The 57671-nt window shown below is 57.2% G+C and carries 56 protein-coding genes, 4 tRNA genes and 2 pseudogenes (1 of these 62 only partly in view); 4 read left to right on the top strand and 58 right to left on the bottom strand.

Going from position 1 to position 57671, the window contains the following annotated elements:
* From rplF to MP439_00350, 34 genes and pseudogenes are all read right to left on the bottom strand, one after another.
* A protein-coding gene (gene rplF / locus MP439_00515) for a 50S ribosomal protein L6 (protein MCI2974552.1) crosses the window boundary here: on the bottom strand, positions 1-388 show its 5' portion. It extends 152 nt beyond the left edge of the window; only the first 388 of its 540 coding nucleotides appear in the window; its start codon is at positions 386-388; its stop codon lies off the left edge, out of view.
* Between the two features lie 14 nt (positions 389-402).
* On the bottom strand, positions 403-813 hold the full coding sequence (gene rpsH, locus MP439_00510; protein ID MCI2974551.1) for a 30S ribosomal protein S8: 411 nt from the start codon (positions 811-813) through the stop codon (positions 403-405).
* A 10-nt stretch (positions 814-823) separates the two neighbouring features.
* Positions 824-1009: a type Z 30S ribosomal protein S14 gene (locus MP439_00505; GenBank protein MCI2974550.1), complete on the bottom strand. Its 186-nt coding sequence runs from the start codon at positions 1007-1009 to the stop codon at positions 824-826.
* Positions 1010-1567 carry a 50S ribosomal protein L5 gene (gene rplE, locus MP439_00500; GenBank protein ID MCI2974549.1) on the bottom strand — a complete coding sequence of 186 codons (558 nt, stop codon included), beginning with the start codon at positions 1565-1567 and terminating at the stop codon, positions 1010-1012. It lies immediately after the preceding gene.
* Between the two features lie 8 nt (positions 1568-1575).
* Positions 1576-1881, bottom strand: a complete 306-nt coding sequence (rplX, locus tag MP439_00495) for a 50S ribosomal protein L24 (protein ID MCI2974548.1) — start codon at positions 1879-1881, stop codon at positions 1576-1578.
* Positions 1881-2249, bottom strand: coding sequence for a 50S ribosomal protein L14 (gene rplN, locus MP439_00490; GenBank protein ID MCI2974547.1), 369 nt, complete (start codon positions 2247-2249; stop codon positions 1881-1883). Before rplN ends, rplX begins: the two co-directional genes overlap by 1 nt.
* The gene (gene rpsQ / locus MP439_00485) at positions 2246-2515 is read right to left on the bottom strand and encodes a 30S ribosomal protein S17 (GenBank protein ID MCI2974546.1); all 270 of its coding nucleotides are present in this window, start codon (positions 2513-2515) and stop codon (positions 2246-2248) included. The genes rplN and rpsQ overlap by 4 nt, the downstream gene beginning before the upstream one ends.
* Positions 2515-2721 carry a 50S ribosomal protein L29 gene (gene rpmC, locus MP439_00480; GenBank protein MCI2974545.1) on the bottom strand — a complete coding sequence of 69 codons (207 nt, stop codon included), beginning with the start codon at positions 2719-2721 and terminating at the stop codon, positions 2515-2517. Before rpmC ends, rpsQ begins: the two co-directional genes overlap by 1 nt.
* Positions 2718-3152: a 50S ribosomal protein L16 gene (gene rplP / locus MP439_00475; protein MCI2974544.1), complete on the bottom strand. Its 435-nt coding sequence runs from the start codon at positions 3150-3152 to the stop codon at positions 2718-2720. The genes rpmC and rplP overlap by 4 nt, the downstream gene beginning before the upstream one ends.
* Before the next feature lie 249 nt (positions 3153-3401).
* A pseudogene (gene rpsC, locus MP439_00470) lies at positions 3402-4028 on the bottom strand (30S ribosomal protein S3).
* Positions 4029-4510: 482 nt separating this feature from the next.
* Positions 4511-4846: pseudogene (gene rplV / locus MP439_00465) on the bottom strand (50S ribosomal protein L22).
* A gap of 11 nt (positions 4847-4857) precedes the next feature.
* The gene (rpsS, locus tag MP439_00460; GenBank protein ID MCI2974543.1) at positions 4858-5139 is read right to left on the bottom strand and encodes a 30S ribosomal protein S19; all 282 of its coding nucleotides are present in this window, start codon (positions 5137-5139) and stop codon (positions 4858-4860) included.
* A 3-nt stretch (positions 5140-5142) separates the two neighbouring features.
* On the bottom strand, positions 5143-5979 hold the full coding sequence (gene rplB / locus MP439_00455) for a 50S ribosomal protein L2 (protein MCI2974542.1): 837 nt from the start codon (positions 5977-5979) through the stop codon (positions 5143-5145).
* 7 nt (positions 5980-5986) lie between these two features.
* A complete protein-coding gene (gene rplW, locus MP439_00450; protein MCI2974541.1) occupies positions 5987-6283 on the bottom strand; it encodes a 50S ribosomal protein L23 in 297 nt (98 codons plus the stop codon).
* A gap of 5 nt (positions 6284-6288) precedes the next feature.
* The gene (gene rplD, locus MP439_00445; protein MCI2974540.1) at positions 6289-6930 is read right to left on the bottom strand and encodes a 50S ribosomal protein L4; all 642 of its coding nucleotides are present in this window, start codon (positions 6928-6930) and stop codon (positions 6289-6291) included.
* Positions 6927-7574 (bottom strand): 50S ribosomal protein L3, encoded by a 648-nt coding sequence (gene rplC / locus MP439_00440; protein MCI2974539.1) that lies wholly within the window; start codon positions 7572-7574, stop codon positions 6927-6929. Before rplC ends, rplD begins: the two co-directional genes overlap by 4 nt.
* Positions 7575-7734: 160 nt before the next feature.
* Positions 7735-8055: a 30S ribosomal protein S10 gene (gene rpsJ / locus MP439_00435; protein MCI2974538.1), complete on the bottom strand. Its 321-nt coding sequence runs from the start codon at positions 8053-8055 to the stop codon at positions 7735-7737.
* Between the two features lie 89 nt (positions 8056-8144).
* Positions 8145-9332, bottom strand: a complete 1188-nt coding sequence (gene tuf, locus MP439_00430; protein ID MCI2974537.1) for an elongation factor Tu — start codon at positions 9330-9332, stop codon at positions 8145-8147.
* 70 nt (positions 9333-9402) lie between these two features.
* Complete coding sequence (gene fusA / locus MP439_00425; GenBank protein MCI2974536.1) at positions 9403-11490, bottom strand: elongation factor G; 2088 nt, start codon at positions 11488-11490, stop codon at positions 9403-9405.
* Between the two features lie 408 nt (positions 11491-11898).
* Positions 11899-12369 carry a 30S ribosomal protein S7 gene (rpsG, locus tag MP439_00420; GenBank protein ID MCI2974535.1) on the bottom strand — a complete coding sequence of 157 codons (471 nt, stop codon included), beginning with the start codon at positions 12367-12369 and terminating at the stop codon, positions 11899-11901.
* A gap of 4 nt (positions 12370-12373) precedes the next feature.
* Positions 12374-12745, bottom strand: coding sequence for a 30S ribosomal protein S12 (gene rpsL, locus MP439_00415; GenBank protein ID MCI2974534.1), 372 nt, complete (start codon positions 12743-12745; stop codon positions 12374-12376).
* A 101-nt stretch (positions 12746-12846) separates the two neighbouring features.
* A complete protein-coding gene (locus MP439_00410; protein ID MCI2974533.1) occupies positions 12847-16692 on the bottom strand; it encodes a DNA-directed RNA polymerase subunit beta' in 3846 nt (1281 codons plus the stop codon).
* Positions 16693-20241 carry a DNA-directed RNA polymerase subunit beta gene (gene rpoB, locus MP439_00405; protein ID MCI2974532.1) on the bottom strand — a complete coding sequence of 1183 codons (3549 nt, stop codon included), beginning with the start codon at positions 20239-20241 and terminating at the stop codon, positions 16693-16695.
* 192 nt (positions 20242-20433) lie between these two features.
* Positions 20434-20826, bottom strand: a complete 393-nt coding sequence (gene rplL, locus MP439_00400) for a 50S ribosomal protein L7/L12 (GenBank protein ID MCI2974531.1) — start codon at positions 20824-20826, stop codon at positions 20434-20436.
* A 256-nt stretch (positions 20827-21082) separates the two neighbouring features.
* A complete protein-coding gene (rplJ, locus tag MP439_00395) occupies positions 21083-21613 on the bottom strand; it encodes a 50S ribosomal protein L10 (GenBank protein MCI2974530.1) in 531 nt (176 codons plus the stop codon).
* 196 nt (positions 21614-21809) lie between these two features.
* A complete protein-coding gene (gene rplA, locus MP439_00390) occupies positions 21810-22523 on the bottom strand; it encodes a 50S ribosomal protein L1 (GenBank protein ID MCI2974529.1) in 714 nt (237 codons plus the stop codon).
* A 58-nt stretch (positions 22524-22581) separates the two neighbouring features.
* Positions 22582-23013 carry a 50S ribosomal protein L11 gene (gene rplK / locus MP439_00385; protein MCI2974528.1) on the bottom strand — a complete coding sequence of 144 codons (432 nt, stop codon included), beginning with the start codon at positions 23011-23013 and terminating at the stop codon, positions 22582-22584.
* A gap of 94 nt (positions 23014-23107) precedes the next feature.
* Entirely contained in the window at positions 23108-23989 is an 882-nt protein-coding gene (gene nusG, locus MP439_00380) for a transcription termination/antitermination protein NusG (protein ID MCI2974527.1), read from the bottom strand.
* Entirely contained in the window at positions 23989-24270 is a 282-nt protein-coding gene (gene secE, locus MP439_00375) for a preprotein translocase subunit SecE (protein ID MCI2974526.1), read from the bottom strand. Before secE ends, nusG begins: the two co-directional genes overlap by 1 nt.
* 40 nt (positions 24271-24310) lie before the next feature.
* Positions 24311-24383 (bottom strand) — tRNA-Trp (locus MP439_00370).
* A 7-nt stretch (positions 24384-24390) separates the two neighbouring features.
* Entirely contained in the window at positions 24391-25014 is a 624-nt protein-coding gene (locus MP439_00365; protein ID MCI2974525.1) for an RNA polymerase sigma factor, read from the bottom strand.
* A complete protein-coding gene (gene rpmG, locus MP439_00360; protein MCI2974524.1) occupies positions 24975-25139 on the bottom strand; it encodes a 50S ribosomal protein L33 in 165 nt (54 codons plus the stop codon). Before rpmG ends, MP439_00365 begins: the two co-directional genes overlap by 40 nt.
* 520 nt (positions 25140-25659) lie before the next feature.
* Positions 25660-25736 (bottom strand) — tRNA-Met (locus MP439_00355).
* A 6-nt stretch (positions 25737-25742) separates the two neighbouring features.
* Positions 25743-25815 (bottom strand) — tRNA-Thr (locus tag MP439_00350).
* 108 nt (positions 25816-25923) lie between these two features.
* Between MP439_00350 and MP439_00345 the strand changes: the two genes are divergently transcribed.
* A complete protein-coding gene (locus MP439_00345; protein ID MCI2974523.1) occupies positions 25924-26469 on the top strand; it encodes a GNAT family N-acetyltransferase in 546 nt (181 codons plus the stop codon).
* Positions 26470-26650: 181 nt separating this feature from the next.
* Here MP439_00345 and MP439_00340 read toward each other — a convergent pair whose 3' ends face one another.
* The 3 genes from MP439_00340 to MP439_00330 form a co-directional block, all read right to left on the bottom strand.
* A complete protein-coding gene (locus MP439_00340) occupies positions 26651-27388 on the bottom strand; it encodes a hypothetical protein (protein MCI2974522.1) in 738 nt (245 codons plus the stop codon).
* Between the two features lie 24 nt (positions 27389-27412).
* A complete protein-coding gene (gene mptB / locus MP439_00335) occupies positions 27413-29299 on the bottom strand; it encodes a polyprenol phosphomannose-dependent alpha 1,6 mannosyltransferase MptB (protein ID MCI2974521.1) in 1887 nt (628 codons plus the stop codon).
* Positions 29300-29361: 62 nt separating this feature from the next.
* A tRNA-Tyr gene (locus tag MP439_00330) sits at positions 29362-29444 on the bottom strand.
* Positions 29445-29470: 26 nt separating this feature from the next.
* Between MP439_00330 and MP439_00325 the strand changes: the two genes are divergently transcribed.
* Together MP439_00325 and MP439_00320 are read left to right on the top strand one after the other, a co-directional pair.
* Positions 29471-29965 (top strand): YajQ family cyclic di-GMP-binding protein, encoded by a 495-nt coding sequence (locus tag MP439_00325; protein ID MCI2974520.1) that lies wholly within the window; start codon positions 29471-29473, stop codon positions 29963-29965.
* 96 nt (positions 29966-30061) lie between these two features.
* Complete coding sequence (locus MP439_00320; protein MCI2974519.1) at positions 30062-32839, top strand: phosphatidylglycerol lysyltransferase domain-containing protein; 2778 nt, start codon at positions 30062-30064, stop codon at positions 32837-32839.
* Here the strand turns inward: MP439_00320 and MP439_00315 are convergent.
* From MP439_00315 to ndhC, 15 genes are all read right to left on the bottom strand, one after another.
* Positions 32825-34180, bottom strand: a complete 1356-nt coding sequence (locus MP439_00315; protein ID MCI2974518.1) for a chloride channel protein — start codon at positions 34178-34180, stop codon at positions 32825-32827. The two genes, MP439_00320 and MP439_00315, sit on opposite strands and share 15 nt — an antisense overlap.
* A gap of 144 nt (positions 34181-34324) precedes the next feature.
* A complete protein-coding gene (locus MP439_00310; GenBank protein MCI2974517.1) occupies positions 34325-35884 on the bottom strand; it encodes an NADH-quinone oxidoreductase subunit N in 1560 nt (519 codons plus the stop codon).
* Positions 35884-37419: an NADH-quinone oxidoreductase subunit M gene (locus tag MP439_00305; GenBank protein ID MCI2974516.1), complete on the bottom strand. Its 1536-nt coding sequence runs from the start codon at positions 37417-37419 to the stop codon at positions 35884-35886. Before MP439_00305 ends, MP439_00310 begins: the two co-directional genes overlap by 1 nt.
* Positions 37420-37430: 11 nt before the next feature.
* The gene (gene nuoL, locus MP439_00300; GenBank protein MCI2974515.1) at positions 37431-39308 is read right to left on the bottom strand and encodes an NADH-quinone oxidoreductase subunit L; all 1878 of its coding nucleotides are present in this window, start codon (positions 39306-39308) and stop codon (positions 37431-37433) included.
* A gap of 2 nt (positions 39309-39310) precedes the next feature.
* Positions 39311-39610 carry an NADH-quinone oxidoreductase subunit NuoK gene (gene nuoK, locus MP439_00295; GenBank protein ID MCI2974514.1) on the bottom strand — a complete coding sequence of 100 codons (300 nt, stop codon included), beginning with the start codon at positions 39608-39610 and terminating at the stop codon, positions 39311-39313.
* A gap of 2 nt (positions 39611-39612) precedes the next feature.
* On the bottom strand, positions 39613-40200 hold the full coding sequence (locus MP439_00290; GenBank protein MCI2974513.1) for an NADH-quinone oxidoreductase subunit J: 588 nt from the start codon (positions 40198-40200) through the stop codon (positions 39613-39615).
* Positions 40197-40832 carry an NADH-quinone oxidoreductase subunit NuoI gene (gene nuoI / locus MP439_00285; protein ID MCI2974512.1) on the bottom strand — a complete coding sequence of 212 codons (636 nt, stop codon included), beginning with the start codon at positions 40830-40832 and terminating at the stop codon, positions 40197-40199. Before nuoI ends, MP439_00290 begins: the two co-directional genes overlap by 4 nt.
* Positions 40833-40866: 34 nt before the next feature.
* A complete protein-coding gene (gene nuoH / locus MP439_00280) occupies positions 40867-42093 on the bottom strand; it encodes an NADH-quinone oxidoreductase subunit NuoH (protein ID MCI2974511.1) in 1227 nt (408 codons plus the stop codon).
* On the bottom strand, positions 42086-44623 hold the full coding sequence (nuoG, locus tag MP439_00275) for an NADH-quinone oxidoreductase subunit NuoG (GenBank protein MCI2974510.1): 2538 nt from the start codon (positions 44621-44623) through the stop codon (positions 42086-42088). Before nuoG ends, nuoH begins: the two co-directional genes overlap by 8 nt.
* Positions 44616-45911 (bottom strand): NADH-quinone oxidoreductase subunit F, encoded by a 1296-nt coding sequence (locus MP439_00270; GenBank protein MCI2974509.1) that lies wholly within the window; start codon positions 45909-45911, stop codon positions 44616-44618. Before MP439_00270 ends, nuoG begins: the two co-directional genes overlap by 8 nt.
* Positions 45908-46495: an NAD(P)H-dependent oxidoreductase subunit E gene (locus tag MP439_00265; GenBank protein ID MCI2974508.1), complete on the bottom strand. Its 588-nt coding sequence runs from the start codon at positions 46493-46495 to the stop codon at positions 45908-45910. Before MP439_00265 ends, MP439_00270 begins: the two co-directional genes overlap by 4 nt.
* Positions 46496-47848: an NADH-quinone oxidoreductase subunit D gene (locus MP439_00260; GenBank protein MCI2974507.1), complete on the bottom strand. Its 1353-nt coding sequence runs from the start codon at positions 47846-47848 to the stop codon at positions 46496-46498.
* A complete protein-coding gene (locus MP439_00255) occupies positions 47845-48294 on the bottom strand; it encodes an NADH-quinone oxidoreductase subunit C (protein MCI2974506.1) in 450 nt (149 codons plus the stop codon). The genes MP439_00260 and MP439_00255 overlap by 4 nt, the downstream gene beginning before the upstream one ends.
* Positions 48275-48835, bottom strand: coding sequence for an NADH-quinone oxidoreductase subunit B (locus MP439_00250; protein MCI2974505.1), 561 nt, complete (start codon positions 48833-48835; stop codon positions 48275-48277). Before MP439_00250 ends, MP439_00255 begins: the two co-directional genes overlap by 20 nt.
* Positions 48835-49281: an NADH-quinone oxidoreductase subunit A gene (gene ndhC / locus MP439_00245; protein ID MCI2974504.1), complete on the bottom strand. Its 447-nt coding sequence runs from the start codon at positions 49279-49281 to the stop codon at positions 48835-48837. The genes MP439_00250 and ndhC overlap by 1 nt, the downstream gene beginning before the upstream one ends.
* Before the next feature lie 178 nt (positions 49282-49459).
* Between ndhC and MP439_00240 the strand changes: the two genes are divergently transcribed.
* Positions 49460-50722, top strand: coding sequence for a geranylgeranyl reductase family protein (locus MP439_00240; protein MCI2974503.1), 1263 nt, complete (start codon positions 49460-49462; stop codon positions 50720-50722).
* A gap of 74 nt (positions 50723-50796) precedes the next feature.
* Here the strand turns inward: MP439_00240 and hemL are convergent, their stop codons facing one another.
* The 6 genes from hemL to proC all read right to left on the bottom strand — a co-directional run bounded on the left by hemL (position 50797) and on the right by proC (position 57626).
* Positions 50797-52113 (bottom strand): glutamate-1-semialdehyde 2,1-aminomutase, encoded by a 1317-nt coding sequence (gene hemL, locus MP439_00235; GenBank protein MCI2974502.1) that lies wholly within the window; start codon positions 52111-52113, stop codon positions 50797-50799.
* The gene (gene hemB / locus MP439_00230; GenBank protein MCI2974501.1) at positions 52104-53078 is read right to left on the bottom strand and encodes a porphobilinogen synthase; all 975 of its coding nucleotides are present in this window, start codon (positions 53076-53078) and stop codon (positions 52104-52106) included. The genes hemL and hemB overlap by 10 nt, the downstream gene beginning before the upstream one ends.
* Before the next feature lie 17 nt (positions 53079-53095).
* The gene (gene cobA / locus MP439_00225; GenBank protein ID MCI2974500.1) at positions 53096-54553 is read right to left on the bottom strand and encodes a uroporphyrinogen-III C-methyltransferase; all 1458 of its coding nucleotides are present in this window, start codon (positions 54551-54553) and stop codon (positions 53096-53098) included.
* A 6-nt stretch (positions 54554-54559) separates the two neighbouring features.
* Positions 54560-55453, bottom strand: a complete 894-nt coding sequence (gene hemC / locus MP439_00220) for a hydroxymethylbilane synthase (protein ID MCI2974499.1) — start codon at positions 55451-55453, stop codon at positions 54560-54562.
* Positions 55454-55466: 13 nt separating this feature from the next.
* On the bottom strand, positions 55467-56717 hold the full coding sequence (hemA, locus tag MP439_00215; protein MCI2974498.1) for a glutamyl-tRNA reductase: 1251 nt from the start codon (positions 56715-56717) through the stop codon (positions 55467-55469).
* A 120-nt stretch (positions 56718-56837) separates the two neighbouring features.
* Positions 56838-57626 carry a pyrroline-5-carboxylate reductase gene (gene proC, locus MP439_00210; protein ID MCI2974497.1) on the bottom strand — a complete coding sequence of 263 codons (789 nt, stop codon included), beginning with the start codon at positions 57624-57626 and terminating at the stop codon, positions 56838-56840.
* Positions 57627-57671 lie beyond the last annotated feature (45 nt).

The raw sequence follows: 57671 nt of genomic DNA, 5'->3' as shown, positions 1-57671 counted from the left end.
TCGGAACCGGCGCTTCGAACCCGATCCCCTCTGGCGCCTTGACAATTACTGGATGCGAGAACCCAAGCGCCAACTCCACCTCACTCGGAGAACGAAGCTGGGCTCGGTAGCCAACACCAACGATCTCAAGCTGCTTGCGATAGCCCTCACTGACGCCGACGACCATGTTCTGAACCAACGTCCTCGACAAGCCATGCATCGCACGCGCTTGCCGAGTGTCATCGATCCGGCTTACCGTGACAACACGATCATCCAGCGAAACCGTCACCATCGGAGGCATCTCCCGCTGGAGCGTACCCTTTGGACCCTGAACCTTCACAGTACGTCCATCGACGGTGACATTGACGCCGTCTGGCAGGACTATGGGCTGCTTACCTATGCGTGACACTTAATCAGACTCCTCTACCAAACATGACAGATGACCTCGCCGCCGACGCCCGCCTTGCGAGCATCACGATCGGTCATCAGACCGTGCGATGTCGAAAGCACCGCAACCCCCATACCACCAAAGACCCGCTGGATAGACGCGGCCTGGGTATAGACACGAAGGCCGGGCTTGGAGATCCTTTGGATTCCGTTGATCGCGCACTCTCGATTACGCGACCCTACGTAACGCAGTTGAATCTCAAGAACCGTCCCTGGCCCTGACGTAGCTGGCGCCACCGAATAGCCCTCGATGTAGCCCTCCTCCTTGAGGATGCGAGCGAGCTCAGTTTTAATTTTTGAACCGGGCATCCGCACCACCTCGTGTCGTACACGGGACGCGTTGCGGATCCGCGTGAGCATATCCGCAATCGGATCAGTCATACTCATCGCTTACCTCCTACCAACTGGCCTTCGAGACACCGGGAAGCTCGCCAAGATGCGCCATCTCCCTGAGGCAAATTCTGCAGAGCCCAAACTTCCTGAACACTGCGTGTGGACGACCACAGCGCTGGCAGCGCGTGTAGGCCCGTACCCGATACTTGGGGCGACGATTCGACTTCGCAATCAATGCCTTGGTGGCCATTTACAAACCTTCCTTCCGGAATGGAAACCCAAAAGCAAGCAACAACGCCCGACCCTGGGCATCAGAGAGTGCCGTAGTGACGATGGTGATATCCATACCGCGCGTGGTATCGATCTTGTCGTAGTCGATTTCAGGGAAGATCAGCTGTTCATTCACACCGAACGAATAGTTACCATGGCCATCAAACGAACGCGGGTTCAGGCCCCGAAAGTCACGGATTCGGGGGATAGCGATGGCAACTAGCCGATCAAAGAACTCCCACATACGGTCACCACGCAGGGTCACCATAGCCCCAATCGGCATTCCCTCTCGCAGTTTGAACGCAGCGATCGACTTTCGGGCACGCCGGGTGGCTGGCTTTTGACCAGTAATCGCCTCAAGATCCCGAATCGCGCCCTCCAGCAGAGACTGCTGTTGCGTTGCGCGACCGACACCCATGTTGACCACGATCTTGTCGAGCGTAGGAACCTGATGAATATTCTTCACCCCGAGCTCCCCGAACAACTGGGCCTTCACTTCGGTATCGTAGCGTAGCTTGAGACGCGGCCGCTCAGTCATTGTTGTACTCATAGCGCACCTCTACATTTACGACAAACGCGAACCCGCTTGCCAAACTCATCAACATCCATCGCGATACGAGTCGGTCCACACGTCGAGCACACCACCGCGACGTTGGACGCGTCGATAGGGAGTGACTTCTCGATGATGCCACCCGGCGTTGTCGCATCTCTGGCCTTGGTGTGTCGCTTCACGACATGCACACCCTCAACCAAGACCTTGCCCTGAGTTGGGAAAGCTTTGAGAATCTGACCCTCAGACCCCTTGTCTTTTCCAGCAAGGACCCTGACGCGGTCTCCACTTTTGAGACGCATCACAACACCTCCGGCGCCAACGAGACGATGCGCATAAACCGCTTGTCACGAAGCTCACGACCGACCGGCCCAAAGATACGCGTACCTCGGGGCTGCATCTGATCGTTGATCAAGACAGCCGCGTTATCGTCGAAACGGATATAGCTGCCATCGGGGCGACGAGACTCCTTCCGAGTCCGCACCACGACACACTTCACAACGTCACCGCGCTTAACACCCGCACCCGGCAGGGCTTCCTTGACGGTGGCGATAAAAACGTCGCCGATACCGGCGTAGCGCCGGCGGCTACCACCGAGGACACGGATGCAGAGTACCTCGCGGGCCCCCGAGTTGTCCGCCACTCGAAGACGGCTCTCCTGCTGAATCATCTTGCACGCTCCACTACTCGAACCAATCTCCAACGCTTAAGCTTCGAGATCGGTCGAGTCTCAACAACCTCAACCGTGTCTCCCACATGTGCCTCGTTATTTTGATCATGCACGTACAATCTCTTCGTCTTAGAGATCGTACGCATGTACCGTGGGTGACGCACTCGCTGATTGACCAGGACCACGATGGTCTGATCCATCGACTCAGAGGCGACCACACCCTCGCGAACCTTGCGCTGAGGACGCTCCTCGTGCAACTCGCTCATTAATTTCCTCCCTGAGCGACACGCCGCTCACTCAACACCGTCTCGATACGGGCGATCTCCTTGCGGAGCAGCCCCAATCTCGCGGTGTCCGTCCCTTGGGCCGATGCAATAGCGAACCGCAGCCGGAACAGCTCCTCTTTGGTATCCGCCAACTTCTTGACCAACTCATCATCGAGTAGTTCGCGCAACTCCAGAGCCTTGGTCATCGCGTGCCTCCAATCGCTTCGATGCCTTCTTTGACAACGAACCGCGCCTTAATCGGGAGCTTTTGAATCGCACGTTCCATAGCGGCACGACCCAACTCCTCGTTGACCCCATCCAACTCAAACAGAATCTTGCCAGGGCGAACGACGGCAACCCAGAACTCCGGGTTACCCTTACCAGAACCCATGCGAGTCTCCGCCGGCTTCTTGGTCACCGGCTTGTCCGGAAACACCCGAATCCAAACCTTTCCACCACGACGCACGTGTCGAGTCATGGCAACACGCGCCGCCTCAATCTGGCGTGCCGTGATCCAGCCAGGCTCTAGCGCCTGGATACCGTATCGACCAAAGCTGACTTCGGTGCCTCCTTTGGCCTTGCCGGTCAGACGACCGCGATGGGTTTTACGATGCTTGACCTTACGTGGCATCAACATCGGTTAATCCACCTCCTTCTTGAAGTGAGGGGCCTCGTGTCCGTCGTCCTTGGTTCGACGTTCGATGTCTTCCTCTTCAGCCAGCAACCGCTCGAGCTCCTCGGGAACCACAGGTTCCTCGACGGTGGTAGGAGCGACCGTGGCAATCACCTCTTCCTCAGCCGCCTTGCGCCGGCCACCACCCGCAGTAATGATGCGTCGTGGGCGCTCGGGAGCTACCCGCTGCGTCGGAGCAGCAGCGGTCTGGTACGGCACGACATCGCCGCGGTAGATCCAAACCTTGACCCCCACGCTACCTGAGTTCGTATGCGCCTCTCGCAGCCCGAAGTCAATATCGGCTCGCAGCGTGTGACGCGGTACGCGACCTTCACGGTGTGTCTCACGGCGTGCCATCTCGGACCCACCGAGTCGCCCAGAACACTGAACTGTGACCCCTTTGCCGCCTTCCTTCATCACGATCTGGATGGAGCGCTTCATGGCACGACGGAAGCTAACCCTGCGAGCGATTTGGTCAGCAATGCTCTGCGCCACCAACGTGGCATCAAGCTCCGGGTTGCGCACCTCTTCGACATTGAGCTGTACTCGCGGATAACCTGTGAGCTTCTCGAGCGCCTTGCGCAATCGATCGACCTCGGAACCCTTCTTCCCAATGACAATGCCTGGACGCGCTGTATGAATATCAACCTTGAGTCGATCACGGGTGCGTTCGATATCGATCCGCGACACGGCAGCCGTGGCGAGCTCCCGCTGAAGCCAAGACCGAATCTTATGATCCTGTATGACCCACTTCTGGTAGTCCTTGTCAGCGTACCAACGAGACTTCCAGTCCGTCGTAATACCAAGACGAAACCCGTAAGGATGTACCTTCTGACCCACTATGAGTCCTCCTGCCCTTCATCCGCCCCGGCATCTTCTGTCGATGCTTCCTCGACGCTCGCAGCTTTGCCAGAACTCTCATCGTCGGGGGCCACCTCAGCTTGACCGGTAGCATCGCTTACATCCTCGGCGACCTCACCCTCGACAACATCACTTTCTCCAACATTGTCCTCAGCCAGGCTGCCTTCTATGATATTGGTCTCAACTGCACTGGTCTCAACTGCACTGGTCTCACCTGCACTGGTCTCAACTGCACTGGCCTCGATCCCAGCGTCAACCGCTGGAGCCTCGGTTGATACGACTGCACCCATGTCGTCGGATGGCAGCACTTCATCCGGTTGAACGACCTCGTCCGTCGGAGGGAGCGATCGCTGATTAACGCGTGGCCCACCGGCTCGCGATGAGGCGACACGCTGGCTCCGCCGAGCACTCTGTCGCCCTGAGCTCTTCGCAGCCGCTACCCGACGCATCTCAAGTGGCATCTCCTCGACGACAATCGTGATGTGGCAGCTGCGCTTGCGAATGCGAGTCGCGCGCCCTCGAGCGCGCGGTCGGAACCGCTTAATCGTAGGACCTTCGTCGGCAAAGGCCTGAGCGACGAAGACCTCGTCAGCTCCGAGACCGTAACGAACGGTCGCATTAGCTACGGCTGAAGCCAGTAGCTTGCCAACAACTTCACTGGCCTCACGATTCACCAAAGACAGTGTCCGAATAGCCTCGACCGCCGACTTGCCTCGAATGAGGTCAAGTACCTGGCGAGCCTTTGTAGGACTCATACGGAAATACCGCAATACGGCTCGAGCCTGGTTGGCCTGCATGGTCTGTGTCACTATCTTCTCCTCGCCGTCTTTTCTTGTCCAGCGTGGTAGCGGAACGTTCTGGTAGGCGCGAACTCTCCAAGTTTGTGCCCAACCATCGACTCGGTGAGGTAGACGGGGACATGCTTGCGTCCATCATGGACCGCAATGGTGTGACCGACCATGTCTGGGATAATGGTAGACCGACGTGACCAGGTCTTGATGACCCGCTTCTCGTTCTTCTCATTGAGATCATCTACCTTCTTGAGGAGATGATCATCGACAAAGGGACCCTTTTTCAGACTTCTGGGCATCGTTTATCTCCTGGCTCCACGACCGCGACGTCGTCGAATAATAAGTTGATCGGAATCACGGTGGGCGCGACGAGTACGTCCTTCAGGCTTGCCCCACGGCGAGACCGGGTGTCGGCCTCCCGAGGTCTTGCCTTCTCCACCACCCAACGGGTGATCGACCGGGTTCATGGCGACACCACGTGTCTGTGGTCGCACGCCCTTCCAGCGATTGCGCCCGGCCTTACCAACCGAGAGGAGCTCGAACTCAGCATTCCCGACCTCACCAATGGTGGCCCGGGCATCTGCCGGGACACGGCGCATCTCAGTAGACGGCAGTCGCAGTGTGGCGTACACTTCATCTCGACCAACGAGTTGGACGCTCATACCGGCAGAGCGCGCAATCTTGCCACCCTGTCCTGGCCGGAGCTCAACATTGTGCACCACCGAACCGACCGGAATGGCCCGCAACGGGAGGGCATTGCCAACCGTGATGTCGGCACCCACCCCCGATTGCACCTTGTCACCAACCTTCAACCCTCGAGGAGCAAGAATGTAGCGCTTTTCACCATCGTGATAATGCAAGAGTGCGATTCGAGCATTACGGTTCGGATCATACTCGATCGCTGCCACGGTAGCCGGGACACCGTCTTTGGTGCGCTTAAAGTCGATGATGCGGTACTGCTGCTTGTGGCCGCCCCCACGGTGGCGCGCGGTCTTGCGTCCCTTGGAGTTACGCCCACCAGTGCTCGACTTCGGTTCGAGCAGTGACTTCTCTGGAGCCTTCTTCGTCAGCTCGTCGAACGTGGAGACAGACTGAAAACGTCGTCCCGCGCTCGTCGGCTTGCGTCTACGGATCGCCATTACCTACCTACCTCTGCAACAATTCGATTGCGAAACCCTCGCGAAGGGTCACGTACGCAATCTTGGTATCCGGACGAAAGCTGATTTTCCCAGTGCGACGATTACGGGTCGACTTACCCTTACGGTTCAAGGTGTTGACCTTGGCAACCTTCACCTCGAAGAGCTGCTCAACAGCCTTACGGACGTCGATCTTGGTGGCATCGGTGTCCACCTCAAAGGTATAGACACCCGCATCCATCAGCTGATAACTCTTCTCCGACACAAGTGGACGGCGAAGGATCTGATAGCGATCTCCAGCGTGCATAACCGCTACTCACCCTCTCTCTGGCTCAAACGTGCCACGGTGGCCGTCAACGCGGCCTCCGTGAAGAACACCACGTCACTCGTCAACACCGTACGTGTCAGCAACGATGCCGGTGTCGTAATCATGAAATCCGGAAGATTGCGGAAGCTCCGAACAATCGAGGACTCACCTGGAAGCACCACGAGGGCTATACCTTTGCCATCAAGACCCGCACCTCGCACGATGTTCACGGCGGCCTTCGTCGACGGCGACGCTAGGTCACCGCGAAGGACGAATATGGCTTCCCCTTGGGCTCGATCACTGAGCGCCTGCCGTAACGCCGCGCGTACCATCTTCTTGGGTGTCGCCTGCGCATAGCTGCGCGGCCTTGGTCCATGGACGATACCACCACCAGTGAACTGCGGCGCCCGCGTCGATCCTTGACGGGCGTTACCGGTTCCCTTTTGACGGAACGGCTTGGCGCCGCCGCCCGAGACCTCTGCGCGCGTCTTAGTAGAGTGAGTACCCCGCCGACGATTTGCCTCCTCGGCTACAACTACTTGGTGGAGGAGACCAACATTAGCGGACACTCCAAAAACATCACCGACGAGTTCAATTTCACCCTCGAGAACACCGGAAACATTGACAACCTTGGCTTGCAACGTCATGCTCGTTTCCCACCCTTCACTGTGTCCCGGATAACGACCATGCCGCCCCTCGGTCCTGGAACCGCCCCTTTGATCAAGAGCAATTGGCGATCGGGCTCTGATCGCACGACCTCGAGATTCATAATGGTGGTTCGCTCACTACCGTATTGACCGGCCATCCGCGTACCCTTGAACACGCGCGCTGGCGTCGCACAGGCACCGATGGAGCCGGGTGCCCTGTGCTTCTTATGGTTACCGTGGCTTCCACCTTGACCCTTGAAGTTGTGTCGCTTCATTCCACCCGAGAACCCATGTCCCCTGCTGGTGGCCACCACATCAACTCTGTCGCCGCTATTGATAGCGGACGCGTCGATAGCCGCACCAACGGCCAGCTCTTGAGAACCCTCAAGGCGAAACTCCATGATTTTGCGACCTGGCTCAACACCCCTGGTGGTGAACTGACCTAGCACCGGCTTCGTCAGCCGCGACGGCTGCACTACGCCGACGGCAACCTGAACCGCCTCATACCCATCGCGATCCAGCGTCTTGTGCCGTAGGACCCGTGCGGGTAGCACGCGAATTACCGTGACCGGAACGACATGATCGTTATCGACCCAGACTTGGGTCATGCCGACTTTCTCGCCAACCACTGTTTTACTAGCCATGAAATCCTTCAATCTTTGCAACGGCACATACGGATACAACCGCATCGGTGCCACGGTGTCACGAATGCCGGAGGGTCCCGCGAAGGCACAACCGGACAAGAAACGACCTAATAATACTAATCACACCTCGATGCCCACCAGGCACCCGAGTTAGGCCTTTTTACACGTTCTGGATTTTGATCTCGATATCGACACCCGCAGGCAACTCGAGGCGCTTCAACGCGTCTACGGTCTTTGCCGAGTGATCAACGATATCGAGCAGCCGCTTGTGAATCCGCATCTCAAAATGCTCTCGAGAATCCTTGTACTTGTGCGGTGAGCGGATCACCGTATACCGATGGATATCGGTCGGCAGTGGCACTGGCCCAACGACCTTACCCTGTGTCCGTGTTACCGTATCAACAATTCTCTGTGTCGAGGCTTCGAGGATTTCATGGTCGAAACCCTTGATCCTGATCCTGATTCGCTGCTTGTCAGTCATTTCGCTCCGTATCTCGGCCGGATCCGGTCCGGCAACCGCCAAAACACAGGGAATGGCCCGGAGCTGCCTCCGGGCCATTCACCGCTTAACTACTTGATGATCTTCACGACGCGACCAGCGCCAACGGTTCGACCACCCTCACGGATAGCGAAACGGAGACCCTCGTCCATCGCAATCGGCTTGCCTAGCTCGACCTTGATGCTGATGTTGTCACCAGGCATCGCCATCTCAGTTCCTTCAGGCAACATGATGCTACCAGTGACGTCCGTGGTCCTGAAGTAGAACTGAGGACGATAATGGTTAAAGAACGGCTTGTGACGACCGCCCTCTTCCTTTGAGAGCACATAGACATTGGCCTCAAACTCGGTATGCGGTGTAATGCTACCGGGCTTGCAGACTACCTGACCACGCTCAACATCGGTACGCTTGACGCCACGCAACAGGACACCAACGTTGTCTCCTGCCATGCCTTCTCCAAGCTCCTTGTTGAACATCTCGACGCCGGTAACAACGGTCTTTTGCGTCGGTCGCAAACCAACGATCTCCACCTCTTCGGATACCTTGACCTTGCCGGCCTCGACCTTGCCGGTGACAACGGTGCCACGACCAGGAATGGTTAACACGTCCTCAATAGGCATCAGGAATGGGCGATCGAGTGGTCGCTCAGGCTCTGGGATGTAATCGTCGGCCGCAGCCATCAGCTCGAGGATCTTCTCCTCCCACTCCTTGTCGCCCTCGAGTGCCTTCAGGGCCGAAACACGAACGATAGGAGTATCGTCACCTGGGAACTCATACTCGTTCAGCAACTCTCGGACCTCAAGCTCGACGAGGTCGAGCAGCTCCTCATCATCGACCATGTCCGCCTTATTAAGCGCCACGACAATGTAGGGGACACCAACCTGACGGGCAAGCAGAACGTGCTCACGAGTCTGGGGCATTGGACCATCCGTTGCCGCGACGACCAAGATCGCACCATCAACCTGGGCGGCACCGGTGATCATATTCTTGATGTAGTCAGCGTGTCCAGGCATATCGACGTGGGCATAATGCCGCTTATCGGTCTCGTACTCAACATGCGAGATGGCGATGGTGATGCCACGAGCCTTCTCTTCCGGGGCCTTATCGATCTGATCGAAAGGCTTAAACTTCACATTTGGATTACTCTCAGACAATACCTTGGTAATCGCTGCCGTCAACGTCGTCTTACCATGGTCAATATGACCCATGGTTCCGATGTTCAAGTGAGGCTTACTTCGCTCGAACTTCTGCTTTGCCATCTTCTCCTGCTCCGTTGCTACTCACTGCGCCCACACGGCGCAACCTTGACCCATTACAGAACTACGTAGTCTACTCGCCTCGGACCTTGCGGACGATCTCCGCCGCAATCGAATCCGGGACTTCTTGATACGCGTGGAACTGCATGGTATACGTCGCCCGACCTTGCGTCTTAGAACGCAAGTCGGTAGCGTAACCAAACATCTCCGACAATGGAACCAGGGCGCGAATAACTTGGTTATTCCCAACCTGATCCATGCCCTCGACCCGGCCACGCCGAGACGAGAGATCTCCGATGACGTCCCCCATGTAATCATCAGGGGTCACCACCTCAACCGCCATGATCGGCTCGAGCAGCACCGGATTTGCAGCCCGCACCGCCTTCTTTACCGCCATGGAACCCGCAATACGAAACGCCATCTCAGAGGAGTCAACGTCGTGATAGGAGCCAAACACCAAGGTGACCCGCAGATCCTCCACTGGATATCCGGCGAGCACTCCCGACGAGAGCGCCTCCTGAATACCCGCGTCCACTGAGGGGATGTATTCCTTGGGGATGACGCCACCAGTAATCTTATCGACAAACTCATAACCGCTTCCGGCACCGAGTGGCTCGACGTTGATGACAACGTGGCCATACTGACCACGTCCACCCGTCTGGCGAACGTAGCGCTCCTCGATGCGCTCTACTGGCTTTCGAATCGTCTCGCGGTAGGCAACCTGCGGCTTACCCACGTTGGCATCCACCTTGAACTCGCGTAGCATGCGATCAACGAGGACTTCAAGGTGCAGTTCACCCATGCCAGAGATGACCGTCTGCCCAGTCTCCTGGTCAGAACGCACCCGAAACGTCGGGTCTTCTTCGGCAAGAGCGAACAACGCCCGACTCATCTTCTCCTGGTCAGCCTTAGTCTTTGGCTCGACGGCCACATGAATCACCGGATCCGGGAACTCTAGGCTTTCAAGGATGATTGGCTTTGCCGGATCGCAGAGGGTATCCCCCGTCGTCGTATTTTTAAACCCAACCGCGGCTACGATGTCGCCGGCAGCCACCGAATCGATATCCTCCCGGTGATTGGCGTGCATGAGCAGGATGCGACCAAGTCGTTCTTTCTTGTCCTTGGTCGAGTTCAAGACCGTCGCCCCTTTTTCAAGGGTCCCGGAGTAGACCCGGAAATAGGTCAGCTTCCCAACAAAGGGGTCAGTCATGATCTTGAACGCCAAGGCTGAGAACGGCGCGTCGTCAGACGGCTCTCGCTCAATTTCCTCGGCTCCCGAAAGACTGGTCCCAATTGCTGGCTTGATGTCAACCGGCGATGGGAGAAAGTCAACCACGGCATCAAGCAATGGCTGTACACCCTTGTTCTTAAAGGCTGACCCACACAGGACCGGCACCAGCGAGTTGGCGATGGTTGCCTTGCGAATCGCACCTTGGAGAAACTCAGGCGATATCTCCAGATCCTGGATATAGAGCTCCATCAGGTCATCATCGAAATTACTTAGCACATCGATGAGCTCTCGGTGGGCATCCTCTGCAGCGCTAAGTAAATTGTCCGGGATGGCTTCAGTGTGGAACTTATCGCCCATGCCCTCATCCCAGATAATGGCCTCCATGCGAAGCAGGTCAATGACACCCAGAAAGTCACTCTCCGAACCAATCGGGAGCTGAATCACCAAAGGATTGGCATCGAGCCGATCCTTGATCATCGCGACGCAACGCTCGAAGTTCGCTCCAACGCGATCCATCTTATTGATGAAACAGATCCGCGGAACCGAATACTTGTTGCCCTGGCGCCACACCGTCTCGGATTGGGGCTCCACGCCAGCAACCGCATCGAAAACAGCGACGGCACCGTCCAACACTCGAAGCGAACGCTCGACCTCCACCGTGAAATCGACGTGTCCCGGCGTATCGATGATGTTGACTCGATGGTCCTTCCAGAACGCGGTGGTTGCAGCAGAGGTAATGGTGATACCACGTTCCTGCTCTTGAGGCATCCAGTCCATCGTCGCGGCCCCTTCATGGACCTCACCGATTTTGTAGTTCTTGCCCGTATAGTAGAGAATCCGTTCGGTGGTGGTCGTCTTGCCCGCATCAATGTGGGCCATAATACCGATATTGCGAATTCGCTCGAGAGGGATCTCTCGCTTGGTAACCATTTACTCCTTCTCCTCTACATCCACGATCTCAATGAGAGAACGGAGACGCCCGTAGCAGTCTTTCCAGAACCATGTAATTGGGATCGACTGTCAAACTACAACTAACCAAATCGACCACATATCATGGCCGGATCTCATCTCAGAAACGGCGGCCCGAATGCGCAGACACTCACTCAATCCGAGCTGACTATTCAAACGACCAGTCTAAGTCATCACCACTGACAACGGATTGCAGTTTGACACTGGCTTGTCCTTGCCTGCTGACACTGACCTGTCCTTGCCTGGCAATCGCGACTACCAACCCACTGACTAGTCCGCGCCGACCACCCTACACGGACGCTCTTCGAACCACCCGGCAGATGACCCCGTACTCTCTGTGATTACTACTTCACTATCTGCATTCCACACCTACCAGCGGTAATGCATGAATGCCCGGTTTGACTCCGCCATCTTATGAGTATCATCGCGACGCTTCACCGAGGCACCAACGCCATTGGAGGCATCCAAGATCTCATTCGCCAACCGCTCAACCATGGTCTTTTCCCGGCGGCCCTTGGCGTTGGTGACAATCCACCGAATCGCAACTGAGTTAGCCCGCCGAGGCTTAACCAAAACCGGAACCTGATACGTAGTGCCGCCAACCCGTCGCGAGCGCACCTCAGTATCGGGGCGAGTATTGTCCACCGCACGCTTCAACACTGCGACTGGATCGCTACCGACCTTCTCAGCGACGATGTCGAGCGCGCGATAGACAATGTGCTCCGCAACCGACTTCTTGCCACTGACGAGAACCTTGTTCACGAACTGTGCGACAAGGACTGAGTGATAGATCGGGTCTGCCGGGATAAACCTTGGCTGAATGGGTCCCTTCCTGGGCATAACGCTACTTCTCCCTCTTCGCACCGTACCGGCTACGAGCCTGCTTACGATTCTTTACTCCAGCCGAATCAAGCGATCCTCGGACGATCTTGTAACGAACACCGGGAAGATCCTTCACGCGCCCACCCCTCACGAGCACGATAGAGTGCTCTTGAAGATTATGACCGATCCCTGGGATATACGCCGTTACCTCAACACCGGACGTAAGGCGCACGCGTGCTACCTTACGCAGCGCCGAGTTCGGCTTCTTCGGAGTCGCAGTGTAAACCCGCGTACATACGCCTCGTCGTTGTGGGGATCCCTTCAACGCTGGTGTCTTGGTCTTCGTCCGCTTGGACTCGCGACCTTTCCTAACTAACTGTGAAATGGTAGGCAAGACGTTCCTCTCGTCAATTACATTCTGGTTTAGCCAACACACAGAGCAGCCCGGAGCCACTCCTGGCCCAACGGGACAGTCTAACGGTCATTATGCTTGAACTAGCCTTCCTCAATGAGATCCTCGGGACCAGCCTCTGGTTCATCCCCGGAACTCCAGAAGGCGAGTTTGCGATGGAACGGAGCCTTCACCTCGACCGAACGATACTCCTTCACGCCAGAACCAGCCGGAATCAGCTTCCCAAGGATAATGTTCTCCTTGAGACCGAGCAACGGGTCTGATTTCCCTTCGATCGCGGCCTCGGTGAGCACTCGAGTGGTCTCCTGGAATGAGGCTGCGCTAAGCCACGACTCGGTAGCAAGCGAAGCCTTTGTAATCCCCATCAACTCAGGCCTGCCTTCGGCTGGCCTCTGGCCTTGTGCAAACAGTGCTCGGTTCACCTCAGCATAGATCTGGGACTCGACACGCTCGCCCGGCAGGAATTCCGAATCTCCAGGCTCCGCAACCAAGACCCGACGGAGCATCTGACGCACGATGAGCTCGATGTGCTTATCGTGGATTGGCACGCCCTGGTCACGATAGACCTTCTGGACCTCTTCAACCAGATACTGCTGAGTCTCGCGGATGCCTTTGATTTCGAGCACCTGCTTTGGATCGTTAGGACCATCGACCAGTGGATCGCCAGCCGCCACCTCTTGTCCATCCTGGACGTTGAGATGCACTCGGGTCGGCAAAAGATACGTCTCCTCGGTACCGTCATCGTGCACAACACTGACTCGTTGGCCGTTCTCCTCATCCACGAGTCGGACAACACCGGCTCCATGGGTCAGAATGGCAGCACCTCTCGGCGTCCGCGCCTCGAAGAGTTCAACGACACGAGGTAGTCCATGGGTGATGTCCGAACCGGCAATACCACCCTGGTGGAACGTACGCATCGTCAGCTGAGTTCCAGGCTCTCCAATGGATTGCGCAGCAACAACGCCAACCGCCTCACCCAGTTCGATGAGACCAGTCCCGCCAAGGGACTTGCCGTAACACATCGCACAGACACCGTGTGCAGTTTCGCAGGTCAAGGCCGAACGAACCCGGATCTGATTGACCCCCGGATCCTCAGCGATAGCGGTCACCAAGGCATCGGTGAGCAAGGTTCCGCGCCCCAGCTCTGTACCATCGGCCAAGCTGACGGCATCGGCTAACACGCGCCCAAATGCACGACTCTCAATATAGAAGCGCTGTCCCGCCTCGTCCAATCGGATGTCTTCGAGCCAAATCCCTCGATTCGTGCCACAATCGATCTCTCGGACGATCATCTCCTGGGCAACGTCGACAAGGCGGCGCGTGAGATACCCTGAGTCAGCTGTCCGCAACGCAGTATCAGCAAGACCCTTGCGTGCTCCGTGGGTTGAGAGGAAATACTCGAGTACCTGGAGTCCTTCACGGAACGAAGACTTGATAGGCCGAGGGATCATCTCACCACGTGGGTTGGCTACCAAACCTTTGATACCCGAGATCTGGCGGATCTGTTGCGGGTTGCCTCGAGCACCAGACTCGATCATCATGCCCAACGGGTTCACAATATCGGCCGCAAGCATTTCGTCGATCGCGTGACCGATCTCAGCAGTGGCTGAGGTCCAGATCTCGATCTCCTTCTGCTTGCGCTCGTCGTCGGTGATGATGCCCCGCTTGAACTGCGCCTCAGCCTTTTCGGCCTCGCGCTCGTAGCGGTTCAGAATCTCTGCCTTGGCAATCGGCGTCTTCACGTCGTCAATGGAGATGGTCAAACCCGACTGGCTGGCGAACCGGAATCCAAGATCCTTGATGGCATCAAGCGTGACCTGCACCGTACTGCGGTCGTAACCATTGGCCACCTCTTCAACGATCGCCCCAATAGGTAGATTCTTCTTGCCGATGATCTCATTGACAAACCGGAAATCCTCAGGTAGCGCCTCGTTGAAAATCACACGTCCAGCCGTCGTGCGCAGCTCCTCCACTACGCCATCCGATCCAAGACGTCGCAGGCGAATTGGGGCATGCAGACCCAGTTCACCAGTGTCGAGGGCTCGACGCACTTCATAATTGTGTCGGAACACTTTACCCGCACCGATCTCATCCTCTCGGATGATGGTCAGATAAAACAAACCGAACACCATGTCCAAGCTCGGCACGGTAATCGGTCGCCCTGTCGCGGGCGAGATGATGTTGTTCGCCGAGAGCATCAAGACTCTAGCCTCAGCCTGTGCCTCCGGCGACAGTGGCAGGTGAACTGCCATCTGGTCACCATCGAAGTCGGCGTTGAAAGCCGTCGTTACCAACGGGTGGATCTGGATCGCCTTGCCCTCGACCAAGACCGGCTCGAATGCCTGGATGCCGAGCCTATGCAGCGTCGGTGCGCGGTTCAAGAGAACTGGGTGCTCCCGGATGACCCCATCGAGTACCTCCCACACCTGAGGACGCCGTCGCTCGACCATGCGCTTGGCAGATTTAATATTCTGGGCAAAATCAAGTTCAACCAACCGACGCATCACGAACGGCTTGAACAGTTCAAGCGCCATGAGCTTGGGGAGACCGCACTGGTGCAACTTGAGCGTTGGGCCGCCCACGATGACCGAACGACCGGAGTAGTCCACGCGCTTACCGAGAAGGTTCTGACGGAATCGGCCTTGCTTTCCCTTGAGCATATCCGAAAGACTCTTGAGTGGACGGTTACCGGGTCCAACAACGGGACGACCACGCCGTCCATTGTCAAACAGCGCGTCAACCGCCTCCTGGAGCATGCGCTTCTCGTTGTTGACGATGATCTCTGGTGCCCCAAGATCCAACAACCGCTTGAGGCGGTTGTTGCGGTTAATGACGCGACGATAGAGGTCGTTCAGGTCGGAGGTGGCAAAACGGCCACCATCGAGCTGAACCATCGGCCGCAAATCCGGGGGTATGACAGGTACGACGGAGAGAATCATCGCCATCGGGTCATTAATTCGCCGACCATCCTCGTCACGTCGATTGAAGGCCGACACGATCTTCAAGCGACGAATCGCCTTTTGGCGGCGCTGAGCCGACAGCGGACGCCGGGCATCCGTCGGTTCGATCATTTCACGGAGCTTGACCTGCTCGGCATCGAAATCGATACGGTTGATCAGATCAGCAATTGCCTCGGCACCCATGCCACCCTCAAAGTACTCGGAGTAGCGAGCCCGAAGCTCACGCCAGAGGATCTCGTCCTCGATAATCATCCGAGGATAGAGCTCCCGAAACTCGTCAAAGGCTCGACGCACCAGCTCGATCGATTGGTTCGCACGCTCACGAACGGACTGGATCTCCTTTTCTAGCTGTCGCTGGCGCGCACGTACATCGCTGTCCTTCGCGCCCTCGGCCTCCATGGCCGCGAGCTGCTCCTCGAGTTCCTGGAAGCGATGCTCGATCTCGATATCGCGAGCATCCTCAAGGCCTTTGATCTCCTCGAGCATCTCGGTCTCCAGATTCGGAAGCTCCTGGTGCCGACGATCCTCATCGACCGCGGTGACCAGGTTGGCAGCAAAGTAAATCACCTTCTCGAGCTGCTTAGCCTTGAGCTCTTCTTTGGGGGTAGTACCCATGAGAAGGTAGGCAAGCCAAGACCTGGTGCCACGGAGGTACCAGATGTGCACGACAGGAGCAGCCAACTCGATGTGGCCCATGCGCTCACGACGCACCTTGGCACGAGTGACTTCGACCCCACAACGCTCGCAGACGATACCCTTAAATCGCACCCGCTTGTACTTGCCACAGGCGCATTCCCAATCCTTGGTTGGTCCAAAAATCCGCTCGCAGAATAGGCCGTCACGCTCGGGGCGCAAGGTCCGATAGTTAATCGTCTCCGGCTTCTTTACCTCACCACGTGACCAGTTCTTGATATCATCCGAGGTTGCAAGCCCAATTCTGATCTGATCGAACCGGCTTAAGTCGAGCATCTAAATACCTCTTTCCTGACGTCCATCATCTTCGTAATCAACATTGCGCTCGGGGCGACTGAGATTGATGCCTAGGTCTTCAGATGCCGAGTATGCATCTTCGTCAAGCTCACGTAGTTGCACCCGCTCACCCGTCGGTGAGAGCACATCCACGTTCAAGCACAGCGACTGCATCTCCTTAATCAGCACCTTAAAGCTCTCAGGGATCCCAGGCTCCGGGATGTTCTCTCCCTTGACGATCGACTCGTACACCTTGACGCGACCAGCGACGTCATCTGACTTGATGGTCAAAAGCTCCTGGAGCGCATAGGCAGCTCCATAGGCCTCAAGTGCCCATACCTCCATCTCACCGAAGCGCTGGCCACCAAACTGGGCCTTCCCACCGAGGGGCTGCTGGGTGATCATCGAGTATGGGCCCGTTGAACGCGCGTGGATCTTGTCGTCCACCATGTGGGCCAGCTTGATCATGTACACATAACCCACCATGACCGGATTGTCATAAGGTTCACCGGTGCGACCGTTGTAGAGTTGGGCCTTGCCGTCCTCGCCAACCAAACGATTGCCATCGAATGACTGTGGATTGAGGTTGACGAGGAGCTCCTTGATGGTGGGGAGTCCACCAGCCTCCTCGGTCTCGTCCCAATGGGCACCGTCAAACGACGGGCTCGCTACCCAGGTAGTGGGTATGGCACGCGGCTGTGTCTTATGGCCCTGCACCTGGCCATGACTTGCATCGATGGGCGTCCAACCCCATTTGGCAGCATAACCAAGATGTCCTTCAAGAACCTGACCAACATTCATTCGAGACGGGACACCGAGTGGGTTGAGGATGATATCCAACGGCGTACCGTCTGCCATACGCGGCATATCCTCCAAGGGAAGAATTCGCGAGATGACACCCTTGTTGCCGTGGCGGCCAGCAAGCTTGTCCCCTTCGGAGATTTTGCGGTGCTGCGCAACATAGACACGGACCAGCTGGTTGACACCTGGGGGCAGTTCGGTGGAATCATCTCGGCTAAACACTTTGATGTCAATCACCTTCCCATATTCACCATGGGGAACTCGGAGCGAGGTGTCTCGCACCTCACGCGACTTCTCACCAAAGATCGCACGCAGGAGTCGCTCCTCAGGCGTCAGCTCTGTTTCGCCCTTTGGCGTTACCTTCCCAACCAGGATGTCACCCGGTCCCACCTCGGCACCGATCCTGATAATGCCCCGTTCGTCTAGATCAGCAAGTGCCTCTTCCGATAGGTTCGGGATGTCCCGGGTGATCTCTTCAGCACCAAGCTTGGTGTCACGCGCATCAGTCTCGAACTCCTCGATGTGAATCGAACTCAAGACATCGTCGCGCACCAGACGCTCGGAGATGATGATAGCATCCTCGAAGTTGTACCCTTCCCACGGCATAAATCCAACAAGAAGGTTCTTGCCAAGGCCCAACTCGCCGTTTTGCGTGGAGGGGCCATCGGCCAACAGATCGCCGACCTCAACCCGATCACCCTGATCAACCAAGGGACGCTGGTTCCAACAGGTATTCTGATTCGAGCGCTCAAACTTTACCAACCGATATCGCTTGGTGCCTAACTCCATGCCAGTAGCGTCGGTCTGCCCTCGGTCGTAGGCGACAACGATCGAGTCGCCGGTCACTTCAGTGACTAACCCCGACCCCTTCGCCACCAAAACATCCCCGGCATCGAGACCCGCACGTGCCTCCACGCCGGTCCCGACAAACGGAGCCTCCGGAATCATCAACGGAACTGCCTGCTTCTGCATGTTGGCACCCATCAACGCACGGTTGGCATCATCGTGCTCAACGAACGGAATCAACGAGGTCGATACCGAAACCACCTGGGAGGTCGAGACATCCATCAGATCAACCTCATCAGGGGTTGCCAACTCCACCTCGGAAGTCGAGCCATAAGAGACTTCATTCACCCCTACCTTGACCACCGCACCTTGTGGACCGCGTCGTACCAGGATCTTCGATTCAACGAAGCGTCCTTCAGCATCAAGCCGCGCATTGGCTTGGGCAATGACGAACTCTTCCTCCTCATCCGCCGTGAGGTAGACAATGTCGTCGGTCACCTTACCATCGACCACCTTACGATACGGGGTCTCAATGAAGCCGAACTTGTTGAGTCTCGCGTAGCTCGCAAGCGCTCCGATAAGTCCAATGTTTGGGCCCTCTGGCGTCTCAATCGGGCACATACGGCCATAATGGGACGAGTGGACATCTCGCACCTCAAAGCCCGCCCGCTCACGCGAAAGGCCACCAGGCCCGAGCGCCGAGAGGCGACGCTTGTGGGCAAGGCCAGAGAGCGGATTGTTCTGATCCATAAACTGCGACAACTGGCTGGTTGAGAAGAACTCCTTCACCGCGGCCACCACCGGGCGGATATTGATGAGACTCTGAGGCGTGATCGCCTCAACGTCTTGGGTCGTCATCCGCTCCCGAACAAGGCGCTCGAGCCGGGACAGACCAATCTTGAGTTGATTCTGAATCAGCTCACCAACGCTGCGCACCCGCCGGTTGGAAAAGTGGTCCTGGTCGTCGTAACGGTAACCAAGCTCGCCACTGGCCAAATGCAGCATGTACGACGCCGTCGCCACCACTTCGGCCCGTGAGAGCACACCTGGTGTCTCGTAATCAGTGTCGAGCGGATGTCCAAGTATCTCTTCTAGCCGTGCGATCTCAGGCTTGAGACGCTTATCGATCTTGTAGCGACCGACGCGAGTTAGGTCGTAGCGCCTCGCCTGGAAAAATGCTCCTTCAAGGTACATGCGAGCAGCATCGGCATTCGGCGGCTCACCAGGGCGAACGCGCTTGAACACCTCAAGCAAAGCTTCGTCTTCAGTCTGTGACTGATCCTCCTTTTCCCATTGCGGGATCAAGAAGTCAAAGTGCTGCACCAGCTTCTGGAGATCACCAGGATCCGAGAACCCTACCGCACGCAGCAAGGTAAAAAGACTCAAACGTCGCTTGCGTGCCACCCTCGCCCCGGCCTGAATATCGCGACCAGGCCGAGCCTCCACGTCGAACTCCAGCCACTCACCACGATAGGGGTTGATGGTGGCCGTCACAATGGTCTTTTGATCTCGCCCAGGTTGAAAGAGCACGCCCGGTGAGCGCACCAGCTGCGACACGATCACACGCTCCGTGCCGTTGATCACAAAGGTACCTCGATCGGTCATCAACGGGAAGTCACCCATGAAGACAATCTGTTCTTTAATCTCGTAGGTACTCTTGTTGGAGAACTTTGCCCGCACAAAAATCGGCGCGGCATAGTTCATATCCTTTTCTTTGCACTCCTCCACCGAGTACTTCGGAAAAGGGGCGAGATCTGGGTCGTTGGGATCGTACTCTAGCTCCAGCGAGAGCTGACCTCCGTAGTCCTCAATCGGCGAGATGTCATGAAAAGCCTCAGCCAGACCCTCCTCGAGAAACCAACGGAAGGAATCTGTTTGAATGGCGATAAGATCGGGTAACGGCAGAACTTGGGGAAGTTTCGCGAACGAAAAACGCTGGGGCGAGCGGTTAAGCAAGGTCAAGTACTACTCCTTCGATGAGGTCCTAAAACACAAAAAAACTCACGCAAGCGACAAGGTCGCTCAGATGAGTTTTTCAAGAGCTCAGTTGTGGGCAAGACACTACGACATACAGCATAGATGCCTTTTGGTGTCGCAACGTCGTTTGCGCCTGAAATCCCAGGCGCAAACGACAAGAGCTCGCGAGACCGAACGTTACTTCAGCTCAACAGTCGCGCCAGCGCCTTCGAGCTGCGCCTTCGCCTTCTCGGCATCCTCCTTGGACACCTTCTCTAGGACTGGCTTTGGAGCGGCATCGACCAGATCCTTGGCCTCCTTAAGTCCCAGGTTGGTGAGCGCTCGAACCTCTTTGATCACCTGAATCTTCTTCTCACCTGCGGAGGAGAGAATGACATCAAACTCATCCTGCTCTTCGGCCGCAGCTGCAGCCTCACCGGCACCCCCGCCGGCCACCGCTCCTGCTGGCGCAACCGCCATCGGAGCCGCAGCAGTAACACCGAACCGCTCCTCAAAAGCCTTCAAGAGCTCTGAGAGTTCGATAACGGTCATCTCCGAGATCTGATCAAGCATTGCCTGAACGTCTGCCATTAGTTTCCTTTCGTGTCCAACCAGGACGATCATGCCAACTACAACGTTGTGCTACTTACTAAGAACGATTAACTACTCAATAACTAGGAACTGTCTATAGATCTTCGCCGAAGAAGCTACGGGCATCGCGCCAGCTCTGTGATGCTAACCCAGCTCTGTGACGCTAACCCAGCTCTGTGACGCTAACCCAGCTCTGTGACGCTAACCCAGCTCTGCGCTACCACCTCAGCTCCGACAGCCAAGCGCTGAACGCTGGCTACGCCGCCTCACGCTGATCAAGCAACGCCTTGAGTCCATAGGCGACGTTTCGAGGAAGAGCGTTCAGGGCCGAGGCAAAGTTGGTCATCGGCGCTGCGATGAGCCCTGCAAGCTGAGCAAGGAGAACCTCTCGACTAGGGAGGCTCGCAAGCGCGAACACCGCACGTTGATCAAGCAACTGCCCACCTAAGAGTGCTCCCTTGACAACGAGCTGCTCATTGGTCCTGGAGAAGTCCCGAAGACTCTTTGCAGTCGCCGCAGCATCTGGACCGCTAAAGACCAAGCCGCTCGGTCCCGTCAAGAGCTCAACCAACACCTCTCGGTCCGCCTTCTGGGCAGCAATCCTAGTCAGAGTGTTTTTGAAAACCTTGTATTCGGCATTGACCGCGCGCAACTGTGCACGCAATGCTTGAAGGTCCGTCACTTTGAGGCCACGGTATTCGGTCACAAAAACCACATCGGTATCTGTCAGCTTCCCGCGGATCTCGTCGACCACAGAAACCTTACCAGGCCGTGGATTGTCGATCATTCTCTCTCCCTTGTTGTCATACCCGACTTCATGTGATTCCCGACCGCTGATCGGGCTTCGCTGGTCATGCCTGACTCGGAGAGATCGCTTCATCGGGCACCCGAAGGGAATTAAGCATAAGCACCGGACCTCTTGAGCGAATCGAGGCGAACTACATACTAGCTAACCGGTACTAGGTAACCGGCCGTTACCGCAACTACGCCGCGGTCACGTCCTCGTCGAGGAGACGAACCCGGTTCGGATCAATGGCCACCGACGGTGTCATCGTTGCACTCAAGTGAACCGACCGAAAGTAGCGCCCTTTGGCTGATGCCGGCTTGGCGCGAGCGAGTTCATCGATGACGGCTCGGAAGTTCTCTAACAGCGCAGCTGCCGAAAATGAAACCTTTCCTACAGGAACATGAACGTTGCCGACTTTGTCGGTGCGAAACTCAACTCGTCCCGCCTTGAACTCAGCAACAGCCTTGCCAACCTCCATCGTGACCGTGCCAGTCCTTGGGTTCGGCATCAACCCACGCGGCCCAAGCACACGTCCGAGACGACCTACCTGGCCCATCAAGTCTGGAGTAGCAATCGCAACATCGAATTCGAGGAATCCACCAGCAACACGCTCAACAAGATCATCTGCACCAACGACGTCTGCACCAGCGTCTCGTGCCTCCGCCGCAGCTTCACCTGCAGCAAACACCGCAATTCGAACGGTGCGGCCAGTACCATGCGGAAGTGATACGGTCCCACGCACCATCTGATCCGCCTTCCGAGGATCAACACCGAGACGCACGGCCAGTTCCACCGTCTCGTCAAACTTCGCCTTACTCATCGCCTGAACCAGGGCTACTGCCTCACGAGGGAGATACAGCTTCCCAGCGTCAACCTGCGCTGCCTGCTCAACATACACTTTCCCAGCCATGACAAACTCCAAACTCTTCGATTCAGTCAAACCCAAATCGCATCAACCAACGAAGTTACTACTCAACGACCGTGATACCCATCGACGTTGCCGTCCCAATCACTTGCTTCATCGCCGACTCAAGATTAAATGCGTTCAAATCCGGCATTTTGGTCTTCGCTATCTCAGCCACCTGATCCCGGGTGACGGTACCGACCAAGGCGCGTCGATTGGTAGCCGAGCCCTTGTCAAGCCCTGCCGCCTGCTTCAGCAGTTCAGCAGTCGGTGGCGTCTTAAGAATAAAGCTGAAGGAACGATCTTCAAAAATCGTCACCTCTACCGGCACAACCTGCCCCCGCTGAGCCTCAGTCGCAGCGTTGTACTGCTTGACGAACTCCATGGTCTGTATACCATGGGGCCCAAGCGCCGTACCAACCGGAGGAGCAGGCGTTGCCGCCCCCGCCGGAAGGTTGATCTTAACAATGGCTGCGACACGTTTCTTGGCCACGATGAATGAACTCCTTACATTGAACCAAACAAGTATATACGATATGCAAGCTCGCAAGCACCCTTGGCACCTGGCAGCTTAAGGATCCGATTGGGAATCAGATTTTGGTGACCTGCGAGAAGTCCAACTCCACCGGCGTCTCGCGTCCAAAGATGTTGAAGAGCACCTTCAGCTTCATTTGATCGGCATTAATTTCAGAAATCTGCCCCGAGAAGTCCGCCAACGGACCTTCCTTCACCTGTACCGTGTCGCCAACCTCGAAACCGTGCGATGGCTTACGCACCGTCTGGGTACGCATCTCCTCCGGCGTCTTGAAGGACAACATCGACTCCACCTCACGCTTGGAAAGTGGTGTCGGCTTCGAGCCAGATCCTACGAACGACGTAATCCCTGGAGTATTACGGATCGCCGTCCAGACCTCGTCATCCATCTCCGCTCGCACCATCACGTAGCCTGGGAACACCTTACGACGAACAGAGACTCGCTTGCCGTTCTTGATCTCGGCAACATCTTCCATCGGAATTTCAACCTCATAGATCCGCTCGTCGAGGTTGAGCGACTTGACTCTCGCGAAGAGATTCGTCTTCACTTTGTTCTCATAGCCCGAATAACAATGAACAACGTACCAATCGCCTGCACGGTCGTAAGGTGACTGGACAGCATCGACTTCGAGATCGTCCGCAATGTCGGTAGATTCGTCTACCGCAACTGTCGCGTCGGTCGCAGAGGTTTCGGCGTCAGACGCATCGCTGGGGTACTCTTGGGCAGCATCGGTTGATAACGACCAAGTGTTAGCTAGTTGAGAACCGCTCTCTACAGGCTCTTCTCGCTCCTCATCGCCGAGCGCATCGTCTGCTTGAGATAATCCCTCATGTGAAGTAACGTCCTGCGAGGCGAGGTCCCTGACTCCCTCATCTGCTACGCCTTGATCTGCAACTTGCTCATCCGACACGGCTACCACTCCCACAATCTCTCGCATCAACCGTACAGCTTCGTTACACCGGTTGAGAACAAGAGGTTAAACAAAAAAATCAAACCCACGACGAAAACCAGCGTTACAAAGACCACCGTCGCGTAGCTACGCACCTGCGCGCGCGTCGGCCAGTCGACAAGCTTCAGTTCATTAATCACTGAAGCGAGGTACCGGCGAATACGACCTTTTTCCTTGGTCCGCTTCGCCTTCGACCGCCGTACAGCCTCTTGCTTCTTCTCCGGCGCCATCTGTTGGCGCGCCATCAACCGCTTCGTCTCGCGATTCACGTCAAAACCTCATACTTCACGAATGTAGCCAGCCTATCAGCAGGGCAGGAGGGACTCGAACCCCCAACCCCCGGTTTTGGAGACCGGTGCTCTACCAATTGAGCTACTACCCTTTGTGGCCTACCAGCTTATCAGGGGTTCCCCATCATTGACACCTTCTGCGCCAGCAAGCGCAGCCTCTTGGGCAAACATAAGTGCAAGTTGCTTGCGAGCGCGATAGAGGCGAACCTTCACGTTCGCCTCACTCTGGTCAGTCACATCCGCGATCATTCTCACGCTATAGCCCATGCCATAGCGCATCACGAGGAGCTCGCGAGTGGCGTGAGGAACCTTATCCAGGAGTGCAATCAAATCAACCGTCTCCGCCGTCGTCTCATTCGGATCTTCATGGCGAACCTCGGCCTCTACAGGCGAACAGACCTCAAGGGAACACTCACGATGAATAATCCGATTGCGCACGCGCAAGTGCCCAAGAGCAGAATTCACAACGATTCGATACACCCAAGTCTCATACCTAGACTCCCCCCGGAAGCGATCGAGCGATCGATAGACATTCAAATAGGCGTCCTGAAGCACATCCGCCACACTCTCAGCGTCCCCAAGAATCCTGAGCGCGACACCCGCGCTGGCACGCTGGGTACGCTTTAGAATCTCCTCGAAACTGGGCTTGAGGTCACCAACCGCTTGCATCGCCTTGGGCGCAGTCAGCGGGTCTCCTTGTGTAACGTGTGACGTCGGTCCCACTGGCAAAACTTCCGCATCTCAATTCGCTCACGATCGTTCTGCTTGTTCTTGGTGGTGATGTAGTTCCTTCGCTTGCACTCCTCGCACGCCAAGGTTACCTTCACCCGCTTTTCATTCTTTGCCATCATCTACCTCTCTTGTGCTAGCTAGCGTGCCATTGACACTAGACCGGTCTGATCGTCGACTCGGACCGCAGCCCGTTGCCATGGGCGTCACCTTACCCAACAGACTACTCACTCACACGCCTACGTCCATCTCGACTGGCCACACTGCCATCGAACGCAGATGATAGACCAAGCTCCACCGAAACACGATGGTACCGTCTCACCGTGACGCGATTACCATCAATAGTCCGATGTCAGGATCCACAGCGCAGTTGTTTTCATCGTGCAGTCCCTAACGAGTATCCTCACGCACCACGATCGCGATGAGCCAACGCACGACAGCCTACCGCCAAGCCCTGCTTGCCCGCACCAGCTCAGGTCGATGAGCAGACCGACCCAGTGCAACATTAGTGACGGCAATCGTCCTAAGAGGAGCGTCTAAGCGGTCACCGACAGTAACAATTACCTCTGGATGGTCAGCTCCTCAACGCTAGCCAACACCAACACCAGAGACAGGCCCCCTCACCGGTATCCAACCGAATGGTAGCGGCGGTCGGACTCGAACCGACGACCCCACGATTATGAGCCGTGTGCTCTTACCTACTGAGCTACGCCGCCTTTGAGAGCCCCCTGTCGGAATCGAACCGACGACACCAGCCTTACCATGGCTGTGCTCTGCCGACTGAGCTAAGGGGGCAATACGTTGAAGGCTCAATCTATGATACAAGGTAATGAGAATTGATCCTCACATCCACGGATTTTTCCCTTCTCGGCCGTCGGACTTTTCTACATCCGTGCAGCGCCGGTGAGCAACGATCTTCCTGCCTACGGCGATGAACGTCTAACACCGCGTCGATCATCCGCCGTCAACATTCGACACCTCAGCAGTCAAGATGCAGAGCCGCTTCGTCAGATTTATAACCATGCCGTCCTCTCATCGACAGCAACGCTGGATCTGGAACCTCGAAGCCCCTCAGAGCAAGAGCGTTGGCTAGAGCTTCACCTGGGCATCTACCCTGCCCTCGTCGCGGTTCACGATGGTCATCCCATTGGATACGCCTCCATCTCGCCATTCCGTCCCCGTGCTGGCTATAACTCCACTATCGAAGACTCGGTCTATATCGATCCGAGTTTTCAGGGTCAGGGTGTCGGCCGCCTCCTCCTCGAAGCGCTGCTTGCCACAGCGACATCCCTTGGTTTTCACAGTTGCATCGCCCATATTGTCGCCGACCATTCAGCATCGCTCAAACTACATCTTGGCTGTGGTTTTCGACTTGTTGGTGTTGAACAAGAGATTGGGCGAAAGTTTGGGCGATGGATCGACATGGCAATCCTTCAACGTCAGCTTTGACGGCAACAGAGCACCCCGCCTCAATGCGCGTCAGTGGCCCTAGCTCATGGATACAGGGGCCACGCAACCTTGGAATCCTCTCACACTCGACGATCCGAACGTGAGCAGCCGTTCCAAACTTAGCCACGGGCACAAGCTTCAGAGCAGGCCAAGTGCCATGCCGATCATAACTCGAGGCCGCTCATGATTTAGTACCTCCCAGCCCCTGGGCATGGTCGTCCGCCCAGAAATACCAGGCCGCAAGTGAACGGAACGGGCGAAAGGGATCCCCAAGTGCGACCACCTCGTCCAGGGACAACACAGCCCCATCGGCAAGGTGGCGCTGGACACTCCGACGCATCGCTAAATCACCGACGGGCCAGACATCAAAGCGATGAAGATGGAACATGAGGTACATATCTGCACTCCAATCTCCAAAACCATGCAACCCCACAATGAAACTCCGTACCGCCGCATCATCGAGAACATTGAGTCGATCCAACTCTTCGGGTGTCACCTGTCTACAAAGCTGCTCAAGCGTACGAATCTTCGGCGCAGAAAGCCCAATTGCGCGAAGCCGATCAGCTCCAAGCGCCAAGAGTGCCTCTGGCTCGAGCGGGGCTGCCTCCATGAGGCGTGCAAGAATCGCCCGCGCAGAGGAGCCAGAGAGCTGCTGGTAGATCAGTGTCTCAACCAAAAAACCGTAGGCATGTTGGTGAGTGGGGCCGTTGCTACGCCCAGGATCAAACGAATCCCGATAAAGCCGAGGCCTACCATAGCGAGCCGCGAATGATCGCATGAGCCCACTACGTCGCCCGAGCACCGCTATCGCCGCATCGAGTCGATCCTCAAGATTTGCGTTCCCATGCTCTGGCTGACGCAGATCACCACAGTCAGTTGGACGATCAGCATCGCCACTAGACGCTCGGACTTCCTCCATCGTTTGTAGACCGCCGTAACGAGATCAAGCGTCGACTTCGAGCCGCGCAATCCGCGGAACGAACCGCTGGAACCGTTCTGGTAGCACCTCGGTGACGGCACTCCTGAAACCGTGGATCACCTCCTGAGCCTCCACGATCAGACCGGCCCGGCGACGATACAACACCGCAGCGAGCCCTGCATAGCCGATCCACGCAAAGGCAGTAGGAGCTCCAAGGAAATCAATCGGCATAGCCGACAGCGTCAAGAGGATGAGAAAGTCGACTGTAAGATCTCCAGCACCAAGGGCGAGTAGGACAATTCCCCATCCAAGGTACCACGGCCAAATCACCGGACCAAGCACAACCGTGACAATCAAGACGACTCCGGTCAGCCGAACGATATTTGAGCGACGGCTGCCCAAGATAGTGATTCCGCCGATCAGCAAGATAAACAAATCACCGATGGCACGAAAAACTCCGACGACAAAGTGTGGGCCAAAGGGCAACCCCAGGTGAGCGAGCACCCAGCCAAGTGCATACCCAACGAGAATCACTGGATCTTCAAACGACAGCACAGAGCCAGGCGTCGACAGTGCTGGAATCCAACCCATCCCTAGATGGGTCGCCAATCCCAAGACGTAGAAAATAGCAAAGGTAAGCACAACGGCAATGAGGAGACCACGAAGTTTGCTGACCACTCGATCCGAGCTACTCCAATGGTAACCCATGAAGCCGACGGCAACGATTGCGGGCACTTTAACCGATGCAGCAAGCGCGACGATGATGATGCCAGCGAGTTTGCGATCTTTGAGGAATAGATAAATACCGATAACCATCAAAGCGGTCATCAAGGCATCATTGTGACCAGCAGAGGCAAATGTATATAACAAAATTGGATTCGCCGCTGAGAGCGCGAAGGCGAGATCTCGATTGACACCAAGGAGGTCCGCAATCTTAAGAACGAAGATGCCAATGACCGCCACCGAGATCAGCGCCACCAGGCGCAGCAGTAGTACCGTCACCATGGGTGAGCGCCCAGAGAGTTCGACCAGCCCACCGGCAAGATACAAGAACAAAGGACCATATGGAGCCTTTGCCATACCCCAGAGGGGATCTACTGTGGAACGAAAGGCACTGTTACCCAATAGTGCTGGTCCACCACTGTAGGGATTGATGCCTAACGTCACCATTCTCCCTTGGGCGGCATAGGAGTAAACATCCCGGGAGAACAGAGGCCCTGCCACCATCAACGGCAGCACCCACAGGCCAAACAGCAGCCACTTATGTCGGAGTTGCTCACCTCGTCGGGTACCAACGACAATGCGCAACCAAGCGACTGCCGTAAGAATCAGGCCGTAATAGACCAACGACTGTGCGAGCAGTTCAATGATCAAATTGCCCGGATGGGGCGCGGAGTCGACGCCGAGATACCAAGAGCCTGGGATCTTTGACGTAAACGGGGAGTTGGGCTGGAGCGACCCCACAAGGACAAGCAACGAACCGATGAAACCGGTGGAGATAGGGTTCACGTGCATCAACGTATCGGCATTTGCCCATGTGAACCAGCGGCCAAGCGCACGCCAAACCCGGCGAATCAGAAAAGGTGCATCCACAGCCTGGCGCTGGCTGACACTCTCGGTATTGGCCCTGCTAGTACCGGCCCTGCTAGTACTAATCTTGCCAGTATTGGCCCTACGAGAGCCGATCTTGCTCGAGCTGGCCTGGCCAATCCCGAGGTCATCGACTCCAACGCCGTCACAATCGCGGGACCCCTGAGCTCTGAGACTATTCTGACCTTTACGACCTCTGAGACCGTCCGACCGTGAGGAATCAAAAACGCCTGTGTTGCCCTCTGTCGCATCGATGTCGGGCTTTGTACTGGGGATGGCGCCATCGGCATTGGCACCTGGCTGGCGAATATCCTTATCCATGAGTCCGCTCCAGTATAGCGTGGAGTCCGCATTCACGCTTCACTCCACGCCATACCGAACCGTGGGCCGGGAGGGATTCGAACCCCCGTAGGCGTACGCCGGCAGATTTACAGTCTGCTCCCATTGGCCACTCGGGCACCGACCCTGGTGAGGACATAATAGTCTACCATTATGCCTTCCTTCGACGTAGTCTCAGAGATTGATCTCCAAGAAGTTAAAAACGCTGTCGATCAAGCAGGTCGTGAGATCGCGACACGCTTCGACTTCAAAAACACCGATTCTTCGATCACTTTGAACGAGGGGGATCTCGTCATCACTCTCGCCTCCAACACTCCCGATCGGCTCAAGGCCGTCATGACGGTGCTCGAAGAGCGGCTCGTGAAACGTTCAGTGTCTCTCAAAGTGCTCGACCGCCAAAAGGTCGAGGATGCCGCCAAGGGCACGGTTCGCCAGTCGATCCGCCTGATCGCAGGTCTCGAGGGAGATCGGGCCAAGCAAGTCACGCAGGCGATCAAGGCGATGGGTCTCAAAGGGGTGCAGGCACAGATCCAGGGAGATCAGGTGCGGGTGACCGGCAAGAAGCGAGATGACCTGCAACTCGTGATCGGCGAGCTCAAGGAGCGTGTCCTCGACATTCCACTCCAGTTCGTCAACTTTCGTGATTAACGTCCCCTAATGGGGCAGGTGTGTCATCTACAACCTGGACAACGGGCCGTTGTCCTGTCTAGTGCGCTGCTTGAGCACCCGCCGAACGATCTCGACTTGGAGCTACGTTTGGCGACCGGTGCACTCAGCGCCGATGACATCGTCATCATCTGTGGCCACGCGCCAACCGCGGAGGTTTTCTCGAACGGAGAGCTGATGGCGTCGGTACTCAATCGTCGAAGATTGACCTACCTCGTCATACCGGACAATGATTGTCAAGCGCTGCAACCCCATGCGGCGGCCTACCAGCAAACAGAAGGCACACTCGCGCTCTGTTCCAGCCTTGAGATCCTCTACGACAGCCAAGGCTCGCAGCGCCTCCTAGTCGATCCAGGCAAGCCGCTACCCGTCCCCTTGGATCCACGAACCACGATTCTCGAGCGGCTTACCCAAAAAGGGCCACGCTTTCGCGACGCCACCGATCTCGATCCCGATGCCTCGATCGCCCGCTATGTCGCCTCACGTTCCTTCTATCGACGCATGCGTCTGATGTTGGCCTGGATCACGATCCCGTTACTGGTTATCTGGGCCGTGCGCCTGCTGGTCGTATTTGACACAGCTACCCTGAACCATCGGTCACCATCACTCCTCAGCAACGCCGAGCTGATCACGCTAACGATCCTGCTCGACATTGGCCTCGCAGTTACCGTTTCAGCGCTCACCAGTCGTTCGCTGTTGCGCATCCTCGATGCACCCCTCGATATCGCAACGCGTACCGCCGATCCCAACGCCGACGAGCGTCGACGACTCGACGAACTCTCCCAACAAGGCTACGACGGTCTCATCAGCGGCGCCACCCGTTCGGCCGAACTCCTCGTAGTTGGCGGTGGCATCTTTGCAAGTCCTGGCAATTTTGCCCAATCGGTCAACCGTACTCCCACACGGCTACCCCTTCCCTCGCTCTACCTGAAACGGACCAACGCGTCCTGGATTGAGATCGAACCTGGTGCCACCTTACGTCTGAGCCTCTGGTCGCATCAGCGTCTGACCACGCCCTCCCGCTTGATTAAGTTTCTGGTCACCAGCGATCTACAGAAGCCCACTGCGCAACTAAGAGCTCTCGCGCCTGACGGCCCCGCCTACTCGCCGATCGCAACTGCCCTGAAGGATGCCAAACTGCGCTTTCGTCGCCTTAGCGCCTTGATCGTATTTGTTGGAGGTGTCGTCGAGCTCACCACCACACTGATCCCGACCCTGCACCGACATCTTCAGCTCGTCTCGGAGCTGTTCCCCAACGTCGCACCGTTTATCCGTGGCTACGCCAACGCGTTGGCCGCAGCGGCCGGCGTGGGAATGATAGCTGTGGCCCTCGGTCTCCACGCCGGTCGCCGACGGTCCTTGCAGATCACCATCGGCGTCGGTGTCATCGCCTTTGCGGCCAACCTCGCACGCGGCGGCGACCTACTCGCTTTAGTCGTCATTGGGGTCGTCCTTGCGGTACTGATCATCAAACACCGCGCCTTTGACCAACCGACACCGGCAAGGCCGAATCTACTACGGCTCGTAAGGCTGATGGTGGCAGCACTCCTCCTCTGGGCAGTTGCCGACGTCGCCACCATAGTGGCCCACCTCCTCTTCCACCGCAATCGCCCCTACCGGCCCGTAAACGCCATTGCCCACGTCATCGCCGTATCGATCGGGCTCTCATCGTCGGCACCGCTACCCTTTGAGCATCCGTATCTACGCGACGCGCTTCAGCTCTCGATGTTCGTCCTCGCGCTAATCGCACTGTGGACACTCGTAGCCCCATTCTCGAGTCGCGTGCACCTCGAAGGGCGGGCAGCACCGGGGCTAACCGGTCTCGCACGTATCCTCTCGACGCATCCTCAAGGCACGCTCGACTACTTCGCACTCCGTGACGACAAGGCACACTGGGTACGTCACGGCGTCATGATCGCCTACGGACTCTTTGGATCGACCGTCATCGTGTCACCAGATCCAATCGGACCGAAATCAAATGCTCGTCTCGCCTTTGTGGAGTTCTTCACCGAGATGCGACGTCAAGGTCGTGCGGTCGCAGTGCTCGGCGCAAGCGCCGAGTGGCAAGCCACTTATCAGGCGCTGAACATGCACAGCTATTACATCGGCGACGAGGCAATCGTCACCCTCGGCGAACTTGACCTCGCTGGCAAGCGTCACAAGAGCCTACGGCAAGCCGTCAACCGAATGAAAAACTATGGATACTCTGTAGAACTCGCGAATCCCAATGAACTATCGACCAGCGACCGCGAACAAATTCTCACGATCATGGCGGCCTCACGACGTGGCGATCGAGAACGTGGCTTTTCGATGACCCTAGGGCGTATCTTCGACCCCCGAGACACCGATCTGTTAATGAGTGTCTGCCGTGATAAGGAGCACAAGATCACTGGCTTTTGCCAATGGGTGCCGGCACCGGCGGTCAATGGCTTCTCGCTCGACCTGATGCGTCGCGATCTCGCCGAACATCCCAATGGGATGTTCGATCTGCTGATCGTCGAGACCATTCGCCAGCTTGGTGATCGAGGCTACCAGGCACTCAGCCTCAACTTTGCCGCCATGCGGGCGGTGCTAGCCGGAGAGCGCGGTGGCTCTGGGTTCCCATCCCGCGTCGAGCGTTGGGTCCTCGGTCGACTCTCTGAGTCGATGCAGATCGAATCCCTCTGGCACTTCAACGCAAAATTCGATCCCCATTGGCTCGCACGATATCTCGTCGTTGACAACATCGAGAACCTGCCAGTTATCGCGATCGCCGCTAGCAAGGCCGAGTCGCTGTGGGATCTCCCGGTAATCGGTCGGTTTCTCACCGATACACCGACCAACCCGCCAGCCCCGGCCCTCTCAAACGAGCGGTGACAGCGGACCCTTCCCAGGCAACGCCTGGGATCCAAAGATGGTCATCCCTCGCTGGCGAACGAGAAACACCGCCACACCAATCGCTACGGTCACCAATGGTGCAATCGCGACCGAGCCGGTAACTTCGATCGCAATCACGATCATCGAGAGTGGGATTCGACCGATCGAGCCGAAAACCGCCGCGAACATCAGGATCACAAACAGTTCGGCGGTGCCGAAGGTGATAGACAGGTGCGCCAACGCCGCCAGACGCCAGAGTGCTGCCCCACCGAAGGCTCCGATGATCAGCGCAGGGCCCAAGACCCCAACTGGTGCCTCCGCCGAAAGGCTCGATCCTGTCAAGATGATTCGACCCAATGGGACCAAGAGCAAGATCCACAACGGCCAGACGCTTGAATCGTGGCCAAAGAGCGCGACCAGTCGTATCCAGTTTGTCCCAGTTGAAAGAACCTCAGGCGCTACTAAGGCTACGCCGGTCGTTAGGACGCTCACCGCGATAGCGACGCCAAACCACCGTAGCAAACTCAACCGAGAAAACCCGGTGAGCTTCGGGCTCACCACGCCGACCCACCAGCGATACAAAAGACCCAACAGCCCGGAAAGCACTCCGATGCCGATGGCGCTGACATAGGCCTCAAGGTGAAAGTTACCAAGGTGCAGATCACCGATCAACGGTGCATTACCCACCAGAAGGGAATCGACAAACCAGGTGATCGCCACCACGAAGAGCCCTGGGACAATCACCGCACCGACGAAGCCGTCAAGCACGAAGAGTTCGCCAGCGAGCAGGATACCAGCGAGCGGCGCGCGAAACAAGGTAGCTAACGCAGCTCCGACCCCAACCGCCACGAGGATACGAATCTCACGTTCCCCAACCCCAAACCTCTTGGCCAGGTTTACGATAGGACCACCGACCAACATGGCGATTGGCCCCTCTGGACCACCGGAGACACCGAGTCCAAGTGCGATAACCCCGGCGATGGCCGTTCCCAAGGCCTCACCGATGGGAAGCACCACCTCAGCGCCGTTGACGACCTCGATGACACGGTCAGCTCCGCGTTCTCGACGTTTCGCGACACCGGACTTGGTGGCGACCACCTTGCTGATCGCGAGGGCGACAAAGATCACCAGCGGCACCAGCACAAGACGTGAACCCAACAACCGAGTTGTCTGCTGGAGTGAGACCAGCTGGTGTACCCCTATGAGTCCATCAAGAAGACCATTGAGCCCATACAACGACCAATGAAACAAGGCGACGCTGACCCCGGCGACAACCCCGACACCACCAACGGGGACCCCTCGCTGCACCAATGCCCACACCTTGTGTCTTGCTGTGCTCATCTTCACGCACGCATCTGGGGACACTTTGCCAACAACGTCGAACCGGTACCAGCACCACTCGCCACCTGCGCCCCACCAAGAGATTCAAGCACGGCCAACAGGAGCCCTCGTCGGCGATCAGCTATCAGAGATCGCGTCAAGGTGCTAATAGAAGATCTTCCCCTTCCCAACAAGGTTCAACAACAACGTAGGGAACACTCCGAAAAAAACGGTGATCGCAACAGAAGCCCAAATGCCAATCCAAATCGGAACCAGCGAAGCCCGCGACAATCGGCTGCCCTCATCGCTGCCACCTCGGACAACGGCTGGGTAGAGTGCATCTCCAGCTCCGACCTCGGCATCGTCTCTTGCAAACAGAGCGAGCGTCAGCCGTAGGTAGAACGCCACCGCGATGGCTGCGGTCACCATCGCAACCACTGCAATCCAGTACTCATTCACCGAGATCACGGCAGTGATGACGGAGAACTTGGCGATAAATCCGCTGGTGAAGGGAGCACCAGCCTGGGCCAGCACCAAGATCGCTAACAACACCGCGACAGCCGGCCGCCGCCGTCCTAGCCCACGCACGTCTCCCAGCGAGAGTCCACCCTCTGTCTTGTTGAGGTCGAGTTGCACCAAAGAGATCAATCCGAAGGTTCCGATCACCATCACCGAGTAGGCGGCGAGGTAGAACAGTGAATCACGGACGCCGCCACTGGTGGCAGCCAAGACCCCGAGAAGGATAAACCCGGCATGATTGATGGAGGAGTAGGCCAGCATCCGCTTGATCTCGCGCTGGCGCAAGGCAAAAACGGCACCAAAGAACAACGATAGAATCGCAAGTGCGATCACGATCGGACGCCAGTAGTCCAGTTGTAGATGGAATGCGACGGTCAACACCCGAAGCAACGCCGCAAAGGCCGCGATCTTGGCCATCGCCGCCATGTAACCAGTCACCGACGTCGGCGCACCTTGATAGACATCGGGCGACCAGACGTGGAACGGGACCGCAGAGACCTTGAAGCCAAAACCTACCAAAATCAACGCAATACCAAAGAGCAGCACTCCATTGTTGATCAGTACGTGGGAGGAGAGAAAGGCACCGATCTTGACCAGGTCGGTCGAACCAGTTGCGCCATAGACGAGGGCAACACCGTAGAGGAACACCGCAGAGGAGAATCCGCCAAGGATAAAGTATTTAAACGCCGCCTCCCGGGAGAGTCCGTCGCGCAATCGAAAGCCGACCATGATGTAGAGGGCAATCGAGAGAATCTCCAACCCGAGAAAGATGACGATCAGGTCGTTGGCCTGCGCCATCACGACAGCCCCGGTCGCCGAGATCAGCAGAAGCGTCGCGAACTCGGGTCCTCTGCCGGCCACCGACTCCACAAAGCCAGGTCCGATCAACATCGTCAAGAAAAGGGCAACGCCGACGATGATGGCCACCACGGCAGAAAACCCATCGTTGGAGATCGCACCGGCAATAGCAAGCGATGGCCCGTGCTTATCGACCAAACGCAACAGATTAGCAGACCACGCCACCTCTCCAGCGGCCGCAAGCAGTCCGATCCCTCGATAGATCTCAGGACGCTCCCGTCGACCGATCGTAGCCGAGAGCGCCAACACGACCAGCGCGGCACCGAACAGGATAATCTCTGGCGCAATCGCCTGATACGAGATCGCTGGCAGCCTGATCGGCAACTGTGACACCAGGGTCCCAAACACTACTTTGTCCCTCCAGTTACGCTTGACACCACCGCCGACGGCGTCCCCGAATTCGTGAGCGCAGGCGCTGTGGCTACGTGGTGGACAATAGCCGATGTGGTTGGATTAATGCGATTCAACAACGGTATCGGATAGATGCCAAGGAAGACGATGAGCGCAAGCAGCGGCAACAACAACAGCGCTTCACGAGGAGCCAAGTCGCGAAAGCTCCGATCGTCCTTCAGCTCTCCGTGGAAGACTCGCTGATAGGCCCAGAGCAGATACACCGCACTCAACACGACCCCCAACACGGCGACCACTGCCCACCAGCGGTGGGTGATGAACGTCCCGATCAAGATGAGGAACTCGCCCACGAATCCATTGAGGCCCGGGAGTCCGATCATGCCCATCACGACCAGGATGAACACGGCTGCAAAGATTGGAGCCTTCTTCTGGAGGCCACCAAGTTTGTTCATGTCGAGCGTTCCACGCCGCTCGTAAATCATCCCCAGCAACAAGAAGATGGCCGCCGTATAAATACCATGGTTGACCATTTGGAGTGTGGCGCCCGACAACGCCTCTGTGGAGAACGCGAAGATTCCAAGAACGATAAACCCCATGTGTGAGAGCGACGAGTACGCCACCATTCGGCCCAGATCACGTTCTCCCGCCGCGACAATCGCGCCGTAAAGAATACCAACCACCCCCAAGGTGAGCATCAACCAAGCGAGCTCTCTTGATGTGGCCGGGAAGAGCTCGAGGTCGAACCTAATCAGGCCATAGGCGCCGAGCTTGGCCATCACACCAGCCAAAATGACCACTGCGGGTATCGGAGCGGAACGATAGGTATCAGGCGACCATGTATGGAACGGAAAAATCGGCGTCTTCACAGCGAACGCTATCGCGAACGCGAAGAACAACAAAATAGCGGTATCTTTGGGCAACCTGGTGTGCATCAACGCTGGCAATGAGAAGGTGAGATGTCCGGTCTGGTGATCGTGGATAAAAACGAGGGAGACGATCCCGACCAGCAAAAACGCCGAGCCGGCAAAGGTGTACACAAAGAATTTGATCGCAGCCCGCCCGGAGGCACCCAAACCGAAATCCGAGATGAGAAAATAGCTTGGAACTAAAGTCAACTCGAAGAAGACAAAGAAGAGGAAGAGGTCAAGGGCGGTAAAACTCCCCATACACGCCGCCTCAAGGAGCAACATCCATCCAACATAGGCCCGATAATCTTTAACACCCTTCATCGCGAACATGGCGATCGCAAAGAGAACCGCCGTCAAGAGGACTAAGACGAGCGAAATGCCGTCCGCCCCCAAATACCAGGCGATACCAAAAGCACCGATCCAGTGAACTTTGGTGACAAACTGGTAGCCGCTGGTGTGCAGCTTGAATGACACCGCCATGCCAATCGCGAGCGCGAGCTCAACCAACGAGATCGCAATCCCAAAGTAGCGAATGAGTTTCTGGTTCTCCGGCGGCAGCGACATCATGGGCACCACCAGCGCCCCAAGTGCAGGAAGTGCAATCAGCCAATCGAGTAAGGTCATCGAATTCCTCTCTACCGCGCCGCGCCCACGAGCACATAAGTCAGTATGACCACTATCCCAGCGATCATGATCAGGAGGTAGCTACGCACCAGCCCAGACTGCACTTTTCGTCCGAGCCCTCCAATCCAACGAAAGGTCCATGCCACCCCGCCAACGGCTCCATCGATGATGGTCGGATCCACCACTCGATCACCAAGCTTGGCCAGCGCTGTCCCTCCCCGAGCGAAGGTTCGATCGTAGAAGGTGTCAACGTACCAGCCCTTAAAGAGCACCGTGGGTTCGAGGGCTTTGCGTTCCGAATGACTCCTCCACAAGCGCCATGCGAGGAAAACGCCTAGCAGTGCCACCACAGCATCAGTAGCAGGCAGCAAGATCTTCTCCGACGTCGAGAGCGGATAGTTCACAAGCGCTGATCCAAAGACCGGTGACAGCCAATCGTGGAGAAAGCGTAGGCCTGAATAGGGCAGGTTAAGGAGTCCAGCAATTGCCGCCGCCACCGCCAACACGATGAGGGGGATCGTCATCACCCGAGGAGATTCGTGCGGCTCATGTCCATGGGTAACCTCCTGCCACCGGGCATTGCCGTAGAACACGACAAAGACCAATCGACCCATGTAGTAGGCGGTCAAAAGAGCAGTCACGACACCGACTACCCACAGTACTTCATTGCGCCCAAAAGCGTCCTCGAGAATAGAACCCTTGGAGAAGAAACCCGAGAACGGCGGGACGCCAGCGATGGACAACCACGCGATAATCATGGTCCAGGCGGTTATCGGCATCAACTTCGCCAACGCGCCCATACGACGGATGCTCTGTTCATTGTCGAGTGAGTGAATAACCGAACCGGACGAGAGGAAGATGAGCGCCTTATAGAACGCGTGTGTCACCATCAAGAAGATGGCGGCGACATAGGCTCCGGTGCCAATACCTAACATCATGTAACCGAGCTGGCTGACCGTCGAAAACGCCACGATCTTCTTGATGTCCGTCTGTGACGTCGCCGCCATGGCAGCTACAAACGCAGTAATGACACCGATGATCGCGATCGTAAAGGAGGCGGCATGTGCTAGCGACAGTATTGGCGCAAGCCTTGCCATGAGGTAAACACCTGCTGTTACCATCGTCGCCGCGTGGATGAGTGCCGACACGGGGGTCGGACCTTCCATCGCGTCTAACAGCCAGGTAAACAGCGGTAGCTGCGCAGACTTACCGGCCGCAGCCAAGAAGAACAGCAGTGCAATCGCCTCGGCCGTTCCCGTAGGAAGTCGATGTGCCTCAGGTAACACCGTCGAGTAGCTGACCGAATGGAAGTTGAGAAATACCAGGAAGGTACCGAGCATGAACCCCATGTCGCCAATCCTGTTGATGATGAATGCCTTCTTGCCCGCGGAAGCAGCACTGGGTCGCTCAAACCAAAATGAGATCAGCCAGTATGAGCATGCGCCAACACCTTCCCAGCCGAGGAAGGTTAACGGCAGGTTGTTGGCGGTAACGAGGACCAGCATGGAGAACACAAACAGGTTGAGGTAGATGAAAAACTGGTGGAACCGAGCATCACGTTTCATGTAGCCAATCGAGTACAGATGAATCAGCGCAGCCACCCCGGTGACGAACAGGATCATCACCACCGAGAGAGGGTCGGCTCGAAATGCGAAGTTGACCTGGAACGCACCGGCATGGAACCAGCTAAAGAGATGAAGAACCTGCGTGCGGTGGGACCCATGCTTGGTGAGGAGAACGATCCATGTTGCGATGGCCGCGATGAAACTCGAGGCGACCGCGATGGTACCGAACCAACCCGCCCCAGGATCCCCCATCCGCTTCCCAAAGGCCAGGAGGATAAGAAACCCGACCAGCGGGAAGCCGATCACCAAACCCAAAACAACCATGTCTAGCCCTTCAAACTCGAGATATCATCGACGGTAATGGTGGCCCGATGACGGAAAATTGCGACAATGATTCCTAGTCCAACAACCACCTCAGCGGCCGCAACGACGAGCACAAAAAAGACCGCGATCTGCCCACCGACATCGTTGAGCATTCTCGCATACGTCACAAACGTCAGGTTGACGGCGTTGAGCATCAACTCGACCGACATGAACATGACGATCACGTTGCGCCGCGTCAACACTCCGAACGTCCCTAACCCAAAGAGCAACGCCGCGACGACGAGGTACCAACTCCCGGGAATTGTCACCGCTCTACCTCCAGGTTCTCTCCCCCACGAGCCGGTTCGGTAACCCCAGTTGCCGCATTCATCCTGCCCGACAAGATCACGGCCCCGACAACTGCGATGACCAAGAGTGCCGCCGTCAGTTCGAACGGCAGTAGATAGGTGGTAAAGACAGAGCGTGCAAGCACGCCGATGTTGGACCCGGCATCGAGTTTGCCCGCCGCGGAGTGTGCCCCGGTAGCCCACGCGCCAGTTGCAACAATGAAGAGCTCCGCAAGAATCAACACCACGCCTACACCAGCGAGCACGATACGGACCGTGTCTCCGGCAAAGCTTGCAATCTCCTCTCGATCCACGCCAAGCAGCATGATCACGAACAAGAAAAGAACGACCACGGCGCCAGCGTACACGACAACCTGCACCGCCGCCAAAAACTCGGCGCCCTCCTCAATAAAGAGAATCGCCACCCCAAAGAGCGTCATCACAAGGAACAACGCCGCATGCACCGGGTAGCGTGCGCTCAAGAGCCCAACACCACCGACGGCGATAATCACGACCGCGACGACAAAGACGATGAGCTGGGGAACCGAGATAACAGTAGCGATCACCAGACCTTTCCTCCGATCTTTCGTGAGATTCGATCCGCTAAGACATCGCGAAGCCGAAACACCGCTGACATCTCGTCCTCCGAGATATCCGACTGACCACGTTCTGGCAAGCGCACTCCATGGCCCAGCTCGCCAGACCAGCCAACAACACCCTCAAAATTCGGGTCGCCTGACGGCGCCGTGGCACGAACCCACCCGGACGTATCTTCCTCATCGTCGTCATGCCAATCCTCGAAGGGCGTACGACGAGGGTGGCCTTCTTCGTCGACGACCAACTCAGCCTTGGTGTAGATAGCATCCTCCCGGCTGGTAAACGAGAACTCAAACATCTTGGACTCGGTGATGGCCTCGGTCGGGCACGCCTCGACACAGAGATCGCAGTGAATGCAGCGCAGGTAGTTGATCTCATAGACAAACCCATAACGTTCCCCCGGCGAGACCGGCGCATCCGGATCGTTATCTGCTCCACGTACGTAGATGCATCGCGCTGGGCAAACTCCAGCACAGAGCTCGCAACCGATGCACTTCTCCATCCCATCTGGATAACGATTCAGTACATGGCGCCCGTGGAAACGGGGCGGTTTTGGACGCTTCTCCTCTGGGTACTGCCGGGTAACCCGGGGCTCGCCCACTTGCTTCAAGGTTACTTTGAAGCCTCCTAAGCCACTAAGAATCCCCATGGTCCTCCCTCCCATCGAGTGGTGGATCCAACTGAGCCGGTTGCGCACGTGAGGGGCGCGCCAACTCCTGAGTCGTACTTCGGGCCCGGCCCACGGCAATCGCCCGGTACAACAGCAACCCCCCCAGGATGCCGAGGCCGACGAGCGCAAACCCAAGCGGACGCGACACACGCATACCAGCCACCACCAGGAGCCACACCAGCATAACCGGAATCAAGACCTTCCAACCGAGATCCATGAGCTGGTCATATCGGAGCCGAGGAAGCGCCGCACGAAACCAGACATAGATCAAAAAGAAGATGGCGGTTTTGACGATAAACCAGATGATCGGCCAAAGCCAGTGCAGAAAACTCGGATCTGGCCCATCCGGACCACCGAAGAACATGGTGACCATAATCGCCGACATCGTGATGGTGTTGAGGTATTCCGCCAGGTAAAACAGCGCAAAACGAATCGAGGAATACTCGGTATGGAAACCACCAACGAGCTCTTGTTCGGCTTCTACAAGGTCAAATGGCGGTCGGTTAACCTCAGCGGTGATCGCAATGATAAAGACTAGGAACGGGATGACCCCGAGTCGAATGATATTCCAATGAGGGATAAAACCCAAGAAGGTACCCAGTTGCTGGCTGACCATGTTGCGCGTCGAGAGCGATCCGGTCAACAACACGACTGACGCGATTGACAAGCCCATCGCAGCCTCATACGAGATCATCTGCGCCGAAGCACGCACCGATCCAATCAGCGGATACTTCGACCCAGAAGACCAACCGGCCAGCATGACACCGTAGACCGAGATCGACGACATCGCGAGGAGCAACAGAATACCGATCGGTGGATCGGCTACCTGGAGCTCAGTGGTGTGCCCAAAGATATGCACGATGCCACCAATCGGCACCAGGGTAAAGGTCAAGAACGCAGGGATCAGCGATAGATACGGAGCGAGCTTGAAGATGAACTTATCCGAGCGCTCGGGGACGAGATCCTCCTTGAAGAACAGCTTGATGCCGTCAGCCAAGCTCTGGAGGATACCGAACGGCCCAGCTCTGTTGGGACCAATCCGGTTCTGCATGTCTGAGATGACCTTGCGCTCGATCCAGATCGCAAGCAAAACCGACACCATCATCACGATGAAGGCGACAATCACTTTGATAACGACGATCAGAACAACGATCCATCCGATATGGCCCGCCAGTAATGGATCTCTACCCATTGATCTTCTCCACTCTTACTTTGATCCAAGGCTGTTCCCCCAACAGACCAAGTGTCGTCGGAGTCACACCATTGACCACCAGCACCCGGACGTCTCCAACGCTCGATGGCTCGACCTCCTTCGTGCAGGTGACCACGAGTTCGACGTCGGTGGCGCCACTGACTCGACAACGATCCATATCATGTAGACCCAACTCCTCGCACTGTCTGGGCGTCAGCGCCAACACCGGTTCACGAACCGACGCAGCGAGGAATGGATTCGCCAACAGTTCAGGAGAAGGATCATAGAGTCGCGGTACTAGGCTCAGCCAATATTCTCCATCAGCAAGCGGGTCAAGGGCGATCGCAGGCAAATCGAGAGCTCGAGCACCGGCCGCTAGTGCCTTCGGGTAATCACCACCGGACAACCCATAGCCGGTAGCCGAGGTGGGCTCGACAACACGCCCTGCTGCGAAATTGGCACCTTGGCGGTCGATAGAGGCGATACCAGGAGTAGCCATCGGATCGAGCACGCGCGGGGTACCCCGCTCCTCGTGGCGCGACCGGGGCAACAGCGGCCCGTCCAGGCTCTCGGCAAAATACTCGTAGCTAAGCCCCTCAAGGAGCCCACCCGACTGACTCAATTCGCGCATAATGTCAGCCAAGGTGAGGAAGTGCAGCTCATCACCGAGCATCGAGGCGAGCTCTGCCGCAACCATCCATGCCGACCGAGACTGGCCGACGGGCTCGACCTGGCGGCCCACACGCAGGTGGCGCCACTCGATGTTAAGAGTCGATCCTTGCTCTTCGCCAAACGCACTCAGCGGGAGGACGATGGAGGCATGTCGGGTCGTGGTCGACTCAAAGGAGCTGGCGACAATCAGCGTAACCCGCTGTGCCAACAGCTCGAGATCCGCTTCAGACAATCCGAGTTCGGCGATATCACTGTCGAGCACGACCAGTACGCCAAAATCACCACGGAGGGCACCCGCAATGATGGCGTCCGCCGCCATTGACGGAACCACCCCATCCGATGCCCGAATCCCCTGGGGTGCATTTGGGCTAAATCCAACCGCCAACGCATTGGTCCCGCGAGCAACTCCGCTCAAAACCTTTGCCCGCGGCAGGCGCTCCAAGAGGTCAGCGAGTAATCGAGCATTGAGTGCCGCTCCCAGTCCGCGGTCACGACAACCTGCGACCACCACAACATCGCCGTCCTCGTCTCCAACCGCCTGGCCAACCTCGGCGATGACGGTCCCAAGACGACTCGGATCTAACGTGATCGAGCGACCCACAATTGGGGTCAGATCGGTTGGAGAGGTGTTGACCTCAATCACCTCGAGCCCCGAGCGTATCGCAGCCCGTAGACGCAGGTGTAACACCGGTAACTCGTTCTTGGGGTCGACGTTAAAGAGGAGCAACTTCTTCGCCGCCAGCGCTTCGTTGATCGACGCTGGATTGGCCAGCAACAACCGAGCGTCCGTGCGCACATCAGCCGCTCCATCGACGGCGTTGGTTCGAATCACGTTACTCGCAAGCTGTGCCCAAGCGTAGGTGTTTTCCAGCGTCAACGAGGCGTTGGAAATCACACCAACTGCCGAGGCCCCGCGCTTATCGATGGTCGTCTTGATACTGAGCGCCGCAGCACGCAACGCCTTCGTCCACGACACCTCGATGGTCTGGTCCTGGTCCTTGAGCCGAGGGCGCGCAATGCGGGCCTCGGTGTTGTTGATCTCGCTCGTGGAGAAGCGACCGCGATCACAGAGCCAACTGTGATTGATGGCATCGGAGTCGACACCCAGCATTCGCGTCAGTTCATTTTGGCTCGACTGAAGACTGACTTGGCAACCCAGGTCACACGCCGTGCAAGTTGAGGCCGACTGCAGCAAGTCCCAAGGGCGTGCCTTAAACCGGTATGGCGTCGCGGTCAGCGCGCCGACAGGGCAGATTTGGGCAACATTCCCAGAGAAGTAGGAGTCGAAATCAATCTTCGAAAAGGTCGAGATTCGCAAAGCTCCGCCACGACCAGCAAAATCGATGAGCGGTTCACCTGCAACCTCATCAGCAAACCGCGTGCAACGATCACACTGGATGCAACGTTCACGATCTAGTTTGATAAGTCGCGAGATCGGAATCGGCTTGGCATAGTGTCGCTTCTCTTCGACGAAGCGCGTCTCCCCTGACCCGTGAGCAAAGGCCTGGTCCTGCAGCGGACACTCACCCCCCTTGTCACAGACTGGGCAATCGAGCGGATGGTTGGCCAACAGAAATTCGAGAACGCCGTGTTGGGCCTTCTTCACCGCGTCCGACTCCGTGAAGACCTCCATCCCATCGGCAACGTCGATGAAACACGACGGCTGCAACGAGACTCCACGTGGTCCCTTAACCTCGACGAGACACATGCGACACATGCCCACCGCCGACATCCGTGGATGATAACAGAACCGCGGTACGTGGATGCCTACATCATCAAGAGCGTCGATGAGCTTGACCCCTTGACGCACAGCGTAGGAACGTTCGTCAAATGAAACCGTCACCAACTCGTCAGGCATGAGGACACCGTCCTTCCTTGATGTGCACGAGAAAATCATCACGAAAATGGTTGATGGCTGCACTCACCGACGGTGGGATCGAAGGCCCAAGAACACAAATGGTGGTCTGAGCTGGTGGCCACTTGATACCTGGCGAGATGTTGTCACAAAGATCCAAGAGAAGATCGAGATCAGCCTCTCTCCCCTCGCCCTCTTCAATGCGGCGCATAATCTTGTCGATCCAGGCCCCACCCTCGCGACACGGTGTGCACTGTCCACACGACTCACGGGCAAAGAAGCGAGCGATCCGCCATGCCGAGCGAACCGGGCACGACGTGTCGTCCATGACGATTACCGATCCCGAGCCCAACATGGAACCAGCCTGAGCAACCTCGTCTTGGCCAAGCGGAATATCGAGATGTTCTTCGAAAAACCATGGAGCGGAAACACCACCAGGGATGAAGGCGATCAGCGACCGATCAGGCAGGAGGCCCTGACCGTAGTCATCACCATAGATCAGGTCGCGGAAGGTGATTTTGGTCATCTCGACCTCGTAGGGACCGGGTCGCTTTACCTGCCCAGAGAGAGCGAAGAGCCTCGTCCCAGTCGAGCGCCCCTGGCCAAGTGCCTTAAACGCGGCCCCGCCTTTTTGGACGATCCATGGCAGGTTGGAGACCGTCTCGACATTGTTGACGATCGTCGGCTCCCCGTAGAGTCCGATGACAGCCGGAAAGTAGGGCGGCTTGATGCGCGGGAACCCTCGCTTGCCCTCGAGGGACTCAATCAGCGAGGTCTCTTCACCACAAATATAGGCACCAGCACCTGGCTGCAGCACGATATCGACGGAGAACGACGACCCGAAGATCGACCGACCGAGGGCGTTTCTGGCATAGGCCTCGTTGATCGCCTGCTGGACACGCTCAAGACCAAGAGCGAACTCTCCCCGTAGGTAGATGACGACCAACGATGCACCTATGGCATAAGCGGCGATGGTGGCGCCTTCGACCAGCTGATGTGGATCGCGCTCTACCAGGAGATGATCCTTGAAGGTCGCAGGTTCGCTCTCGTCGCCGTTAATCACGAGATAGCGTCGCGGTGCCTTGCGCAACATCGACCACTTACGCCCAGCCTCAAAACCAGCACCACCACGACCCAGCAGGTTCGCGGTCGTCACCTCAGCGGCGACCTCCTCGGGTCGCATCTCAAGAACAGCCTTTCGCAGCCCGAGATCGCCCCCGGTCGCTAGAAAGCGCTCTAGCGTCTCCGAGTCCTCGTAACCTAGACGAGCACCAACGATTCGCTCTATCACTGACCTTCCTCCGCTCGCTCACGATCGATCTCTTCCATCGGTACGACCGGTGGAGCCTCGCGACGAACACGAATCAACGTCCCGTGGGGAGGCACCTCATGATCGAGATCACCGTTGCGCAACGTCGCGACTAGATCTTGTAAACTCTCTCGATCGAGGGGACCAAAGTATCGATAGTTCACCTGAGCGGCCGGTGCACGATCACAGTGTGCGATGCACTCGACCTCTTCGAGAGTGAAAAGCCCATCCTCTGTCGTACCACCAACCGGTACACCCAGGACCTCCTCCGCATCCTCGAGCACCTCATAGGCCCCTCGCAACATACAAGCGATGTTGGTGCAGACGCCCACTACGTACCGACCGACCGGCTCGAGCTTGAGCATGTCATAAAATGACGCAGTACCTTGGACCTCTGCGGCGCTTGAGCCAACGAGCTCACCAATGTGCTCCATCGCCTCATTGGTCACATAGCCATCCTGTTCTTGGGCAAGATGACAGAGCGGAATCGTTGCCGAACGAGGATCTGGATAGAGCGACACCAACTCCTGCGCACGGCTCAACATCTCATCAGAGAAACGCGCCACTTAACGATCCACCTCTCCCATCACCGGGTCCACTGACGAAATCACTGCAACGGCGTCGGCGAGCAACCCACCGTGCAACATCACAGGAAGACTCTGCAAATTGACGAACGACGGCCCACGAATATGCATGCGAAATGGTCGTGCCGAGCCATCGGAGACCATATAGCATCCGAGCTCACCTCGAGGTGATTCAATAGCGACATAGCTTTCACCCGGGGGGATTCGGATACCCTCGGTAAAGAGCTTGAAGTGATGGATCAGCGCCTCCATGGACTCGTCGATCCGAGCACGCGGGGGCGGCGTCACCTTCGGATCTAAGGCGCGATAGGGGCCTCTGGGCATCCTGTCGATGATTTGACGCACAATCGAAATCGACTCACGAATCTCGAAGAGTCGCACGGCATACCGATCATAGGTATCACCAACACTCCCGACGATGACGTCAAAATCAATCTGATCGTAAAAGAGGTAGGGCATCTCCTTGCGCAGATCCCACGGGACTCCCGAGGCCCGCAAAATCGGACCTGATGCCGAGAGCGCTACGGCCTCTTGGGGACTGAGTGTACCCACGCCCACTACACGTTCACGAAAGATCGGCTGACCGGTGATCAGCTCATCGTAGTCGTGGGTGCGTGCTTCGATGGTGTCGATGACTGCGGTAACGTCATCCTCCCAGCCGTCTGGCAAATCTGCCGCAACCCCACCGACACGGATGTAGTTGTTATTCATCCTCAGTCCGGACGTCTTTTCAAAGAACGAAAGTACCATCTCGCGGTCGCGAAAACCGAAGATCATCATCGACGTGGACCCAAGGTCCATCCCGTTGGTAGCAAGCCACATGACGTGCGACGCAATGCGGTTGAGCTCGGACATGAGCATCCGTATCCAGGTCGCGCGCTCCGGGAGCTCGATGCCCAACAAACTCTCGGCCGCAAGACAAAACACGAGTTCGTTGTTGAGAGGCGAGAGGTAGTCCATTCGGGTCACGTTGGTGGTCCCTTGGAGATAGGTGAGATTCTCGGCGGTCTTCTCCATGCCCGTGTGCAGGTAACCAACCACTGGTTTGGAGCGCAGCACCGTCTCTCCCTCGATCTCGAGCATGATTCTCAGCACGCCATGAGTGGACGGATGTTGAGGTCCCATGTTGATGATCATGCGTCCGTCATCGGAATCGCCCTCGAGCTCCGCTTCGCCCTCGGGAATCCTCAGGGTGGAGCCGATCTCCTTTGCGAGTGCAGCCGCTGAGGTGGTTGAACGATCACCAAGCTCCTGAAGTCCCTCCGAGGTCTCCTGAACCAATCCAAACCGATTATCGCCCTCTGGGCGAATAACCGTATAGATAGCATTCGTCATCGGTTGCGCTTCACCTCCTTGAACTGCACCGGAACCCTACCAACCCCATAGTCTTTGCGCAACGGATGACCCTCCCAATCCTCCGGCAAAAGGATGCGAGTCAAGTCAGGGTGATCCTCAAAACGAATACCGAACAGGTCAAACACCTCTCGCTCCATCGCCTCAGCGCCCGGATAGAACCCGAAGATCGAAGGCATGAGCGGGTCTTGTTCAGGCACTTGAACGCGAAGTCGCACGATAGCCGGAGGGGCGAAAGCCCGCAAATTGACCACCAACTCGAACCGCTCAAGTGACACGCCATCCACGAGGTCTCGCGTTGGGTTATTGAGATAGTCCACACACGTCAAATCAGCGAGGTAGATATAACCTTCGTCGTGGCGTGCTTGCACCGTGGAGAGGTACGCGGACCTCTCTAGAACCATGACATCAGACAAGGTCCTCGACACCTCCGAGCATCTTCGTGGTGGCTGGCTCGCCAATCATTTTGACCGTCGTGCCCTTCTCGCCGGCGGCCCTACGACGAAGGATCTCGCCCGTCTGGATCTGATGGTGCAGCGTCAAGATGGCGTGCATCAAGGTCTCTGGGCCGGGAGGACAACCAGGCGCATAAACATCGACGGGCACGATCTGATCGACGCCCTGGACGATGGCGTAGTTGTTGAACATGCCACCAGTCGAGGCGCAGACACCCATCGAGATCACCCACTTGGGCTCCATCATCTGGTCATAGACCTGGCGCAGCACCGGTGCCATTTTTTGTGACACTCGGCCAGCGACGATCATCAGATCAGATTGACGCGGCGAGGCCCGAAAAACCTCCATGCCGAATCGAGCAAGATCAAAATCGGCTGCACCGCTGGCCATCATCTCGATCGCGCAGCAGGCGAGTCCAAAAGTTGCAGGCCACACGCTGGCCTTACGCGCCCACTGAACCAGCTTCTCTACGTTGCCGGTCAGGAAGTTGTAACTCAGGTCTTCAAGTGGCATCAGTTGCGACCCCCTCGGACCATCGAGGCGGTCAGTTCCTTCAAATCGACGCGACCAGGGACCCTCGTCGAGCCAGAGGACGCACTGCGAGTCGGCCCCCAGCTCAAGGCTCCATTCGCCACAAGATAGGCAAAGGCAACAAAGACTACCAGTGCAAAAGTGGCGATCTCGATCACACCGAAAGTACCGAGCTCACCGGAGGCGGCAGCGAAAGGATACAGAAAGATGATCTCGATATCGAAGATGATAAAGATCATGGCGACCAGGTAAAAGCGCACGGGAAACCGCTCGGCTACCTCGGTCCGTGGAACAATACCACACTCGTATGGTGCGGACTTTGCTCGATGGGGCCTTCGGGGAGCAAAGAGCCCCGAAGCGATAAACGAGCCTGACGCAAAGAGCCCACCAAGCGCGAGCATGATGACTATTGGAAGGTACTGAGCCACCTCACCTCATTTCTGTCACTATCACTGTAAAGGCGTTCGTGGTTGTCACCCACACGTACTTCTATCTTGGTACGGTTCGCCCCACTCGTGCAAATCCGCCTCCAATCTATGGTGGTGATTCCTGCTTGCCCAAGAGAAATCCAGAGATAACCAGCGAGCTCGGTCTACGATGGAAGATGTGAGTAAAAATACCGCAGACGAGGTGTCAGTCGATGTCGTAGTAATCGGAGGTGGCCCCTCCGGTGCCGCGGCCGCCCATTGGCTCGCGATACGCGGGGTGCGGGTGGTCGTCATCGAGAAGAAACAATTCCCGCGTGACAAGACCTGTGGAGACGGCCTCACCCCAAGAGCCGTCGTTCAGCTTGAGGCCATGGGGCTACAAGCAATGCTCGATCAACAACACAAGTATCTAGGTTTGCGGGCGATTGCGCATGGCCGCGCCTACGAGCTCCCCTGGCCTAGCCTTCCGAATTACCCTGATTATGGTTACGTCGTGCGAAGGTCCGTCCTCGACCAGGCAGTACTCGAACGAGCTGGTGAGGTTGGGGCCAACGTCCTCTATCACCATGAAGCGATAGAGGCAACACTCGACGCCGGCCACATCCAGTCGCTTCGTGTCAGAGTTCTCGATACTCAGGATGAACTCAGTCTGAAGGCGAAGATCTACGTCCTGGCAGAGGGGTCGAACGCACGGATTGCCCGATCGATTGGTGCACATCGTGACCTGAAGAAACCGCTCGGCCTCGCGATTCGCGGATACTACGACACCGATCGAAGCGACGAAGACTGGATTGAGTCACATCTTGATCTCCGCGATGCAACTGGCGCAACCATCCCGGGTTATGGATGGATCTTCCCGGCCGGAGACGGCACTGCCAATGTCGGCTTCGGTTTGCTATCTAACAGTCAACGCTGGCGCAAAATGAACACCACGCACGCCCTTGAGCGCTTCGTCTCCCAGAACGAACGCGATTGGCACTTTCCTCCGGGCCTCGGGGCCAATGGCGCTACCGGTGGAAAATTGCCGATGGGCCTCAGCGTCGTCCCGCGCTCCGGCCCCAACTATCTCTTGATAGGCGACGCAGCCGCCAGTATCAATCCGTTCAACGGCGAGGGTATCTCCTATGCCTATGAGACTGGTCGGCTTGGGGCCGACGCGATCACCCAAAGCCTCGGCACCGGCGATGCAAGGCCGATCGTCGAGTTCTCTCGCTCCCTCGATGCCCATTACGCTGGGTACTACGCCACTGGACGGCTTTTTGTGAAGGCGATATCTAACCCTCGCTTGATGTCATCTGGCGTGTGGCTCACGATGAGGTCAAAGCAGACGATGGCGCCGGTGGTGGCAATCATGGCTAACCTCATGTCGGCGACCACATCCGCACGGATCGAACAGATCTATCGTCTGACCCAGCAGCTGCGCGAAAAGCAGGCCGGCTAACCATCTGGCTGACCTCGACGGTGCCAACACTGGCCGTGAACACCCGTGTTGTTAACAGCCACCATCGTCAGTGGTCATGTAGACGTGCCAGACGACGCGCGACGCCACTGGTCATGGGCCTCTGCTGCCGCCGCAGACGCGATGTCAATCGTCTTGTCAATGTCGTCAACTGAGTGCGCAAGCCCTGGAAAAAGAATCTCGTAGGGTCCTGGTGCTAGCGCAATGCCTCGCTTGAGCATCGCATGAAAGAAGTGCGGGTAGACCCCGCGCTGCACGGACGAAACCGCTTGCTGGTAATTCGTAACTGACTCGTCTGCAAAGAAGATTCCAAGGAGTGAGCCGACGCGTTGTATTTGAACTGCAAGGTCTGCCTCTTCGATCACCTTGGTAAGCCCAACCTCGAGTTGCTCAGCTCGGCCAGTCAGCATCCGGTAGCTCGCCACGTCCAGCAGGCGAAGCGCGGCTGCTCCTGCGGCGGTGGCTAGCGGGTTGCCCGACAGTGTGCCGGCCTGATAGACAGGGCCGACGGGAGCGAGATGGTCCATCACGCGCTCAGGCCCCGCAACTGCGCCGACCGGTAGTCCACCTCCAATCACCTTGCCAAAGCACCACAGATCCGGCGTGATGCCAAACAGGGAAGACGCTCCGCCTTCGGCAACACGAAAACCGGTGATCACCTCATCAAATATCAACAAAGCACCCACCTGTTCGGTCAGCGAGCGCAGCTCGGCAAGGAAGCCAGGACTCGGGGGAACCAGTCCCATGTTCGCCGCCACCGGTTCAACAATGATGGCCGCGATCGTCTCGTCGACCTCGGGAACTTCGTTATAGGGGACCACAATCGTGTCGGCCACGGCTCCGGTTGTCACACCAACTGAAGCCGGCAACCCCAACGACGCCACCCCTGAACCACTCGCCGCCAACAAAGCGTCAGAGTGCCCATGGTAGCAGCCTTCAAACTTGATTATTTTGGACCGGCCAGTGAACCCACGCGCCAGACGCAAGGCCGTCATCGTTGCCTCCGTCCCAGAACTGGTCAAACGAACCAGATCTACGCCGGCCACCTTCTGCTTGATCAGCTCCGCGAGTGCAACCTCACCAAGCGTCGGAGCCCCGAAGGTCGTCCCACGGTGGGCAGCCTCCAGTAGCGACGAGAGGATCCCAGGATGGGCATGCCCGTGGATGATGGCGCCGTAGGACTGGACGTAATCCAAGTACCGGCGGCCCTCCACGTCAGTGATGTACGAACCTTGACCATCATGGACGAAGAACGGGACACCTCCCACCGCTCCAAAGGAGCGCACCGGGGAGTTGACGCCTCCCACCAGAGCAGCACAGGCTCGTGCAAAAGCTGTCTCGTTCGTCATCGCTTCTCCGTTCTTCAAAGCCACGGGGCAACCTCCTTCGCAAAATAGGTCAGAACGCTGTCCGCGCCGGCGCGGGCGATCGCTGTCAGCGATTCCAGTACGGTCTGGCGTCGATCGATAAAACCCGCATCGGATGCGGCCACAATCATGGAATATTCACCAGAGACCTGGTAGGCAACCAGTGGAACTGGACAGATTGGGCGGACCTTCGCGATCACATCGAGATAGAACGACGCGGGTTTGACCATCACCATGTCCGCACCTTCTGCGAGATCCAGCTCGACCTCGAGGAGCGCCTCCCGTTGGTTGCGGTAATCCTGCTGATAGGCCCGCCGGTCGCCACCATCGGCTATCTCAACGTCCACTGCCTCGCGAAAAGGACCATAGAGCGCGGAGGCATACTTTGCCGAATAAGCAAGGATGCCACACTCGGGTGCACCGCATGCATCAAGTGCCTCCCGGATCGCCGCGACTTGGTGATCCATCATCCCCGACGGAGCGACCATATCGACACCCGCCTGTGCCAAGGACTGGGCCAGCTCTTGGTAGCGAACAAGGGTACGATCATTGTCGACTCTGCCCTTTGCGTCGAGTACACCACAATGTCCATGCGTCGTGTACTCATCGAGACACAGATCGCTGATGACGAAAAGGTCATCGCCAAACGCGGTCTTCAACGCATCGATGCCACGCTGGAGGACAAAGTCTCCTCGACAGGCATACCTTCCATCCTCGTCCTTGCGGTCGGTCACACCAAAAAGCAGAACACTGCTGACACCAGCCTCCAGAAGCCTGTCGGCCTCCTCCTTTGCACTCGCAATCGAATGTTGAAACACGCCAGGCATCGAGACGATTGGAACCGGATGGTCGATCCCGTCTCGAATGAACATAGGAAGGATGAGTTGGGTACGGCGCAGGTGGGTTTCGGCGACGAGCTCTCTGACCACAGACGTAGCACGCAGGCGTCGCGGCCGTCGAAAAGATTCCATGTGACCAGCCTACCCAGTCAGCTGGTCGCCCGACGGGCGACCAGCTTCATGACAAGCTCAAGCAAGCCATGTGCAGAGAACTCTTGGGCCACGTGTGGTTGCGTGACACCGATCGATTGCAAACATTTGGCCGTCACTGGCCCGATCGCCACGGCATGTTGCGGTAGCACCCCCGGATACTGCTGGCTAAACCCATCGACAGTTGACGCTGAGGTAAAAATCACAATGTCGATCCCTTTGGCCTGTTCATGAGTCATCACCGGATCGGGAATAGCCACCTGGTACGCCTCGACGAGGTCCACCGACCAGCCTTTGGAGCGCAAGCCGTCAACGACGACATCACGAGCGACGCGGGCCCGCGGGAAAAGCACTCTCCCCGTGCCAGCCGGGAACGCAGCCACCAACGACTCCCCCACAAACTCTTGAGGCACAAGGTCGCAGCCAATTCGGTACCCAGCCAATGCTGCCTGGGTGCCAGAACCGATGCAGGCGATCTTCACCCGAGCCAATCGGCGTAGGTCCCCACAGTGGTTCAGTGTGCGTTGGACGCCATTTTTTGAGGTAAACACCAACCAATCGTAACGTTCCACCTGCTCCATCGCCGTGCGCAGTGCAGCGCCACCGTCAGAAGGTTCACGAAGTTCGATCGCTGGTGCCTCGACGACCATAGCCCCAAGGTCTCGTAGCCGTCTCGCGAGGGCATCACCAGGGTCGAAGGGTCGCAACAGCGCAACACTGAGACCAGCCAGCGGGCTCGATCCTCGCCACGCCAACTCCAGTCCTGCAGTCTTGCCAACAATGATCACTGCAGGTGAACTCACAGCAACATCACCAACCTGAGCCAACGTCGTTCTCAATGATTGCTCCTGGGGCCAGGTTACCGACTCGATCACCGCGACCGGGGTTGTGGGATCCATACCCGCATTTATCAGTGACGTCGCGATGTAGCGTCGATGGGCGACACCCATGAGAACAACGATCGTCAACCCCGAGGCGACAAGCGCTGACCAGTCGTAGTCCAGAGGAGCGTCGGCATGTCGATGTCCTGTTATCACCAGAAAGCCATCTGCCAACCCTCGATGGGTCACCGGGATCCCAGCAAAGGCTGGGCCAGCAATGGCCGAGGAGACGCCAGGCACTACCTCTACGGAGATACCGGCCTGTAACAGCGCATCGACCTCCTCGCCACCTCTTCCAAAGAGGAACGGATCGCCACCTTTGAGGCGAACCACAAGGTCATGCTCCCTGGCAAGGCTGACAAGCTCTTGATTGATTGCCTCCTGCGAGAATGACGCTTGCCCCGGACGCTTACCAACATCCACAATTTTAACATGTGGCGCAATGCGCTGTTTCAACCGGCTGTCTATCAGGAAATCTGTGACCACGACCTCCGCTGAGTTCAGGAGCTCCAGACCCCGTACCGTGATCAGGCCAGGGTCGCCCGGGCCGGCGCCGACAAGGGCAACGCGTGACACCAACGCTTACCTTGTACCTTCCGAGGCCGTCAGCAGGTCAAGCGCCCCACGCTGGATCATGGTCTCGGCAAGCGTAGCTCCAAGCGAGGCCGGATCCTCACCAGCGAGACTGCCACGCAGTACCCTAGTTCCATCGGGTGCGGCAACCATGGCGTGAAGCTCGAGCATGCCATCCCTGTGTTCACAGAAAGCCCCAATTGGCAGGCTACAGCCAGTGCCAAAGGCCCGCAAAAAGCTTCGCTCGGCCTTGACGGCTTGCTCGGTGCGAGCGTCATTGAGGACATCAAGGATCGCAATCGTCGCGACATCGTCGGCCCTACACTCAAGGGCGATCGCCCCCTGACCGACCTGTGGAAGCATGACCTCTGGAGAGAGCGTCTCCATGACGTCAGGTTGCAGACCAAGCCGATCGAGTGCTGCTGCTGCTACAAAAATTGCGTCGAGATCTTGTCCTTTGGACAGCCGTGTTCGAATATTGCCGCGCAGTGAAGTAATCACAACGTCTGGTCGAAGCGCAAGGAGTTGCGCGGCTCGTCGCAGCGACGACGTCCCGACACGGGCTCCAGGAACAAGGCTATTTAAGGTAGATCCGACGATAGCATCAAGTGGATTCGCACGTGGTAACCAGGCGCCGATCACCAGCCCTTCGACGGGCGCGCTCGGGAGATCCTTTGCCGAGTGGACTGCCACCGAAGCCCTTCCGCCGAGCACGCGGTGCTGAATCTCCTTGACGAAAACACCCTGCCCACCGATCTCAGTGAGACTTCGCTGTTGGTCACGGTCGCCTTGGGTCTCCACAACGACGATCTCCGTGGGTGCCGACAGGAGCGATGCTACCCATTCGGCCTGCCAAAGCGCCAACTCTGAGCCTCGAGTGGCGAGCTTGATTGCACTGGTCATCGGGCGCAGCCCATCAAAGTTGAAAGATCATCTTGAACGTCTCAAGATACTCCGCAAACCCCTCCGACCCAGCATGCTCTCGAAGGGATGCCGCTGGCTGGTGAAGCAACTTATTGACAATCCGATGGGTCAGCAACTCCAACTCAGCCGCCACCTTGGGATCATCGTAATTCAACCGTTTGAGCGTACGTGTCAGCTCGCTCATTCGAACCTGCTCAGCCTGTTCGTATAGCTTGCGCAGTATCGGACCCATGTCTTCGATCCACACCAACTCTGCGAACGCCGCCAACTCAGCCTCGATAATCAACTCGACGGAGTTGACGGCTTCCATGCGCTCGGCAAGCTGGTCAGAGACGAACCGATTAACATCGTCAAGGTCGAGAAGGGTCACGCCAGCCACCTCTGCCGTCACTCGATCGACCGTCCGAGGACGGCAGAGATCGATAATCCGCAAGCCCGCAAACCCCTCTAATGCTGTCGCATCGAGAACCAAAGGAGTGGTTGAACCCGCCATAACGAGGGCGTCGAGCGAGCCAAGTTGATCAGAGAGGTTGCTCGTTGGCGCCACGCTCACCCCGACAAGTTGGCGCTCCAGAAGTTCGCGGCGCTCAGGAGACGATGACATGATCGTTACTGAAGCTCCCTTGTCAACTAGCACCCTGGCGACTTCAGAACCAATCGCGCCCGAGCCCACCACACCAACGCGTGGGCTCTCCAGTCGCGGGGCATCCTCCAAGATCGCCAGTAGCGCCGCCGCTGACGTCACCGAAACATTCCCAGATCCAATCATGGTCTCGTTACGTATCCGCTTGCCAACTTCAAGCGCACGCTCGAAATAGCGCCCGAGCGGACCCACGACGGTCATGCTCTCTCTGGCAGCAAGCAACGACTGCTTGACTTGGGCGAGAATCTCGCTCTCGCCAACGATCGCAGACTCGAGTCCACCCGACACCCGTAAGAGGTGATGAATCGCGGCTTTGCCGTAGAGAACTCGAGTGACCGGTTGCACACTCGCTACCGGAAGTTGCAGCACCTGGGCAAAAACATCCGCCACCTCATCAACTGTGGAGTGGAACTGCCCCGCCATGATGTAGAGCTCCGTCCGAGCACAGGTGCTGAGAAGCAGGGCCTCTTCGATTATCCCACGCTCTATCAAACCCCTCAGTGCATCTCTCAATGCATCTTCAAGCGGCCGAGTAAGAGCGAAACGATCAAAGTCCGACCCAAGGTCAGACTCATTAACACTTAAGAGAATGAGAGACATGCATTACCACCGCTACAAAACAGAACCTTTGACGTCTTAAGTGTACCGCACGACCAACCCCTAGCCGAAACGCCAGCTGCGCATCAGCTTCAGCTGAGTTCGAATGATACCCCATAACGGTCATCCCTTAGCCCGCTCCGAGAGTGCTCGCGCCTGCTCAGTGGCTGCGCGCACCGCCGCTAGCGTCTGGTGACGCAATCCGAACTCCTCAAACACCGCAATCGCTGCAGCAGTCATCCCTCCCGGGGAGGTGACCGCAAGCCTCATCGCCCGCGGGTCATCCTGCCGAGTTTGCGCCAAGAGTCCCGCACCTCGAATCGTGGCACGCGACAAGTCGAGCGCCAGTGCAGCAGGCAAACCGAGCGTAATGCCAGCCTCTTGCATGGCCTCTAACAGCAAGAAGACGTAAGCGGGTCCGCTCCCGGACAACGCAGCAACCGTATCGAATTGTTGCTCAGCAACTACAAACACGTCACCGACGAGCGCGAACAACTCGCTAGCGCGGATTACCAGGTCATCGGAACCTTCTAGGGCACAAATGGCGGTCACTCCCGCCCTGATTTCACACGCGGTGTTCGGCATCGCACGCACAACTCGCGCCCCTTTAGGCGCCCAGGCGTTCAACTGATCGAGACGAATGCCCGCAGCGACCGAGATAACCTTGGCGCCAGACGGCAATTGTTCCAAAACTCCGCGGATGTGGTGTGGCTTCACGGCAAGGAGGTAGACGTCGGCAGCCTCAAGTGCAGTAAGGGCGATACCTTGGGGAACCCGCGACGCGACGGCCTGTGCCTTGCTCAGTGTGTGATCGAGGATGGCAATCGATCCAAGACCATCGCCAGCGATGCCCATGCCAATAGCTAACGCAGCTCCCATGTTTCCGCTGCCAACCACCAATAAATCGTGCACGGCTGTTGCCTCCTTGTCTCATCCCAGGAAACTCAACTAAAGACC

Source organism: Ferrimicrobium sp. (genome assembly GCA_022690815.1).
Taxonomy (GTDB): Bacteria; Actinomycetota; Acidimicrobiia; order Acidimicrobiales; family Acidimicrobiaceae; genus Ferrimicrobium.
Note: the sequence above shows the minus strand (reverse complement) of the source record. Positions and strands in the feature narration are given on the sequence as shown.

Bases quoted from the DNA above. Each gene is read 5' to 3' on its own strand.
- MP439_00260 (MCI2974507.1), bottom strand. From the start codon at position 47,848: ATGACGAATGCTATCTATACGGTTATTCGCCCAGAGGGCGATAATCGG.
- rplB (MCI2974542.1), bottom strand. From the start codon at position 5,979: ATGGCGATCCGTAGACGCAAGCCGACGAGCGCGGGACGACGTTTTCAG.
- rplX (MCI2974548.1), bottom strand. From the start codon at position 1,881: ATGCGTCTCAAAAGTGGAGACCGCGTCAGGGTCCTTGCTGGAAAAGAC.
- rpmC (MCI2974545.1), bottom strand. From the start codon at position 2,721: ATGACCAAGGCTCTGGAGTTGCGCGAACTACTCGATGATGAGTTGGTC.
- MP439_00250 (MCI2974505.1), bottom strand. From the start codon at position 48,835: ATGCCACTTGAAGACCTGAGTTACAACTTCCTGACCGGCAACGTAGAG.
- hemC (MCI2974499.1), bottom strand. From the start codon at position 55,453: ATGACCAGTGCAATCAAGCTCGCCACTCGAGGCTCAGAGTTGGCGCTT.
- MP439_00340 (MCI2974522.1), bottom strand. From the start codon at position 27,388: ATGGAGGAAGTCCGAGCGTCTAGTGGCGATGCTGATCGTCCAACTGAC.
- nuoL (MCI2974515.1), bottom strand. From the start codon at position 39,308: ATGGTTGTTTTGGGTTTGGTGATCGGCTTCCCGCTGGTCGGGTTTCTT.
- rpsQ (MCI2974546.1), bottom strand. From the start codon at position 2,515: ATGAGCGAGTTGCACGAGGAGCGTCCTCAGCGCAAGGTTCGCGAGGGT.
- MP439_00305 (MCI2974516.1), bottom strand. From the start codon at position 37,419: ATGACCTTACTCGATTGGCTGATTGCACTTCCTGCACTTGGGGCGCTG.
- fusA (MCI2974536.1), bottom strand. From the start codon at position 11,490: ATGGTTACCAAGCGAGAGATCCCTCTCGAGCGAATTCGCAATATCGGT.
- mptB (MCI2974521.1), bottom strand. From the start codon at position 29,299: ATGGATAAGGATATTCGCCAGCCAGGTGCCAATGCCGATGGCGCCATC.
- rpsJ (MCI2974538.1), bottom strand. From the start codon at position 8,055: ATGACTGACAAGCAGCGAATCAGGATCAGGATCAAGGGTTTCGACCAT.
- hemB (MCI2974501.1), bottom strand. From the start codon at position 53,078: ATGGAATCTTTTCGACGGCCGCGACGCCTGCGTGCTACGTCTGTGGTC.
- rplD (MCI2974540.1), bottom strand. From the start codon at position 6,930: ATGACGTTGCAAGCCAAGGTTGTCAATGTTTCCGGTGTTCTCGAGGGT.
- rplW (MCI2974541.1), bottom strand. From the start codon at position 6,283: ATGCACGCTGGAGATCGCTATCAGATCCTTCGCCGTCCACTTGTGTCG.
- tuf (MCI2974537.1), bottom strand. From the start codon at position 9,332: ATGGCAAAGCAGAAGTTCGAGCGAAGTAAGCCTCACTTGAACATCGGA.
- rpsH (MCI2974551.1), bottom strand. From the start codon at position 813: ATGAGTATGACTGATCCGATTGCGGATATGCTCACGCGGATCCGCAAC.
- nusG (MCI2974527.1), bottom strand. From the start codon at position 23,989: ATGCGAGAGATTGTGGGAGTGGTAGCCGTGTCGGATGAGCAAGTTGCA.
- rpsS (MCI2974543.1), bottom strand. From the start codon at position 5,139: ATGCCCAGAAGTCTGAAAAAGGGTCCCTTTGTCGATGATCATCTCCTC.
- rplA (MCI2974529.1), bottom strand. From the start codon at position 22,523: ATGGCTGGGAAAGTGTATGTTGAGCAGGCAGCGCAGGTTGACGCTGGG.
- rplP (MCI2974544.1), bottom strand. From the start codon at position 3,152: ATGTTGATGCCACGTAAGGTCAAGCATCGTAAAACCCATCGCGGTCGT.
- rplJ (MCI2974530.1), bottom strand. From the start codon at position 21,613: ATGATCGACAATCCACGGCCTGGTAAGGTTTCTGTGGTCGACGAGATC.
- MP439_00410 (MCI2974533.1), bottom strand. From the start codon at position 16,692: ATGCTCGACTTAAGCCGGTTCGATCAGATCAGAATTGGGCTTGCAACC.
- rplL (MCI2974531.1), bottom strand. From the start codon at position 20,826: ATGGCAGACGTTCAGGCAATGCTTGATCAGATCTCGGAGATGACCGTT.
- nuoH (MCI2974511.1), bottom strand. From the start codon at position 42,093: ATGGGTAGAGATCCATTACTGGCGGGCCATATCGGATGGATCGTTGTT.
- rplC (MCI2974539.1), bottom strand. From the start codon at position 7,574: ATGGCTAGTAAAACAGTGGTTGGCGAGAAAGTCGGCATGACCCAAGTC.
- nuoG (MCI2974510.1), bottom strand. From the start codon at position 44,623: ATGCCTGACGAGTTGGTGACGGTTTCATTTGACGAACGTTCCTACGCT.
- MP439_00315 (MCI2974518.1), bottom strand. From the start codon at position 34,180: ATGAGCACAGCAAGACACAAGGTGTGGGCATTGGTGCAGCGAGGGGTC.
- hemA (MCI2974498.1), bottom strand. From the start codon at position 56,717: ATGTCTCTCATTCTCTTAAGTGTTAATGAGTCTGACCTTGGGTCGGAC.
- rplN (MCI2974547.1), bottom strand. From the start codon at position 2,249: ATGATTCAGCAGGAGAGCCGTCTTCGAGTGGCGGACAACTCGGGGGCC.
- rpsG (MCI2974535.1), bottom strand. From the start codon at position 12,369: ATGCCCAGGAAGGGACCCATTCAGCCAAGGTTTATCCCGGCAGACCCG.
- MP439_00505 (MCI2974550.1), bottom strand. From the start codon at position 1,009: ATGGCCACCAAGGCATTGATTGCGAAGTCGAATCGTCGCCCCAAGTAT.
- rplE (MCI2974549.1), bottom strand. From the start codon at position 1,567: ATGACTGAGCGGCCGCGTCTCAAGCTACGCTACGATACCGAAGTGAAG.
- rpmG (MCI2974524.1), bottom strand. From the start codon at position 25,139: ATGGCAAAGAATGAAAAGCGGGTGAAGGTAACCTTGGCGTGCGAGGAG.
- MP439_00325 (MCI2974520.1), top strand. From the start codon at position 29,471: ATGCCTTCCTTCGACGTAGTCTCAGAGATTGATCTCCAAGAAGTTAAA.